The 57,671-nt window shown below is 52.0% G+C and carries 53 protein-coding genes (1 of these 53 running past the window's edge); 21 read left to right on the forward strand and 32 right to left on the reverse strand.

Annotated features, from left to right (window positions below):
- Window positions 1-112: 112 nt before the first annotated feature.
- Window positions 113-1,219, reverse strand: coding sequence for a DNA alkylation repair protein (locus tag GQS10_RS13950; RefSeq protein ID WP_166243203.1), 1,107 nt, complete (start codon window positions 1,217-1,219; stop codon window positions 113-115).
- 408 nt (window positions 1,220-1,627) lie between these two features.
- Between GQS10_RS13950 and rsgA the strand changes: the two genes are divergently transcribed.
- On the forward strand, window positions 1,628-2,707 hold the full coding sequence (gene rsgA, locus GQS10_RS13955; RefSeq protein ID WP_243735169.1) for a ribosome small subunit-dependent GTPase A: 1,080 nt from the start codon (window positions 1,628-1,630) through the stop codon (window positions 2,705-2,707).
- A gap of 122 nt (window positions 2,708-2,829) precedes the next feature.
- Complete coding sequence (locus GQS10_RS13960; protein ID WP_166243207.1) at window positions 2,830-2,976, forward strand: hypothetical protein; 147 nt, start codon at window positions 2,830-2,832, stop codon at window positions 2,974-2,976.
- On the opposite strand, the gene GQS10_RS13965 is transcribed toward GQS10_RS13960, so the two are convergent.
- The 3 genes from GQS10_RS13965 to GQS10_RS13975 all read right to left on the reverse strand — a co-directional run bounded on the left by GQS10_RS13965 (window position 2,973) and on the right by GQS10_RS13975 (window position 4,322).
- Window positions 2,973-3,149 carry a YjfB family protein gene (locus GQS10_RS13965; protein WP_166243209.1) on the reverse strand — a complete coding sequence of 59 codons (177 nt, stop codon included), beginning with the start codon at window positions 3,147-3,149 and terminating at the stop codon, window positions 2,973-2,975. The two genes, GQS10_RS13960 and GQS10_RS13965, sit on opposite strands and share 4 nt — an antisense overlap.
- A 128-nt stretch (window positions 3,150-3,277) precedes the next feature.
- Complete coding sequence (locus GQS10_RS13970; RefSeq protein ID WP_166243211.1) at window positions 3,278-3,451, reverse strand: hypothetical protein; 174 nt, start codon at window positions 3,449-3,451, stop codon at window positions 3,278-3,280.
- 79 nt (window positions 3,452-3,530) lie between these two features.
- Window positions 3,531-4,322: a DUF4097 family beta strand repeat-containing protein gene (locus GQS10_RS13975; protein ID WP_166243213.1), complete on the reverse strand. Its 792-nt coding sequence runs from the start codon at window positions 4,320-4,322 to the stop codon at window positions 3,531-3,533.
- A 270-nt stretch (window positions 4,323-4,592) separates the two neighbouring features.
- Between GQS10_RS13975 and GQS10_RS13980 the strand changes: the two genes are divergently transcribed.
- Window positions 4,593-4,748 (forward strand): hypothetical protein, encoded by a 156-nt coding sequence (locus GQS10_RS13980; RefSeq protein ID WP_166243200.1) that lies wholly within the window; start codon window positions 4,593-4,595, stop codon window positions 4,746-4,748.
- Between the two features lie 123 nt (window positions 4,749-4,871).
- Entirely contained in the window at window positions 4,872-5,567 is a 696-nt protein-coding gene (locus tag GQS10_RS13985) for a DUF2306 domain-containing protein (protein ID WP_166243215.1), read from the forward strand.
- Window positions 5,568-5,593: 26 nt separating this feature from the next.
- Here the strand turns inward: GQS10_RS13985 and GQS10_RS13990 are convergent, their stop codons facing one another.
- The 13 genes from GQS10_RS13990 to GQS10_RS14050 all read right to left on the reverse strand — a co-directional run bounded on the left by GQS10_RS13990 (window position 5,594) and on the right by GQS10_RS14050 (window position 26,498).
- Window positions 5,594-7,306: an ABC transporter ATP-binding protein gene (locus tag GQS10_RS13990; protein WP_166243217.1), complete on the reverse strand. Its 1,713-nt coding sequence runs from the start codon at window positions 7,304-7,306 to the stop codon at window positions 5,594-5,596.
- A 59-nt stretch (window positions 7,307-7,365) separates the two neighbouring features.
- The gene (locus GQS10_RS13995; protein ID WP_166243219.1) at window positions 7,366-8,520 is read right to left on the reverse strand and encodes a two-component system sensor histidine kinase NtrB; all 1,155 of its coding nucleotides are present in this window, start codon (window positions 8,518-8,520) and stop codon (window positions 7,366-7,368) included.
- 180 nt (window positions 8,521-8,700) lie between these two features.
- Complete coding sequence (locus tag GQS10_RS14000) at window positions 8,701-9,852, reverse strand: S8 family peptidase (protein WP_243735170.1); 1,152 nt, start codon at window positions 9,850-9,852, stop codon at window positions 8,701-8,703.
- Window positions 9,853-10,060: 208 nt separating this feature from the next.
- Window positions 10,061-11,173 carry a protein-glutamate methylesterase/protein-glutamine glutaminase gene (locus GQS10_RS14005; RefSeq protein ID WP_166243223.1) on the reverse strand — a complete coding sequence of 371 codons (1,113 nt, stop codon included), beginning with the start codon at window positions 11,171-11,173 and terminating at the stop codon, window positions 10,061-10,063.
- A complete protein-coding gene (locus tag GQS10_RS14010; protein WP_341805070.1) occupies window positions 11,145-12,005 on the reverse strand; it encodes a CheR family methyltransferase in 861 nt (286 codons plus the stop codon). The genes GQS10_RS14005 and GQS10_RS14010 overlap by 29 nt, the downstream gene beginning before the upstream one ends.
- Window positions 12,006-12,046: 41 nt before the next feature.
- Complete coding sequence (locus GQS10_RS14015) at window positions 12,047-15,637, reverse strand: methyl-accepting chemotaxis protein (protein WP_243735171.1); 3,591 nt, start codon at window positions 15,635-15,637, stop codon at window positions 12,047-12,049.
- Between the two features lie 113 nt (window positions 15,638-15,750).
- Window positions 15,751-16,212, reverse strand: coding sequence for a chemotaxis protein CheW (locus GQS10_RS14020; RefSeq protein WP_166243225.1), 462 nt, complete (start codon window positions 16,210-16,212; stop codon window positions 15,751-15,753).
- A gap of 24 nt (window positions 16,213-16,236) precedes the next feature.
- On the reverse strand, window positions 16,237-18,330 hold the full coding sequence (locus GQS10_RS14025) for a chemotaxis protein CheA (protein WP_166243227.1): 2,094 nt from the start codon (window positions 18,328-18,330) through the stop codon (window positions 16,237-16,239).
- A gap of 11 nt (window positions 18,331-18,341) precedes the next feature.
- Window positions 18,342-18,767 (reverse strand): chemotaxis protein CheW, encoded by a 426-nt coding sequence (locus tag GQS10_RS14030; RefSeq protein WP_166243229.1) that lies wholly within the window; start codon window positions 18,765-18,767, stop codon window positions 18,342-18,344.
- Between the two features lie 239 nt (window positions 18,768-19,006).
- Entirely contained in the window at window positions 19,007-19,660 is a 654-nt protein-coding gene (locus GQS10_RS14035; protein ID WP_166243231.1) for a response regulator transcription factor, read from the reverse strand.
- 4 nt (window positions 19,661-19,664) lie between these two features.
- Window positions 19,665-22,796, reverse strand: coding sequence for a PAS domain S-box protein (locus tag GQS10_RS14040; protein WP_166243233.1), 3,132 nt, complete (start codon window positions 22,794-22,796; stop codon window positions 19,665-19,667).
- 160 nt (window positions 22,797-22,956) lie between these two features.
- Window positions 22,957-24,306: an MEDS domain-containing protein gene (locus GQS10_RS23680; RefSeq protein ID WP_166243235.1), complete on the reverse strand. Its 1,350-nt coding sequence runs from the start codon at window positions 24,304-24,306 to the stop codon at window positions 22,957-22,959.
- A gap of 137 nt (window positions 24,307-24,443) precedes the next feature.
- Window positions 24,444-26,498: a sensor domain-containing protein gene (locus GQS10_RS14050; protein WP_166243237.1), complete on the reverse strand. Its 2,055-nt coding sequence runs from the start codon at window positions 26,496-26,498 to the stop codon at window positions 24,444-24,446.
- Window positions 26,499-26,760: 262 nt separating this feature from the next.
- Here GQS10_RS14050 and GQS10_RS14055 point away from each other — a divergent pair, with 262 nt between their 5' ends.
- From GQS10_RS14055 to GQS10_RS14070, 4 genes are all read left to right on the forward strand, one after another.
- Entirely contained in the window at window positions 26,761-27,015 is a 255-nt protein-coding gene (locus GQS10_RS14055) for a catalase-related domain-containing protein (protein WP_166243239.1), read from the forward strand.
- Between the two features lie 83 nt (window positions 27,016-27,098).
- Window positions 27,099-27,521: a Fur family transcriptional regulator gene (locus tag GQS10_RS14060; RefSeq protein ID WP_166243241.1), complete on the forward strand. Its 423-nt coding sequence runs from the start codon at window positions 27,099-27,101 to the stop codon at window positions 27,519-27,521.
- A gap of 150 nt (window positions 27,522-27,671) precedes the next feature.
- Window positions 27,672-28,223, forward strand: coding sequence for a hypothetical protein (locus tag GQS10_RS14065; RefSeq protein ID WP_166243243.1), 552 nt, complete (start codon window positions 27,672-27,674; stop codon window positions 28,221-28,223).
- Window positions 28,224-28,330: 107 nt separating this feature from the next.
- A complete protein-coding gene (locus GQS10_RS14070; protein WP_166243245.1) occupies window positions 28,331-29,329 on the forward strand; it encodes a pectinesterase family protein in 999 nt (332 codons plus the stop codon).
- Between the two features lie 93 nt (window positions 29,330-29,422).
- Here GQS10_RS14070 and GQS10_RS14075 read toward each other — a convergent pair whose 3' ends face one another.
- Complete coding sequence (locus GQS10_RS14075) at window positions 29,423-30,736, reverse strand: ATP-binding protein (RefSeq protein WP_166243247.1); 1,314 nt, start codon at window positions 30,734-30,736, stop codon at window positions 29,423-29,425.
- Window positions 30,737-30,961: 225 nt separating this feature from the next.
- On the opposite strand from GQS10_RS14075, the gene GQS10_RS14080 reads away from it, so the two are divergent.
- Both GQS10_RS14080 and GQS10_RS14085 read left to right on the forward strand, forming a co-directional pair.
- Window positions 30,962-31,453 carry a CcdC family protein gene (locus tag GQS10_RS14080; RefSeq protein ID WP_166243248.1) on the forward strand — a complete coding sequence of 164 codons (492 nt, stop codon included), beginning with the start codon at window positions 30,962-30,964 and terminating at the stop codon, window positions 31,451-31,453.
- Between the two features lie 167 nt (window positions 31,454-31,620).
- Window positions 31,621-32,937, forward strand: a complete 1,317-nt coding sequence (locus GQS10_RS14085; protein WP_243735172.1) for an MFS transporter — start codon at window positions 31,621-31,623, stop codon at window positions 32,935-32,937.
- 70 nt (window positions 32,938-33,007) lie between these two features.
- On the opposite strand, the gene GQS10_RS14090 is transcribed toward GQS10_RS14085, so the two are convergent.
- From GQS10_RS14090 to GQS10_RS14115, 6 genes are all read right to left on the reverse strand, one after another.
- On the reverse strand, window positions 33,008-34,369 hold the full coding sequence (locus GQS10_RS14090) for a PDZ domain-containing protein (RefSeq protein ID WP_166243250.1): 1,362 nt from the start codon (window positions 34,367-34,369) through the stop codon (window positions 33,008-33,010).
- Between the two features lie 179 nt (window positions 34,370-34,548).
- Window positions 34,549-34,749, reverse strand: a complete 201-nt coding sequence (locus tag GQS10_RS14095; protein ID WP_166243252.1) for a cold-shock protein — start codon at window positions 34,747-34,749, stop codon at window positions 34,549-34,551.
- A 506-nt stretch (window positions 34,750-35,255) separates the two neighbouring features.
- Window positions 35,256-39,650 (reverse strand): pectate lyase, encoded by a 4,395-nt coding sequence (gene pelA / locus GQS10_RS14100; protein WP_166243254.1) that lies wholly within the window; start codon window positions 39,648-39,650, stop codon window positions 35,256-35,258.
- Window positions 39,651-40,155: 505 nt separating this feature from the next.
- The gene (locus GQS10_RS14105) at window positions 40,156-41,556 is read right to left on the reverse strand and encodes a hypothetical protein (protein ID WP_166243256.1); all 1,401 of its coding nucleotides are present in this window, start codon (window positions 41,554-41,556) and stop codon (window positions 40,156-40,158) included.
- A gap of 106 nt (window positions 41,557-41,662) precedes the next feature.
- Window positions 41,663-41,881, reverse strand: coding sequence for a cold-shock protein (locus GQS10_RS14110; RefSeq protein WP_166243258.1), 219 nt, complete (start codon window positions 41,879-41,881; stop codon window positions 41,663-41,665).
- A gap of 255 nt (window positions 41,882-42,136) precedes the next feature.
- Window positions 42,137-42,898, reverse strand: coding sequence for a YheC/YheD family protein (locus GQS10_RS14115; RefSeq protein WP_166243260.1), 762 nt, complete (start codon window positions 42,896-42,898; stop codon window positions 42,137-42,139).
- Between the two features lie 272 nt (window positions 42,899-43,170).
- Between GQS10_RS14115 and GQS10_RS14120 the strand changes: the two genes are divergently transcribed.
- The gene (locus GQS10_RS14120; RefSeq protein ID WP_166243262.1) at window positions 43,171-43,638 is read left to right on the forward strand and encodes a hypothetical protein; all 468 of its coding nucleotides are present in this window, start codon (window positions 43,171-43,173) and stop codon (window positions 43,636-43,638) included.
- Window positions 43,639-43,766: 128 nt separating this feature from the next.
- On the opposite strand, the gene GQS10_RS14125 is transcribed toward GQS10_RS14120, so the two are convergent.
- A complete protein-coding gene (locus GQS10_RS14125) occupies window positions 43,767-43,862 on the reverse strand; it encodes a dihydroorotate dehydrogenase (protein WP_166243264.1) in 96 nt (31 codons plus the stop codon).
- A gap of 105 nt (window positions 43,863-43,967) precedes the next feature.
- On the reverse strand, window positions 43,968-45,182 hold the full coding sequence (locus tag GQS10_RS14130) for a cytochrome P450 (RefSeq protein ID WP_166243266.1): 1,215 nt from the start codon (window positions 45,180-45,182) through the stop codon (window positions 43,968-43,970).
- 276 nt (window positions 45,183-45,458) lie between these two features.
- On the opposite strand from GQS10_RS14130, the gene GQS10_RS14135 reads away from it, so the two are divergent.
- Window positions 45,459-45,650: a DUF1272 domain-containing protein gene (locus tag GQS10_RS14135; protein WP_166243268.1), complete on the forward strand. Its 192-nt coding sequence runs from the start codon at window positions 45,459-45,461 to the stop codon at window positions 45,648-45,650.
- Between the two features lie 208 nt (window positions 45,651-45,858).
- On the opposite strand, the gene GQS10_RS14140 is transcribed toward GQS10_RS14135, so the two are convergent.
- From GQS10_RS14140 to GQS10_RS14150, 3 genes are all read right to left on the reverse strand, one after another.
- Window positions 45,859-46,584, reverse strand: coding sequence for a YitT family protein (locus GQS10_RS14140; RefSeq protein ID WP_166243270.1), 726 nt, complete (start codon window positions 46,582-46,584; stop codon window positions 45,859-45,861).
- 34 nt (window positions 46,585-46,618) lie between these two features.
- On the reverse strand, window positions 46,619-47,830 hold the full coding sequence (locus GQS10_RS14145) for a mannitol-1-phosphate 5-dehydrogenase (protein ID WP_341805071.1): 1,212 nt from the start codon (window positions 47,828-47,830) through the stop codon (window positions 46,619-46,621).
- A gap of 77 nt (window positions 47,831-47,907) precedes the next feature.
- The gene (locus tag GQS10_RS14150; RefSeq protein ID WP_166243272.1) at window positions 47,908-48,570 is read right to left on the reverse strand and encodes an HAD family hydrolase; all 663 of its coding nucleotides are present in this window, start codon (window positions 48,568-48,570) and stop codon (window positions 47,908-47,910) included.
- A 502-nt stretch (window positions 48,571-49,072) separates the two neighbouring features.
- Here GQS10_RS14150 and GQS10_RS14155 point away from each other — a divergent pair.
- The 3 genes from GQS10_RS14155 (at window position 49,073) to GQS10_RS14165 (ending at window position 50,878) form a co-directional block, all read left to right on the forward strand.
- A complete protein-coding gene (locus GQS10_RS14155) occupies window positions 49,073-49,252 on the forward strand; it encodes a hypothetical protein (RefSeq protein ID WP_166243274.1) in 180 nt (59 codons plus the stop codon).
- A gap of 129 nt (window positions 49,253-49,381) precedes the next feature.
- Window positions 49,382-49,753 (forward strand): hypothetical protein, encoded by a 372-nt coding sequence (locus tag GQS10_RS14160; RefSeq protein WP_166243276.1) that lies wholly within the window; start codon window positions 49,382-49,384, stop codon window positions 49,751-49,753.
- A 363-nt stretch (window positions 49,754-50,116) separates the two neighbouring features.
- Window positions 50,117-50,878, forward strand: coding sequence for a TerC family protein (locus GQS10_RS14165; protein WP_166243278.1), 762 nt, complete (start codon window positions 50,117-50,119; stop codon window positions 50,876-50,878).
- Window positions 50,879-51,234: 356 nt separating this feature from the next.
- On the opposite strand, the gene GQS10_RS22940 is transcribed toward GQS10_RS14165, so the two are convergent.
- Entirely contained in the window at window positions 51,235-51,342 is a 108-nt protein-coding gene (locus tag GQS10_RS22940; RefSeq protein WP_207952271.1) for a YjcZ family sporulation protein, read from the reverse strand.
- 333 nt (window positions 51,343-51,675) lie between these two features.
- On the opposite strand from GQS10_RS22940, the gene qoxA reads away from it, so the two are divergent.
- Genes qoxA through qoxD form a run of 4 tightly spaced genes read left to right on the forward strand, consistent with a single transcriptional unit; the run spans window position 51,676 to window position 55,556 of the window.
- A complete protein-coding gene (qoxA, locus tag GQS10_RS14175) occupies window positions 51,676-52,689 on the forward strand; it encodes a cytochrome aa3 quinol oxidase subunit II (RefSeq protein ID WP_166243282.1) in 1,014 nt (337 codons plus the stop codon).
- The gene (gene qoxB / locus GQS10_RS14180; RefSeq protein WP_166243284.1) at window positions 52,679-54,658 is read left to right on the forward strand and encodes a cytochrome aa3 quinol oxidase subunit I; all 1,980 of its coding nucleotides are present in this window, start codon (window positions 52,679-52,681) and stop codon (window positions 54,656-54,658) included. The genes qoxA and qoxB overlap by 11 nt, the downstream gene beginning before the upstream one ends.
- Window positions 54,648-55,253: a cytochrome aa3 quinol oxidase subunit III gene (qoxC, locus tag GQS10_RS14185; RefSeq protein ID WP_166243286.1), complete on the forward strand. Its 606-nt coding sequence runs from the start codon at window positions 54,648-54,650 to the stop codon at window positions 55,251-55,253. The genes qoxB and qoxC overlap by 11 nt, the downstream gene beginning before the upstream one ends.
- Complete coding sequence (gene qoxD / locus GQS10_RS14190) at window positions 55,254-55,556, forward strand: cytochrome aa3 quinol oxidase subunit IV (protein ID WP_166243288.1); 303 nt, start codon at window positions 55,254-55,256, stop codon at window positions 55,554-55,556.
- A 172-nt stretch (window positions 55,557-55,728) separates the two neighbouring features.
- Here the strand turns inward: qoxD and GQS10_RS14195 are convergent, their stop codons facing one another.
- Entirely contained in the window at window positions 55,729-55,971 is a 243-nt protein-coding gene (locus GQS10_RS14195) for a hypothetical protein (RefSeq protein WP_166243290.1), read from the reverse strand.
- Between the two features lie 169 nt (window positions 55,972-56,140).
- Here GQS10_RS14195 and GQS10_RS14200 point away from each other — a divergent pair, with 169 nt between their 5' ends.
- Both GQS10_RS14200 and GQS10_RS14205 read left to right on the forward strand, forming a co-directional pair.
- Window positions 56,141-56,440 carry a hypothetical protein gene (locus tag GQS10_RS14200; RefSeq protein ID WP_166243292.1) on the forward strand — a complete coding sequence of 100 codons (300 nt, stop codon included), beginning with the start codon at window positions 56,141-56,143 and terminating at the stop codon, window positions 56,438-56,440.
- Window positions 56,441-56,456: 16 nt separating this feature from the next.
- A complete protein-coding gene (locus GQS10_RS14205) occupies window positions 56,457-56,813 on the forward strand; it encodes a spore coat protein (RefSeq protein ID WP_166243294.1) in 357 nt (118 codons plus the stop codon).
- 120 nt (window positions 56,814-56,933) lie between these two features.
- Here the strand turns inward: GQS10_RS14205 and GQS10_RS14210 are convergent, their stop codons facing one another.
- Window positions 56,934-57,671: the 3' portion of a sucrase ferredoxin gene (locus GQS10_RS14210; RefSeq protein WP_166243295.1), read on the reverse strand. Its footprint extends 294 nt past the window's final position; only the last 738 of its 1,032 coding nucleotides appear in the window; its start codon lies off the right edge, out of view; it ends in the stop codon at window positions 56,934-56,936.

Consider the following 57,671-nt stretch of genomic DNA (forward strand, 5'->3'; position numbering starts at 1 on the left):
CGAACCCCCGACCTACGCATTACGAATGCGTTGCTCTACCAGCTGAGCTACATCAGCACTCCTGACAAATAAGAACATTTTTGATTGTAAAAGATGCACTATAAATTGTCAATTAGACGTTAGACGGTTTATCTTTCGTCGTTTCCTTTACAAGAAATTCCTCCTCCGCCACGACCTGTCCGTTCACCAGTAAGACTGCTTGATGCAATCCCGGGTAATGCTTCCTCGTTGTAATAGGGCGAAACGATTGCTTGGTCTGCATACGATGCTCCCCAGGAGGCAGCGGCTTCTCCGACCACGCAAAAATCTTCCGTGAGCGCTGTCCGTTCGCCTTGACGAAGTCGATTCCGTATTCCACCCGCACCTTAAGGGGCTCAGCGGCATGGTTATGCAGGGTGAAGGAGAGCAGCACCTCCTCTCCCATAAGAAGCTCCTTCGGTGCCGCCTCAAAGCCTGCGGCTTCCAGGTGCGGTGAAGGAGGAAAGCCGAACAATTCGAGCGCTTCGGGCACGCTCTTCTTCAGCAGGCCGCGGCAGGCATGCCGAATGATCCAGTCGGTATGCGGATCCTTTCCCAGCCAAGAACGGGCAATGTCGAGCACAAGGCCGGGATGATCCTTGGAAATATCGTTCAAATTGTTGGCCACACTTCTTCGCACATACTCGGAGGGGTCTTGTTTTAGTTTCTCCAAAATCGGCAGAATGGGTGCCGGATCGCGCTTAAATAGCGGCAGGGCGCAGGCCCACGGCAAACGGGGCCGGCAGCCTTCGCTGGCCAGCCGCCGCACATGATGATTCTCGTGCTCCGCCCACGCTTCGAGCTGCCGCATCGTTTCTTTCGGTTCCCGGAGTATAAACGGGCGGATCGCAAATTCCGCGGTTGAAAACCGCGTAAACCATTCAAGAACCGAGAGAGAAAGCTCCGGCTGCTCCAATCCGTACACCTCGACGTAGTCGGGGAACACCAAGCCTTGCAGCCCCTCAAACTGCGGCGCCGCTTGGCGCAGCACGCTCAACGCATCGCCATAACCTTCCGGCAAACAGGCGGCCATGTTGATCGTAATGTGGCGGATGCGCTGCTTCAGCTCAAGCTTGTCCCACTCTTCGGTCAAAATTCCGTTCGTAAATTGATCCGGGTCGAAGCTGGGCTGGGCTTCACGCAGCGCTCCAGCCAGCTTTACTGCATAAGCTTCATCAAACAAGTTCTTTAAGGGCTCCATCGGAATGACTCCTCTACGGCATTTTCGATATCCCTATTGTACTATATTTCCTATATTTGGAACGACTTGCTGCGATCAGCTTTTTCCGAATTCATAGGTTCCCTCATTCGACTAAGGACATGAGCCGCTTTACAATTATTTCCGAATCAAGTAAGATAAGTGCATACTACGTTTTGAAAGCGAGGGATGTGATATGGCGATGATGATCTCGAATACACAGTCGTTTGGAAGCTTCTTCATATCGCAATCCACAGGCTCGCTCACTTTAGCATACGTGCGTATTTAGTGCGTTCATGAAATGAAAGTGCTTGCCTCCGAATGGGGTTTTGAATGAAACCGTGGGTTGCGTACACGCAGCTGCACGGTTTTTTTGGCATTCAAAACTTTAAACAATCAGGAGGGTTCCCCTTGAATCAATTACAATCTCATTCCTTACAAAACTTCGGCTGGAACGAAGCCTTAGAACGTCAATTTACGCCGTACCGCGCAGAAGGACTCGTCCCGGCGCGCGTCTGTTTAGAGCATAAGCATATGTATCGCCTGTTTTCCGAGCATGGCGAGCTTTTGGGAGAAATCGCCGGCAAGCTCCGATACGAAGCGCAGGGGCGTGCCGACTACCCCGCTGTCGGCGACTGGGTTGCCATTGCTGCACGAAGCGAGGAGAGCCGGGCAACGATCCATGCCGTGCTGCCGCGCACCAGCAAGTTTTCGCGCAAAGCGGCCGGCGCTTCGAATTATGAGGAGCAAATCGTCGCGGCCAATGTCGACACCCTGCTGCTCGTCATGTCGTTAAACCATGACTTTAACCTGCGCCGGCTCGAGCGCTATCTCACGATGGCCTGGGAAAGTGGCGCGAATCCTGTCATCGTGCTCAGCAAAGCCGATTTATGCGACGATTTGCCCGCGATGCTCGCTCAAGTGGAGGCCATTGCCTTCGGCGTCCCGGTCCACGCGGTCAGCGCAACGGAGGGCATCGGGCTCGCGCCACTAGCCGACTACGCGGAAGAAGGTCGGACGCTTGCGCTGCTCGGCTCCTCGGGTGTCGGCAAATCTACCTTGACCAACTTTCTGCTGCAGGCCGATCGCCAAACGGTACAAAACATCCGCGATGGCGATGACCGCGGCCGCCACACGACCACCCACCGCGAGCTGTTCCTTCTGCCGCGAGGCGGGCTGGTGCTGGATACCCCGGGGATGCGGGAGCTCCATCTTTGGGAGCACGACAGCGCGGAGCAAAGCTTTCGCGATGTGGAGCAGTTTGCCTCCCAATGCCGATTTGCCGATTGCGGCCACGATTCAGAGCCGGGCTGCGCCGTAAAATCGGCCATCGAAAGCGGCGCATTAGAGCAGGGACGGCTGCAAAGCTTCAAGAAGCTGCAGCGAGAGCTCGCGTTCCTCGAGCGCAAGCTGAACAAGCAGGCTGAGCTGAACGAGAAAAAGAAGTGGAAGAAAATTAACGGGGACCGCACACGGGTAAATCGGGAATAACCCATCAACGGACCCCCGTACAAAAGAAATCCGCCGAGCCATCCAGGGCCGGCGGATTTTTTACCTATCAGTAAGTTAGACTACTTGAGAACAATTACCTTTCCAATGGAGGTGACCGTCGCATGAAATGGCTGGTCTCCGCATTCATGCTGGGTGTCGCGCTGACCTTCATCATCGCGAATCTTACCGGCTCCCTTGGCTTGGCCGCTTATGTATTTGCAGCGTTGTTTTTCGTCGGCGCACTAATGGCATTCAGCCGTTCCCGTTAAACCTTCACATCTACGCTTTGACCCAAATGCGGCTGCGCCGATTGCTGCATCGCTTTGATCAGCTCTTGACTCTGCGTCATCGAAATATCCTTCGCCATCTTAAGCACGCTCAAGCTAACAGCTTGGCCGAGACTAGCTGTCGACATTACCGTGGACAATTTACCAACGTCCATCTGAAGCACCTCCTGTCTTGGAAGATACTACTTTTATCGGCATGGATACCACGTATCATGAGTCAGCCGCACAAAAAAACGCCCGGTTCCCAACATTCAGGAACACGGGCTCCGTTTGCACTCGAATTCTAAGACTCAATAATCTCGTCCAGCTCGGAGCTGCGGCGGTTCGCCGCCTCTTTCACTTCGCGGTCCGTTTCATTTAGACCTTGAATTTGCTCTGCGGCATTCGCCTGCTGGGAAAGCTGCTCCTCCACTTGCCCAAGACCATGCGCTTCCTGATGGTGTCTGCTTGTAGACATCGAACAATCCCTCCTTGTGCGTGTACTCTAACCGTTATCACTCTAGTACTATGCACAATAGGTTTGCTCTTTATGAACCCTACGGAGCAGAAAATGTGAAGTCGCCGGAACTGGTTTTAGCCGTAATATGCGGTCCCCCGCTGCCAAAAGACCCTACAATATGGTCCTCAGTCAGCGTTTTCGCTGAAAAGCCCTCCGCTTCGATCAAACCGGTACCCGATCCGCCTTTGTATTCAATATCCAGCTCGACTGGCCGCCGGTCAGTACGAACGACAATGTCGCCGCTGGACGCCTCCAACTCCACATCGTCCCGAATCTCTTCGGTGTCAAGGTATAGATCTCCGGAGGATGCTTCCGCCTTCAGCTCGCCCTGCCAATTCTTCAATATAATTTCCCCTGAGCTGGCCTCAACAACAATTTGCTTTGCCCTCACATCTTCGATGCTAATATCGCCCGAGGAGGACACCGCTTTAAAGCTGCGGTACAAATGAGGCGGCACCGCAACCGACACATCGACGTCGGAAAATTCAAGCCATCCCCCTTGCGGGCGCTCGACTCCAATTTTCAACTGATCGCCGTTCGATTCGGTTTTGAGCTTCATTTCCCCCCCGAACTTACGGCTTGCATAACCCTCCAAGCGAACGACGATGTCCGTACTCTCCCGATTCGGCACCACCGCAATGTCTGAGGAGGAAACCTCAATTTTCACGTCATTGATTTTCGACGGATCGATTCGCTGCTCCTCATTAATTTCGACGCGGCCAAACGGCTTCTGAACGAATGACCAAAGCTCCTGATCCGGGCGCCCCGCCACAAAGATTAGACCCCCTAAGACAATTAACACTACACCAAAGAACGCTTCTTTTCTCAACGCAGATTGCTCCCTTCGGACTTTCCGTCCACCTGATTCATTACCTTCAGTGTAGAGGTTTTTCGGCTCTCTTCCTACCAACCGGAGACGGTTTTTGCGGCTCGACTTTAGTCGGGGCTCCTCCCGGACTTCAACTCAACGACCCTCACCGCAGGTGCAGGCAGGTCCTGACGATTTCTTTTCCCATTCGCCGGAATGATCCGTCTAGGCCCCCATATATATGAGAATACGAATCGAACAATCCACCACAGCAGAAAGGAGGCGCTTTCAATGATCCCTGCGATTTTGGTGCAAATCGCGCTTATTGTGATGGTCGTGCGAAGCGCGTACGTGACGTTTTCCCTTGCTCAACGCTCCAAAAAACCTTGGCTGGACATTGCCTTTCATTTGTCGATCCTTATCCTGGCGTTATCATTTTTATTTTAACGGACCAGCGGATCATCGGCAGCAAAATGACTTAAGTCAACTCATTCCATGACGATTTCCACTACTCCCCGTTCCCAATATTTTCTATGCTTCCATTAGAACCTTTTCTAGGAGGCGGAAGCATTGGAATGGACCTTTAACTTTTTTAGATGGCTTCATATTATCGGAGGCTTTGTGGCGCTGCTCGTGTTTTGGATCCCCATTGTTACGAAAAAAGGCGGTAAAACGCATAACCGCATCGGCTGGGTGTATGTGTACGCGATGGCTACGGTAGCCGTGACGGCATTATATTTGGGGATCTATCGAATTTTCATTGAACAGGGCAACGATTTGGAACGTGTATCCTTTTCTTGGTTTCTCATTTTTATCTCGATATTAAGCGGAGCCAGCGCATGGTACGGCATCCGCGTGCTCCGCTTTAAGCAGCGCAAGGAACGCCATCGCAGTATTGTCGATCTCGGCTTTCCGCTGCTGCTGGTCGGCTCCGGAATTGCCATTTCCCTTTATGGCTTTCAGATCGGATTTCCGCTGCTGCAATATTTCCCGATCGTCGGTATCGTTGTCGGCACGACGCATCTGCTGTACTGGCTCCGCTCTCCGCGGCTGAAGGGCCACTGGATCATCGAGCATCTCGGGGGCATGCTGGCCTGCTGCATTTCAACCATTACCGCATTCACGGTATTCGGTGCGCCGCGTCTGCTCAATGTCGATTCTGTCGGCTTCATCCTATGGATTATTCCCAGCCTGGTCATGACCCCGCTTATTATCGGGTTCTCGACTTACTACGCACGGAAATACAATAGACCCCGCAGCGCGTAAGCTGGGGGTCTTTTCATTATCCATGCTTATCCGAATTGCGCTTGATGCAGCCTGCTGTAAACGCCGCCTTGGGCCAGCAGCTCCTCATGCCGGCCCTCCTCGGCGATGCCGTCTTCCGTCACGACGATGATGCGGTCGGCATGACGGATCGTCGCCAAGCGGTGCGCGATAACGAGCGTCGTCCGGTTCACCGCGAGCTCTTCCAGCGCCTGCTGGATGATCGCTTCCGTTTCTGTATCCAGCGCGGAAGTCGCCTCATCCAAAATCAGAATCGGCGGGTTTTTCAAGAACATGCGGGCAATCGCCAGACGCTGCCGCTGTCCGCCGGACAGCTTCAGTCCGCGTTCGCCGATTACCGTATCCAGCCCCGCAGGCAAGGACGCAATGAGCGACTCCAGATGCGCCTTGCGCGCCGCCTCGCGGATTTCAGCCTCGGTTGCGCCGAGCTTACCGTAGGCGATATTTTCACGGATCGTTCCGTTAAAGAGGAACACATCCTGCTGGACGATGCCGATTTGCGAGCGCAGCGAATGCTGCGTCATGCTGCGGATCGGAATGCCATCGATGGTTATCTCACCTTCATCCACCTCGTAGAAGCGCGGCACCAGGCTGCAAATCGTCGATTTTCCTGCGCCGGAAGGGCCGACCAGGGCGATCGTTTCCCCAGGGTGCACCTGCAAATTCATGCCGTTCAGCACCTTCTTGTGCCCTTCATAGGAAAAACCCACCTGATGAAAGGCAATGGCCCCCTCGAGCCGTGCAACCTCTACCGCATCCGGCTCATCCTGCACATCCGGCGCCGTATCCATCAGCTCGCAAAAGCGTTTAAACCCGGCCATCCCCTTCGGGTAGCTCTCCATAAAGGCGTTAATGCGGTCGATCGGCTTGAGAAAAATGTTCACGTAGAGAAGAAAAGCGACCAGCTCCCCGATCAATAGCTCATAGCGATAAGCGAACCATGCGCCGCACACCAGCACGATGACAGAAATAAGCCGCGTCAGCATATAGACGCCGGACGAGCTGAACGAGATGACCAAGTACGAACGCAGCTTGGCCAGCCGGAAGCCGCGGTTTTGCTCGCTGAACTTCGCAATTTCATGCTCCTCGTTCGCAAATGACTTCACCACGCGAATGCCGGAAATCGAATCCTCCACTCGTGCGTTTACCTCGCCGATCTGCTCAAACATCTTCGATGCGGCGATATGCAGCTTTTTATTAAAGTAAATAATGAGCCAGCCCAGAATCGGAACCGTCACGAAAGTAATAAGCGCCAGCTCAAGGTTGATGGTAGCCATAATACCGAAGGCGCCTGCAAACGTCATGATCGCAATAAAAATATCCTCCGGGCCATGATGCGCAAGCTCCCCGATTTCAAATAAGTCGTTCGTCATCCGCGACATGACATGACCGGTTTTCGTGTTGTCGAAGAAGCGGAACGACAGCTTCTGCACGTGGGAGAACAGCTGCTGGCGCATATCCGTTTCGATATTAATGCCAAGCTTATGCCCCCAATAATTGACTACAAAATGGAGGCCCATGCTGATCAAGTATACGATCGTCAGCACTACTGATGCCGTTACGATCGCCCCCCAATTTTCCTTCGGGAGCAGCGTGTCGATCATCCACTGGACGGCCATCGGAAAGGCCAGCTCCAGCAGAGCAACGACGACCGCACAGCCGAAATCCAAATAAAACAGCCGCTTATGCGGCCGATAATAGGCAAAAAATCGCCGTATCATATTTTTCCCCTCCACCGCGTCTTTGATCTTCTCATCTTAATGAGAAACGACCGGCGGAGTCAAGAGACGGTCTGCTCTCTGCCTCGCTTCGGGAAGAAAAGGGTAAAGACGGTGCTTCCCGGCTCGGAACGATATGTAATTCCTCCTCCGTTTTTCTCCATAATCTGCTTGCAAACTGGAAGCCCGAGCCCGCTGCCGTTCTTCTTACCGGTAACGAACGGAGTAAATACAGTGGAGGCCAGCGGCGGGGGGATTCCCGGCCCATTATCCTCTACGCTCAGATACTGCCCCTCCTGATCCTCAAAACAGCGGATGCATAGATGCCTGTCCCCTTCTACTTCACGCAGTGCGTCAATACTGTTTACCACTAAATTAGTAACCACCTGCAGTACCGCCTGCTTCTGGACGGTGACCTGCACCGATGCGTCCAGGTCCAGGACAAGCTCGATGTTTTCAACCGCCAGCTGGGCAGAGACCATTTGAATTACCGATTCAACGATCAGCGGTCCGGTTATCGTTACGAAGGGTTCATGGATCCCGCTGTTTTTCGTAAAGCTGAGCAGGCCGGCAATCTGCCGGTACAGCGCATCAAATTCTTCTTCCATCACACCTAGATAAGGCTCTACCGACTCAAGCGACGATGAGGGCAGCTTATTTCGAAGCAGCTTCAACAATCCCTCAATGGCGAAGAGCGGATTCCGCAGCTCATGCGCCATGGAAGCCGCCACTTTGCCGATCAGATTGAGCCGATCCTCATGCAGGCGAATGATCGCTCTTTCTTGATCATGCAGTATCTGCGAGGCGTAATCCCAGTACCCTTGGCCGATTAAGCAGCGGATCGCTTCAGAGCGCTCGTCCAATTGCCGAAGAAAGTGCTGCGCCTCATCGAGACCAACCTTTTTGTCCTTAAGAAATTGGTATGCATATTCAAACGTTATTTTCCGCCAAATATAGGAGATATGCAGCAAATGACTAATCGGGGTCTGACGAGCGGCATGGTACTGGCAAATCGTCGATACGATACTGTTTTGCGGATGGGTTTCCACAGGCTGTGTAAGATCGGAGAGCAGCTCATAGTAGATTTTCGCGTTCGCACTAACGGAGCCCAAATCGTAAATTTCAGGAAAATCGGTCTCCGCCGTATGAATCCATTCCTGGATTATTGGAGACCTCATCGTTTGAAAAAATTCATTCATCCAACGCTCGACTTCCATGTCGTTCGCCTCTCATTTTGGGATACATCCATTTTACTTGAAACACACAACGCTGGCGACAAAAATGAAGCGCGCAAACCCGAAAATTTGCGCGCTTTAACTCCACTTGCGAAACAACCTCCAGCCATGCTGCCGCAAGTGATCCGTTTCCTTCTTCTTATAACATTACCCGATGGAAATTTAGAAACGAACCGCCCGATTTGCATTGATTCTTCCGTACACCCAGTACACTCCTGTGCCTGGAATCTCTTCGGCCGTCGCCGCGATCACATCGCGAATCGTTTCATTTGTTCTGCCCTGCGAAGCCAGCAGCGCCGCTAAGCCGGCCACATGGGGAGCCGCCATGGAAGTGCCGCTCAAGAACACGTAACCGCCCGGATACGTCGATAAAATATCCGTCCCCGGAGCCGCTACCTCCACCCATGTTCCATAATTGGAAAACGTAGATTTGCGGTCGCTCGAGTCCGTCGAAGCGACTGCAAGAACGTTCGCATAATAAGCCGGATAGTTCGGCGTCGAGACACCTTCATTGCCGGCAGCCGCGACAAGCACAGCTCCTTTGCTCCATGCATAATTCACGGCATTTTGCAGCGTGTACGAGCCTGAAGTCGATCCCAGGCTCAGATTGATAACCTTCGCGCCTTGATTGGCGGCGAATACAATTCCATTTGCCACAGCGGAAAGCGAGCCGCCGCCGCTGCTGTCCAACACGCGCACCGGCATTATACGCACGAGCGGCGCCATTCCGGCAATGCCGCGCGCATTATTGGTGACCGCCGCCGCAATACCGGCAACGTGCGTGCCGTGCCCGTTGCCATCGTTCGGCAGACCACCATCCACGAAATCCGCACCCGGCACGATTTTCTGCTCCAAATCCGGGTGACCGATCTGAACCCCAGTGTCGACGACCGCAATCGTTATTTCCTCGCTCCCCAGCGTCACATCCCACGCAGCCGGAGCGTTCACCATTTGCGGTCCGTATTGATAATAAGAGAAATACGTGTCGTTCGGAGTGAAAAAAGCCTTGAAGCGATAGTTCGGCTCGCAATACTCTACCTCTCCAAGCTTGGAATAAGCGCGCATCATCCGCCGTACACTTTTCTTTGAACGGATATATTGAATACCCAAGGATTCGCAGCTCCCCGTTACTTCACAGCGCTGCTGTCGATGGATTTCTTCCATCCTTTCCGCTGCCGTACCGTCCCGGAACTTCACGATCAGCTCATTCGGCATGTGCGTTTCATCGTCTTGCGAAGACAAGCGGAACAGCACAACGCCAAAAGCCGTAAGGAGCACGATAATAAGTGCCGCCGCAACAAACCATAGCGCCAAGTCCATCTCCTCCTTCTTTTAGAGATGTCCACAGCATATGCCGGCTTGCTCCGAGGGGAAGCGGCCCCCGCCTCCTTCACGCAAAAACGGCCCCTCAATAAGAGGAGCCGCAGGGCTTACAATCATGCTGAATATTCAAATCCGAACATGTGACTTCCGGATAAATCTATCTTTTGGTTAAGCTTAAGCTCAAGATCATACTGAAACCCTACTGAAAATACGACACGATCTGCCCGTATACAGCGGACAAATGCACCTGTCGATCCGCCAGCCCCGCCTCCACCACGACCCTCGGCATTCCGTAAACAATGCACGACTCCTCTGCCTCCGCCAGCACGGTTCCGTTTCGCGCCTTTACAGCGCGGCAGCCCTCCAAGCCATCGCTGCCCATTCCGGTTAAGATGACGGACAGGATCCGTTCTTGAAACAAGGGAGCCGCCGATTCCAAAGTAACATCGATCGAGGGCTTATAAAGCGATGTATCGCTTTCGCTGGAAAAGACGAGGAACTTGTCCGTCTTCCCCTCACCGCGCTGGATGATCGTTTGAAAGCCGGCCGGAGCAATATAAATCGTTCCGGGCGTCAGCTCTTCGCCCGAAAGCGCCTCCTTCACGCGAAGCTGGCAGAGCCCGTCGAACCGTTCCGCAAGCGGCCGGGTAAAGCCCGGCGGCATATGCTGCACAACGACGATCGGCACCGGAAAATCACCCGGAAACCGCGGCAAAATCGTCTGCAGCGCCGAAGGGCCCCCGGTTGAACAGCCAATGAACACGAGATCGACCGGCGGCTTCGCGCTGCCGCGGATATTCCTCTGTTCATTGCCCGAAGCGGCCGACGCAGCCGAGGTTCCCACGGAGGTTTTACCGGGCGCGGATCCCGCCCCCGCTTCCTCTGCGCTAATTTCTCCGGCCCGCCTAACCTTCCCTTCCGCTGCAGCCTTCACTCGCTGTAAGAAATCATCTACAACGCCGCGTTCCTCGTTTTCCTGAAGCAAGCTCGCCTTGAGGAAAAAATCGATCGCCCCAAGCTCCAGGGCCTGCAGTGTAGCCTTAGCCCCCTCGACCGTATGGGCGCTGAGCATCACAACCGGCAGCGGGTGTTCCTTCATAATCCGCTCCAATGCGGCAATCCCGTCCATTTCCGGCATTTCCACATCCATCGTGACGACATCAGGCTGGAATCGCGAAATTTTCTCGAGCGCTTCAATTCCATTCCGTGCTACGCCGACAATATAAAATTGCGAATCACGCTCAAACAGCAGGCCGATGGCGCGCCGCATGTATGCAGAATCGTCAACGATCAGTACTCCGTACCGTTTCATTCGGCAGTTCCCCTTTCCGGTAATAGAACGTTCCCTGCTCGTGAACCGATTCGAATCCGGTCTCTAGCCCATTAATCGTTTCCGCATGCCCGAGGAACAAATACCCGCCCGGCTTCAGTCTCGAATGAAAGTAGGAAACAATGTCCCGAATCACCGGGAGCTCAAAATAGATGAGCACATTCCGGCAAAAAATAATATCAAGCGACGACTCCGGTGCCGGTTTGTCCCCGGGCCGCAGCAGGTTGCACCAATCAAATTGGACCCGGCTGCGGATCGAAGGCATTACGGCAAACCCATCTCCATCCGCTACAAAATATTTCTGCTTTAGCGGTTCCGGCGTTCTGCGAAAACAGAGAGAGTTGCGGTGATACCAGCCTTTTCTCGCAATCTCCAGCACCCTCCGGTTAATGTCGGTTGCCTGAACCGATACCGATTCCAAAGGAACGCTTCCCTGCTCTGCGATCGACATCAGCAAGCTGTAGGGCTCTTCGCCGGTGGAGCAGGCGGCACTCCAAATCCGAATGCCCCCGTAATTTACCGATGCGATCCCAGGAAGTAAGCGATTCATCTCCTTGAGCTGCTGCTCTTCCCGAAAAAAATACGTCTCATTAATTGTGATGCGCTCGGTCAATGTTCTCCACTCGTCCGGATTCGTCTTTAGAAGCTCCATGTACTGCATACATGTGCAGCCAAGCTCCTCCAGCCTGCCGGACACTTTAGAGGCAAGGGACGACAAGTTGTCCCCATACTGTATCCCGCAATAATCGGCAATCCGATTTGCCAATAATACGAATTCATGCTGCACTATCTCATGATGTTGATCTGCTGCCACTGCTTATACCCCCCGATATTGAAAAGGCACAGCCCTTCATATTACTTCCCATACCCAACTAAATTCGATTGAAGCGAAGCTGCTTGCGAGGAAAGCTCGCGGGTGACGGCCACTGTTTTGGATACATCTTTTTGTGTACGCTTCACAACACTCTCGACTTCCGACAATGCTTGCGACAGCTTCGCTACCTCGGACGCCTGATAACGGCCGGCAACCGTTACCTCCGCCGCCTGCTTCGTCATACTGCTTGACGACTGCTCGATTCCTTTCCCCTGCTTCGCCTGCTCGGAAACGGATACCGTAATTTGACGCATTTGCTCACGGGCGTTCACAACACCCTTCATAATTTCCTCTGCCCCGACTGCCTGCTCCTTCACCGCTTGACTCACCAGAGACGCCTGCTTTGTCACATTCTCCACCGCGCCGACGATCTCTGTGCCCTGCTTCGCCTGTTCCAGCACCGCCAGCGAAACCTGACGCATTTGCTCGCGAGAGTTTACGACACCCTTCACTACTTCCTCTGCGCCTGATGCTTGCTCTTTCACCGCGCTCGTGACCAGCTCCGACTGCTTCGTCACATTTTCCACGGCGCTCACAATGTCGCGGCCCTGCTTCGCCTGCTCTACCGTGGCCGCCGTGATCTGGCGCACCTGCTCACGCGCATTCACGATGCCGCGAACCACTTCCTCCGCACCGGCTGCCTGCTCCTTCACCGCCTGCGTCACCAGTGCCGCCTGCTTCGTCACACTTTCCACGGCGCTCACAATATCGCGGCCCTGCTTCGCCTGCTCTACCGTGGCCGCCGTGATCTGGCGCACCTGCTCACGCGCATTCACGATGCCGCGTAGGACTTCCTCCGCACCGGCTGCCTGCTCCTTCACCGCCTGCGTCACCATTGCCGCCTGCTTCGTCACACTTTCCACGGCGCTCACAATATCGCGGCCCTGCTTCGCCTGCTCTGCCGTGGCCGCCGTGACTTGGCGCACCTGCTCACGCGCATTCACGATGCCCGCAACCACTTCCGTCACTCCTGCTGTCTGCTCCTTCATCGCCTGTGCGACCAAGTCCGCCTGCTTCGTTACACTTTCCACGGCACGGACAATATCCTTGCTCTGCTTCGCCTGCTCTACCGTCGCAGCGGTAATTTGACGCACCTGCTCACGGGCGTTCATGACGCCTCGAACCACTTCCTCCGCACCGGTTGCCTGCTCCTTCACCGCCTGTGTTACCATGGCCGCCTGCTTCGTTACATTTTCGACTGCGCTAACAATCCCGCGGCCCTGCTTCGTCTGCTCCACCGTTGCCACTGTAATCTGGCGCACCTGTTCACGGGCATTCAAGATGCCGCGAATAATTTCTTCCGCGCCTGCCGCCTGCTCGCGCACCGCGTGCGCAACCATTTCCGCCTGCTTCGTCACATTTTCCACAGCACGTACGACATCCGTGCCCTGCTTTGCCTGCTCCTTGGTCGCTGACGTGACTTGACGCACCTGCTCACGGGCATTGATCACGCCTTTAATAATTTCCTCAATGCCCAGCGCCTGCTCCGAGGTCGCCTGCGTTACCAGTTCCGCCTGCTTCGCCATAACACTGACGGATTCAACGATTTGCTCGCTGCCCTTCGCCTGCTCCGAAGTTGCGACCGAAATTTGCCGGATTTCGCGGGTAATGCTGTCCACACCGGTCACGATTCGCTCGATCGCTTTCCCGGTTTCGTCCGCGAGGCGGCTGCCCTGCTCCACCTTCTCCGTGCCGATGGTAATCGCTTTGATCGCGTCCGTCGTTTCGCCTTGGATTCCCTTGATCAGCTGGGCAATTTCCTTCGTCGCCCGCGCGCTGCGCTCGGCAAGCTTGCGCACCTCGTCCGCGACTACCGCGAAGCCTTTGCCGTGCTCGCCGGCACGAGCCGCTTCAATCGCAGCGTTCAGCGCCAGCAGGTTGGTCTGCTCGGCAATATCGTCGATAACCTCGATGATGCTGCCGATTTCCTCCGAGCTCTTGCCCAGGCTGCCCATAACAACCGATGCTTGCTTAATAACATCGGAAATTTCCTTCATGCCTGTCAAAGACTGCACGACCGCTTTTTGGCCTTCCTTCGCTTCTTCCTGCACATTATTCGTCAGCGTGTTGACGTTCTGCGCATTGCGGGACACCTGCTCGATGGAAGCCGCCATTTGTTGAATCGATGCGGAGCTTCCCGTTACCGATTTTTGCAGCTGCCCGGCATTGCCGGCTACATTCTTAACCGACTTGCCCATCTGCTCGATCGATGCGGAAATTTGCTCCACCGAGCTGGCCGTGCTTTCACTGTTGCCTGCAACCTGCTGGATCGAGACCACCATTTCTTCAATAGCGGAATTCGCCTCCTGCGCCGAAGCGGTTAAGCTCTCGGCACTCCCGGCTACGCCCTTGATCGATTTGCCCATCTCTTCCATCGAAGCGGAAATTTGCTCCACCGAGCTGGCCGTGCTTTCGCTGTTGCCCGCGACCTGCTGGATCGAGACCACCATTTCCTGAATGGCGGCAGACGTTTCCTGCGCCGAGGCCGTCAAGCTGTCCGCATTACCCGCCACGCCCTTAATCGACTGGCTCATTTCCTCCACAGAGGCGGAAATTTGCTCCACCGAGCTGGCCGTGCTTTCGCTGTTGCCCGCGACCTGCTGGATCGAGGCTGCCAGCTCCTGAATCGCAGCCGCGGTTTCCTGAGCGGAAGCCGTTAAGCTTTCCGCATTACCCGCTACGCCTTTAATCGATTTGCTCATCTGCTCCATCGAAACGGAAATTTGCTCCACGGAACCCGCCGTGCTTTCAGAGTTGCCCGCAACCTGCTGAATCGAGGCTACGATTTCCTGAATCGCGTGAGCTGTCTCTTCCGCCGAGGAGGTTAAGCTGTCCGCGTTTGCCGCTACCCCTTTGATCGACTTGCCCATCTCTTCCATCGAAGCGGAAATTTGCTCCACCGAGCTGGCTGTGCTCTCGCTGTTGCCCGCGACCTGCTGAATGGATGCCACCATTTCTTGAATGGCGGCGGACGTTTCCTTCGCCGAGGCGGTCAAGCTTTCGGCATTGCCGGCCACGCCTTGGATCGAGCGGCTCATCTGTTCCATCGAGACCGAAATTTGCTCAATCGAGCTGGCCGTGCTTTGGGCATTGCCCGACACCTGCTGCGTCGAAGCCACCATCTCTTGAATCGCGTGCGAAACTTCCTGCGCCGAAGCGGTCAAGCTTTCAGCATTACCGGCCACGCCTTGAATCGAGCGGCTCATCTGCTCCATCGAAGCCGAAATTTGCTCAACGGATGAAGACGTGCTTTCACTATTGCCGGCCGTCTGCTGAATCGACGCAACCATTTCAGCGATCGCATCGGTTACCTGCTCAGCCGATTGCGTTACGCTTTCCGCGTTTACCGCCACGCCTTCAATCGATTGAAGCAGGCCCTTCACGGTCGCTCCTGTCGTCTCCACGGAGACCGCCTGTTCCTCTGCGCCCTGGGAAATCTGCTCTGTGATTTCAGACAAGTGCTTTAGCTGCTGCTCCAATTTCTCCGAATCTTTATGAGCCTGTTTGCCCTGGCGCTCCCACTCCGAGCCCTTAATCAACGATAAGCCTATTTTCTCCTTAAAAGTTCCCATTGCGATCTCCTCCGAATTCGTGGTTGTTCAAGCCGTAAAAAGTGAATAGTATATGGCATTAAAAACGAATGACTGCATATCATAACAAGCTCAGGACGCGGCTGAACACCCGCTTACTGTACCGAGCTGCGGACCGCCTCCAGCTCTCGGGGGTCCAAAACCCGGTCCATATCCAGCAGCACCAGCATCCGTTCTTGGATCGTAAACATTGCTCGCATATATCGCGTATCGATGGTATGAATCGATTCCGGGGGCTCCTTCATCTGCCCTCCCTGCGTGCGCAGAACTTCTGTCACTTCATCGACCAGCAGGCCCAGCTGGCTCCCGCGCGCTTCCGTGATAATGATTCGCTGCTTTCGCGAGCCTGACGCCGCCGACATTCGAAGCGCGATCCGCAAGTCGATAATCGGGATTACGCTGCCTCTTAAATGAATGACGCCGATCATCGCCATGGGCGCTTTCGCCACCGCCGTAACCTTCGGAACGAATATAATTTCATACACCTCTTGGATCGGCAGCCCAAATTCACTTTCCTCCAGCCGAAAGGTAACCAACTGCTCCACTGCTGCAATCATAAACCGCACCTCCTCTTAACCGCCTCATAAAGACGCCGCCGCATCAAGAGAGCGAGAGCTTTTTTGGGCATCGACAATTTTAAAAATGCCGGTTACATCAAGGATGAGCGCGATGCTCCCATCACCGAGAATCGTCGCCCCCGACACACCTTCCACCTTCCCAATAAACGACCCGGTCGATTTGACGACAATCTCCTGATTTCCGACCAGCTCATCGACGACAAGTCCAATCCGTTTGTCCGCAAGCCCGATCACCACGACCGACACCTGCTGCCTCTCCTGCTTCGTCTGCGGGATGCGAAAATGGTCGTGCATCCAAACGAGCGGAATGACACGCTCGCGCATTTTCATCACAGCCTGCCCTTTGATCGAGTAAATATCGCTTCGTTCCACCCTCACGATTTCGTCTACGCTGCTCATAGGGAGTGCATAGACGCTCTGATTCAGCTTCACGAGCAGCCCGCGTAAAATCGCCAAGGTCAGCGGCAGCTTAATCGTAAATTTAGTGCCTTGTCCAACATTCGTCTCCACATCGATCAGGCCGTTTAGCTTTTCGATATGACTGCGGACGATGTCCATTCCGACCCCGCGTCCGGACACCTCGCTAATGGCAGACGAGGTGGACAGTCCCGGCATAAAAATAATGCCCAATGCTTCCTGCTCATTCATCGCGTCCGCCTGCTGCTGTGTAAGAATCCCTTTGCTCACGGCCGCTTTTTTCAGCTTGTCCGTATGGATGCCGCCTCCGTCATCTTCCACCGTCAAGACGACCTGGTTGTCCTGATGGGCGGCACGCAAAGTCACCGTTCCTTTCTCCGGCTTCCCTGCAGCCAGCCGCTGCTCCGCGCTCTCGATACCGTGGTCGACGGAATTGCGCAGCAGGTGAATAATCGGATCGGAAATTTCTTCGATGACCGTGCGGTCAAGCTCGGTTTCCCGTCCTTGGATGACGAGCTCGATCCCCTTCTTCAAGCTCTGAGAGAGGTCCCGCACCATGCGCGGAAACCGCTGGAACAGCTGATCGATCGGCAGCATCCGTGTTTTCATTACCGATTCCTGAAGATCCCCGATCACTCTGGAGATGTGATTCGAAACCTGATCGAGGTCCTCCAGCATATCGTCCATATATTTGTCCCGCAAAAGCATCCCGATCTGAGCGATCCGGGTCTGGTCAATGACCAGCTCCCCTACGAGATTCATTAAATTTTCCAGCCGATCGACGTCAACCCGGATCGTTTGGACGGAGCGTTTGCTGTCATCACGAACGGCAGAGGCTGCTTGCACAGGCTGCGGCCTTGAAGGTGCAGCCTGCTCCGGTGCCTGGTTTGCCTGCTGCTCCGGCACTGCGAGAGCCTGCACTTGAACGGACGCCACATCGGGATGCTGTCCAACTCGGCTGAGCAGCTCCTCTCCTTCATAGGCCGAGGCGATAAAATAATGAAGAGTGTCGGCCATGTCCGCTTGATCCAGCGCAGGGTGCGTGCCGATCACCTCACCGTGCTCCTGCAGCTGGTTATATAACACGTACGCTCGCGCTACCTTCATCGTGCATTCCGGCACGAGCGCCGCACGATACTGCCAAAGCTTCTTGCCTTCCCGCCCCGCCTGCTGCAAACGGTGCAGCTGATCAGTGCTCAGCAAGGCTTCAGCCGATTGCCCTTGGGCCGGCATCTGTTCACCGCCTGCTCCAGCTCCGGCCGTGCGGAAACCGCTATCCGCTGCGTCAGTCCGACCTGCCGCCGCAGTTTCCAGCAAGGTATGAAGCCTTGTAACCAACGGCTTGCTGTCAGCCGCTTCCGTGCCGTCCGTAAAGCTCCTTTTAAGATGATGCAAATAGTCCAAGCAAGCGAAAAGCACATCGATAACATCTTGGGAAACAGCCAGCTTCTCATTTCGAATTTGATCCAGCACATTTTCCATTTCATGCGTAACACGCGTCATCGGATCAAAGCCCATCGCTGCGGAGGAGCCTTTCAGCGTATGCGCCGCGCGAAAAATCGTTTGGATCCCTTTTGGATCATCCTGCTTTTCTTCCAGCTTTAAAATCTCTTGCTCCAGCATCAGAAGCTGCTCTTCTACCTCTGCGATAAAGAGTCCCGTCAATTCCTGGCGATCCAACCTAACCCCTCCTAGCCGGACAATACCTGCCCAATATTTAAAATGCTGACGAGACCTTCCTCCGAATTGCCGATCCCGTTAAAGTAGGAGCCGTCCAAACCCGAAACGATTTCGCCCGACGGGTGGATTTCATGGAACTGTGTCACCCGGTTTACCGCGTCTACAATCATGCCTACCATCTCATCCTCATGCTTGACAATGACAATCCTCGCTTTAGATGATGGAGAAGCCTCCTCCAGCCAAAACCGCTTTCGCAGCGAAATAATCGGAACAATCTTGCCGCGAAGATTCGTCACCCCTTCGAGAAAATGTTTGGGATGGGGGACCTCCGTTATTTTTTGCAGCTTAATAATTTCATAGATTTCCGAGATTTCGATCGCATATTTCTCTACTCCCAGCTGAACGACAATAAACTGGTTTAGCAAAGCGCTGCTCAATGTTTGCTCACTCCTTGCCATTTACGCCCTAATATAGTTTCAATATACCAATAGTTCGCCTGTCGGTATCCGAAAATCGGTTGCGGAACCCCGCAATAATTCGACGTGATACCGCAAAATACGACATTTTATATTCTTATACGCACAAAAAAACACATCAAATGGTACAAAATACCCATTTGATGTGTTCGAAAATGTCATTCTAACAAAAGTGAAGCAGTCCCCCAGCATGCTCCTCATCAAGATACAAAATCACTGTCCAGCAGCATGCCGACCTGGCGCGCCTTCGTAACGGCCTCCACCCGCGATTTAACGTTCAGCTTCTGAAAAATCTGCGTTAGTGTATACTCCAACGACCGCTGACTAATAAACAGCTTCTCGGCAATTTCTTTATTGCTCCTGCCTCGGGCAATTTCACGCACAATATCAAGCTCCTTCAGCGACAAGCTTTCGCTCTTGGCGCCGCTTTCCGCCCCGACCTGCACCGCATCCCTGCGCAGCTCGCGAAGCAGCGAAACCGGAATTACCGACTCGTTCCGATGCGCGCAGCGGATCGCCGTGACCAAGTCCTTCTGCGCGGCGGTTTTCGGAACAAATCCGATCGCCCCGAGCTGAATCAGCGTATTGAAGTAAGGGGCTATGTCAAACCCCGTATAAATCAATATTTTCGCATCCGGCTTTTCCGCCAGCACCTGCTTCGTTAGATCCAGTCCGCTTATCTCCGGCATGTTCAAGTCAAACAGCATCACATCATATTCCCTCATTCGAATTACTTCCAAAACCGATGCCCCAGGCATCACAATGGACACGTCCATATCCCCTTCTTTTTCCAGCATCAGCTTGGTGCCTTCCATAACCGAGGGATGGTCATCTACCAGCAAAATATTCAGCATCGCTTTACAGGCTTCCTCCCGCCATAAATCCGCCGCCGTCCTCAGGCTGCGGAATATGAATATTTATTGATAAGCCCTTCATTGGCTTCGAATGAAATTCGATCGTACCGTCAAAGCTTCGTACCCGTTCTTTGATCCCATAAACCCCCATACTATGGTAAGAATCCTGCAGCATGTCAGGATCGATACCGATTCCGTCATCCTCGTACGTCATCAGCACGGCCCCGCCGGCGATGCTTTCGAGGCTAATCTGAACCAAGGTTGCATTCGAATGCTTCACGGCATTGGCGATCAGCTCCTGAATGATCCGGTATATCCCTATCAGCAGCTCCTCCGGCCCCCGCTCCTGAAAGCCATCCGTGTGGAAGTCGATGGAAAAGTCATGGCGAAGCTGCGTCGCCTCAAACAGCGCCTTCAAGGATGCTGCCAAACCTAGCTCCTTAATCATCGGCGGCCGAAGCTCATTACAAGTAATGCGGATTTGATAAATCACATCAAGCAGACCTTCGCTAACCTGCTTGAGCTCCTCGCAGGCCTCAGGCTTAAGTCCGGTCCGGGAGCGAATATCCTCCAGCCTCCGATACCAGATGATCTGCTCCTGCAATGCAGAATCGTGCAAATCCTGAGAAAGTCGTTTTCGTTCATTTTCGGCAAAATGAAAGAAGAAACGGCGCAGCCATGGCGTTGTTTCGGTATAAAAATGGACCTGCTCTACCTTTTTCGTCAAATCGGTAATCACCCGGAAGTTATCGAAAAGCACATAAACAAACCTGCTTACCGTCTCCAGCCATGCCTGCTCCGAGGACAGCGTCAGCTTATCAGCCTCGCTTCGAAGTAATAAATATACCCTAGTGCCCTCCGACTCTCCCAGGTTCACATAGTATACCCCATCGGCTGACCCTAGACTGCAGGCGGGCAGGTCGCTTCGCAGCAAGGAAGAGAGTCCCTCCTCATCTGCAAACCTAATGCTGCTGCCTCTTCGCAATCGGAGACCTCCGCTTTCATCCAGCTCATAGATTGCAATATCCTCGAGGTTAAGAACACTGCGAACCTCATTGATCAGCCTCAGCTCAATCTCGTCCAGCCGAAAGACACCGAACATCTCCATCGAAAACCGATCCAGGCTTTCATGCAAGCGGCTGTATCGCTCCTCGCTCTCCCGGATTTTCTGCGCGGCTACACGCTTTAATTCCTCGACCTGTTTGATCTTGGTTACATCGCGAATGACCAACAGATTCGCTTTATGACCATCATATCGAATCGGCGCCCCGGCAAGCTCAACATCGATGACCCCCTTGACCGTAACCATTTTAGCCTGATGAGGGACGGTATGACCTGCCGAGCTTCCAACTGCTTCAATCTCCGTGTGAGGCAGAACAATCCCTTCCTGCGGCAGCATCCAATCCATAAGCTCTTGTCCGACAACATCCTCCTTCGATGAGAAGTGCATTAGGCTTACAAAAGCAGGATTCGCATAAACGACCCTTCCCCTCTTATGAACCACGATCGATTTCGGAGAAAGCTCCGTCAGCATGCGGTACCGCTCCTCGCTTTCCATCAGCTTACTTCTGGACTCGCGGCTATCCGTCACATCCGTCATAATAAACTGCATCGCCTTTTTGTTCGGCTCGTAAACCCCCGTGACTTCCACAAGACGCAATCGCCCGTCCCGGGTAACCAGCTTCAATTCAACCTGGGAATAGTCAGCCACCTGATTTTGCTGCAGCCACTGCAATACCCGCCGCCTATACAGCGGATGGACGAAGTCAAGAAGGGAGATCCCTTCAACGGAATCCGAATCGGTGATCCCAAGCAGCTCCATTCCTGCCGGATTCAAATAAAGCAGCAGGCTGTCCCGGTAAAGCCCCATAGGCTGTGGAGATCTCTCTACTAACCGGCGAAAGTTCTGCTCATTCTCATACAAAGCGGCTTCCACGGCGCTTTGCTTGGAAATATCTCTTACCGTCACTAGGACGGCAGTTACCTCGCCCGATTCCGAAAGCAGAGGCGCCAGACTTGCCTCTACGGTTAAAACCCCTCCGCTCGAATGAATCATGCGGAAACGAAACAAGCTTCTTTGCTTCTCGTCTTGTATTTTTTGAAGCTCCGTACAGGCCAGCTTTACATCATCGGGGTGCACATGCTCCAGCGCAGAATGCTTATAGAAATACTCCGGGGGATATCCAGTCGCCTTCCGAATGGAAGGAGTGCAGTAGCTTGCCGTTCCGTCCTCATTTAACAGCATCACAACATCGCTCATATTGTCCGTAATTAGGCGGTAGGTCGCCTCACTTCTCGACAAAGCTTCCTGCGCCTGCTTTTGCAAGGTCACGTCCTGCGCAAGGACATACACCCCCGTAATTTCCCCTCCTGTATAAATCGGGGTATACGTACACGCGAAATCAAGCCGGCTGCCGTCGGCATGCTTGCCGAGAAAGCCGACCTCTCCGGATCCCCCCTGCAAAACTCCTTCAAATATGCTTACAGTGTCGAGTTTCGCTTCTTCTGGAAGGATCTCCGTATACGGACGACCGAGATACTCTTCACGTAAGCGCCCGGTAATATAGGAAAAGGCCGGATTAAGCTCCCGGATCACTCCAGTCTTATCGATTTCCACGATAATAGAAGAATTGTATTCAAATAACGAGCGGTAACGCTCCCGGCTCTCCACAAGCTGCATCCGAGACTCCTCTTCGCGGGTAATGTCTTGGCAAATAAAATGAAAGGAGTCGGTTCGTTCATCGTAAAATCCAGTGGCATCAATGAGGCGAACCTCGCCGTCCATGCGCTTAATCCGGAGCTGTACGGCTTGACAATACTTTTCGGCCAGCATAAGCGCTAAGCTTTCCTGAAACGTCGTCCGATCCTCCGGATAGATGACGTCCACTAAGGGCGTGCCGACATAAGGAGTGTCCGGCGGCAACGCGATTAGCTGCTGCGCCGCTGTATTCAAATAAGTAAAATATCCTCCCTTATGGATACCGATCGGCATAAGAGTATCTTCCACGAGTCGTTTATAATGCTCTGACAGCGTTTCGGTCGCCCGTCCTTCCAGCTCGCAAATACGCTGCTCCAGCCTTGCAATTTGTTCCTTAAGGCTGCGGTTTTCATTTTCCTGCCGCGAGTTCTGTAACATGCGGATCCCCTTCCAGCGAAATGTATATCGAAAAGTATACAATCCATAGCGGACAAGCGGGGGAGGGAACTGCTGGTTCTGCATCCAAATGAAAAAGAGCCCGTCCACCAAAGGTGTTCGGACCCAATAAGCGATTTATCCTATTCCAACCATTTTCCTTCTAAGCGCCTTCTACGGCCACTTCCAGCCCCATGGCTTGGTGTAAAGGCAATGCGACGACAATGGTCGTCCCTTTTCCAAGCTCACTCATGACCTCAATGGACCCCTCAAAGTAATCGACGAGCTTTTTGACCATAAACAGCCCGATGCCTTGACCGCCCTTCTCTTCGTTCAGCTTCTCGTATTTACGGAACAGCTTGCTAAGCTGCTCCTCGCTCATCCCGACGCCATGATCGGCAATGACGATGGTTAGAACGCCACGATGCTCGTTAGCAGTACATTGAACAAGGCCGCCCTCATCACTGTACTTTATGGCATTGCTCAGCAGATTAGATACGATCAGCTTAAACCCGGTGGAATTGCTAAGGATCGTCTCGCTGCCGCTCAAAGCAATGGCTCTTTCAAATGTAATATTTTGCGTTCTCGCCTTGATCTCCATAATGGACGTCACTTCCTGCAGCAATGCGTAAGGGCTGACAAGCTTTTTCCTCCATAACGCATCGGTAGACAGCATTTCTTCCGTTTCAATGACATGAGAGATTTCATTGTCGATCAGCGTGACATAATCGGAGATCGCTGCGAGCCGTTCCCGATCACGCCGATCCTTCGTATTATTTAGCACCATTTTCGCATAGGCGTTGATGACCGTTAACGGATTTCGGACTTCATGCGAAACGACATGAACGAAATCAAGCTTTTGCTTGTATAAGTCCATCTCCGTCTGCAGCTGGTCTTGAACCGAAAGCGTAGGAAAGATGGCAGCACTTGACTTGCATGTTTTCTTTTTATACAAATTGGAGATAACAAAGTCATCATCCGTCATAAAGTACTCATGGGTTTTCATCATTTCAAGCTGAACATTCGCCGATACCCGGTTGCCGTCGTAACAGCAAACCGTTAAATAGCCAAGTCCGCTAATGGTAATATCCGCTTGGCACTCGTAAGTAAACAGCTTCTCTTTGATTTTCTCCTGCTGGCGCCAATCGACATGCCCCCAAAGCCTTACATCGATATGACCATCCAAATAAGGCTGAATGACGGAGCTTAAATTGTACAGCACCTTATCGAAATGAAAATCGTCATACATCCGGTAGAACTCAAAAGCGTCTACGAAGTGAACATACATGTCCACCTTTTCCGGGGGCAGCTGTTCACCGAGCAGTTGGAGCACCTTCTTATATAAATCCTTCATCTCGATAAACAGGACATGCTGTCCGAGCTCAATGCCTTTTTTTGCAAAAGAAGCCGCATTTGCTAGATACTGCTCTTCCTGATTATAAAAATAAAGAATATGCGAGCCGCTTTGGACACTTAACGCGTTCGTTAAAGGAATTGTTTTTTTGCTTGACACAAGGACGTCCTCCGAATAATCTTAATCAGCTTCCTTGTACCTCATTGTACCCTACCTCCCGATCACCGTCACCTTATTCCTTGTCCTGCTCATATTCTGCTCATAAAAAAACAGGCTGCTGATCAGCCCGTTCCATGCTACAAATCGGTTGGAAAAAGCAGCCGCCCCATATCTTCGATCGATAACGGCCTGCTGAAGAAATACCCTTGGATTTCCATGCAGCCAAGCTCCCTTAAGCGATTCGCCTGGGATTGTTCCTCGACGCCTTCGGCAATGACCTCAAGACGCAGGCTGCGGGCCATGGCAATAATAGCTTTGACAATCGAATAATCGGCTTCGTCGGATATCATTTCACGTATAAACGATTGGTCGATCTTTAAGCGGTCAATCGGGAATCGCTTTAAGTAGCTTAACGAGCTGTACCCGGTACCGAAATCGTCGATTGCGATCTGCACGCCTAACGCCTTTAATTCGTTAAGCCGTCCCTTTATAAAATCAACATGGATCGCGGCGATGCTTTCCGTCACCTCAAGCTCCAGATGCCCCGGATGGATTCCGGTCCGCTGCAGCACCCGGTCGACCATCCGTAATAAGTTGCCGTCTTGAAACTGCCGCACCGACAAATTCACTGCCAGCCGAATCGGCGGCATCCCCGCCTTCTGCCATTCCCGGTATTGGCTGCAGGCCGTTTCCAGAACCCATTCCCCCATGGGAACGATAAACCCGGTTTCCTCAGCCAACGGAATAAATTCCGCGGGGGAAATATACCCGGACACCGGATGCTTCCAGCGCAGCAAAGCTTCCATACCGACGATGCGCCCCTCTTGCAAATCCCATTGCGGCTGGTACTGCAAAGTCAGTTCCTCAGCCTCCAAAGCCCTGCGAAGCTCCTTGTCCATAATCAGCTTGCGATGCATCCGAATGTTCATCTCGGAGCGGTACAGCCGGAAGGCGTTTTTCCCCTGCTCCTTCGCCCTGTACATCGCAGCGTCGGCATTCTTCATGAGAGCCTCAGCCGTCAAGCCATCATTCGGATAAACACTCGCACCAATGCTAGCGGTAATATAATACTCATTTCCATCCAGCGAAAAGGGAGCTGACAGCGCATCGATGATAACCGCCGCCATTCGTTCCGCTTGCATTCGCCGCGCACCGGGCATCAGCAGCGTAAACTCATCTCCGCCGATCCGCGCCAAAATATCCTGCTCGCCGATGCAGCTTTTAATCCGCTGCGCAATCAGTGTTACCAGCCGGTCGCCGGCGGAATGTCCGAGCGTATCGTTGATCCACTTAAAACGATCCAAATCAATAAATAAAACGACAGCGCTGCTGTCCGTTTTCTCCGCCTCCTCAATGCAGAAGCGCAGCTGCTCATTAAAAAATTGCCGATTCGCAAGTCCCGTCAACGGATCTTGATAGGCCAGCGTATGGACGAGCCTCTCCGCCGCCTTTCGCTGCGATATATCCTGCACAATGGCGTATATCCCTGTAATTCTGCCGCTTGTCACCATCGGAATCAGGGTTACCTGAAGGTCGATCAGCGGCTCCCTTCGCCCCCTGGCTTGCACCTCGAAATGCTGCGGCTTTCCTCGGGCCGCCCGAAAAAAATGAAGCACAGTCCTCCTTCGGAAGGAAGGCTCAACCGTTTCCAGTAATTGCTTACCCTCCATTTCCTTCCGCGTTAACCCGCTCACGCCTTCAATCGCTGCATTCGCTTTAATCAAATTCCCTTTAAGGTCAAACCAGCAAACGATATCCGGATGGTATTCGAACAGGGATTTGTAACGCTGCTCGCTCATCTCGAGACGCTGCTCCGCCCATTTCCTTTCGGTTATATCATGAGAAACGACAAGCCCGCCTGCCAGGCCCGAATCCTCTTTATAAATAGGAAAGCCATCAATTTGCAAAATATGCACCGGACCCTTTTTAGGCTTTAACCAATACGCTCCGTGAACCTGTTCTCCGTTCAGCAATAAGCGCGCAGGCCACTGCTCTTCCGGAACAAGCGCCTGCTCTTCCAGATAACAAAGCCGGTTTTCAAGCAGGTTGGTCAAGCCGAGCTTCTCAGCCGCGCGGTTAAAAAACAATAAGGAGCCGTTCGTATCATAAAGCAGGACCGCTTCCTGCATATTCTCTACGATCGAACTAATAAAATAATCGTTAAAAACCGTATTCGGCCGCATGGTTTCCATAAAGAAAGATCACCTTCTTTAGTCTTGGCTGCGTGAATTTCAATTCATTTATTCATAAGACTATATTCCTAAAAATGTATGTCTATCTTAATTGAAAACGATTATCAGTGTCAACGTCGGTATTGCATGCCTGCTCGAAAAGCAGCACAAAAAAATATTGACAACCATTCTCACTAGGCTTAAAATCAGAACTAGATGATAATAATTATAAAATCATACTAATTATTTTATTTTACAAATTTCATATCGAGGTGAGTCTTAAATGGATAACATTCGCAATTACTTATCACCAAACCAATTCGACTTTGTTCAAGCAGGGCAACAATACCGCAGCCTGAGCAAAGAGGAACAGGATCAGTTGATCCAGAGCATGGTCAATGATCTGCGCAGCTTAGACGACCGCAGCAAGCTTATTGGGATCTGCAACTTCTACCGTGCAGACGCCGAATATGGCCAGCGTGTTGCCGATGGCCTTGGCGTAGATATTTCGGAGTACGTAAAAAACATTCCAGTATAAACGAGATCCAGTTATGCCGAAGCAGCAACTGAAATTGATCTCACGGAGGTGGCTCCTTGGTTCATTGCGATATAGAGAAAGCTATGGATAAGCTAAAGCTTAAGAACATCCGAGTTACGCCGCAGCGCTTCGCCGTACTTGAATATTTGTACACTTATCCCGGTCACCCGACCGTGGAGGAAATTTACAAAGCACTGGTCGACAAGTATCCCAACCTAAGTGTTACGACGGTATATAATAACCTGCGTGTCTTCAAAAAACTGGGGCTCGTGAAAGAACTCACCTTCGGGGACGCATCCAGACGGTATGACGCTGTCACCACGGAGCACTACCACGTTGTGTGCAGCATCTGCGGAATCATGCATGATGTCGAGTTTTTGGAGCCGCAGCAAATCAAAGAATACGTGGAGCAAAAAACGAATTTTACGATCGCGCAATACCGCCTGGAGCTTCAAGGCATTTGCCCGGACTGCGCCAAGGAAGGCCGCCAGCTTCCAACAGGCTGACCGCATCATATAGCCGCATCGCTGCAGCATTGCAGGGTGCGGCTTCTTTTCAATATAACAGAGTGTACAAATTCTCCTTCTTTTACATAAAAAAGAACATTCATGGAGATTAGTATTAAAAAGCTTCCAAACATGAGGGGGTGGAACAGCTTGGAGCAGGTAACTATGGAACAGATTAAAGAGACGCAGCAAAAGCTGTCCGACCTTCGATGGATCTATTGGCAGGATCAGGTCCTGTTTACCTGGCAGTGGTGGCTGCTCTTGTTTGGCACCATCCTGCTGAGCGTCCTGTGGATTCGCTTTGTTTCTAAAGAGCGGCTCGTCCCCATCCTTTTGTTCGGCTCCTTAACTCTCCTCGTTGTCATATTTTTGGATGTACTGGGAGCGGAGCTGCTGCTTTGGGAATATCCGAAAATGGTGCTGCCGTGGGGCTCGCGAATTATTTGCATCGATATCATGATCGCTGTATTTTATATGTTTGTTTACCAGTGGGCACGCTCCTGGCCCATCTTCCTCCTTGCTATGACACTGCTTTCGGCGGGGTTTTCTTTTCTCTTTGAACCCTTTTCAATCGCTGTGAGCATCTATATTCCATATAACTGGAGCCTTCTTTATTCCTTTCCGATTTACATCGCGATCGGCGCCATCGGTAAAGCGGTCACCGATCGAGTCGTACACCTTCAGAATCAGGCACGTTACTGAATAAGCATCAATTTACCTTGTAGCCCTTTACGGTCTGCCCCTCGGGAAATGTATGGTACACTACTTTAGATATCATATTTTTCAATCAGAAAGGGCGGATCTAATTCATGCTTGTTGCAATAGACGGAAGCGGAGATTTTCAAACGATCCAAGAAGCCATTGATCAAGTACCGGCCGACAATGCCGAAACCGTTACCATTCGTATTCGGAACGGCGTTTATAAGGAAAAGATACATATCGATAAGCCCTTCATTCATCTTGTCGGAGAAGACGCAGAAAAAACCGTGATCACCTACGACGATTATGCGAAAAAAATACATGCCGACGGGTCGGAATACGGAACGTTCCGCTCGTATTCACTATATGTCGGCGGAGACAACTTCACGGCCGAGCGCCTGACCATCGCCAATGCGGCCGGGTCAGGCTCAATTGCCGGACAGGCGCTCGCCGCCTATGTTGACGCGGACCGGGCCGTCTTCCGGCAGTGCCGGCTGCTGGGCCATCAGGACACGCTGTTTACCGGCCCCCTGCCGCCGAGTCCGATGAAGCCGGGCTCCTTCGTCGGGCCAGGCGAAAATAAAGAGCGCCGCCTCGTACGGCAATATTACGAAGCCTGCTACATTGAAGGCGACGTGGATTTTATATTCGGCTCGGCTACCGCCGTATTTCAAGACTGCGAAATTTTCGCGAAGCGCCGCGTTTCTCCGGAGGATAAAGCGGCCTCGCCGATGCAGGTACACGGCTGGCTAACCGCCCCGTCCACTCCGGAGGAAGCCGAGTACGGCTATGTGTTCCAAGGCTGCCGCCTAACCAGCGATGCCCCGCGGCACTCCTATTATTTCGGCAGACCTTGGCGCAATGATGCCAAAGCGGCCTTCATCGATTGCTGGGTCGGCGAGCATATTCGTCCGGAAGGCTGGGATAATTGGAACAAGCCGGAGAGCGAGCAAACAACGTCGTTCTGCGAGTTTGGCAATCGCGGGCCCGGCGCACCCGCAGAGCAGCGCGTTGTTTGGGCGAAGCAGCTGTCCGCGGAGCAGGCCGCGCTGTACTCGCCCGCGCAAGTTCTCGCAGGCTCGGACGGCTGGAACCCGCTCCAGCGCTAGTCCGCTTTGCCGCAAAGAGAAAACCGGCCGTCGCAGGGATGCGTCAGCCGGTTTTCTCTTGCTTTCGCGGATAGAATAGCGATTCGCACGCCCTTACTTAATCTCTGCTGCCGGTCGATATCCCCGCCCCTCTTCCCAAATCGGAAAGCGGATCGTCACCGTTGTTCCCTTCCCCGGGCGGCTTTCAAAGCTTGCCTCCCCGTTCATGGCTTGGATCAGCTTTAACGAAACCATGAGCCCAAGCCCCGTTCCTTTTTCTTTCATCGTGTAGAAAGGTGTTCCCAAACGCCGAATCGTCTCTCCATCCATCCCGTGACCGGTATCCGAAACGGTAATAACCGCGTGAGCCTGCAGCTGGCTTGCCCGTATTGCAAGAACCCCATCGCCTTCCATCGACTCGATGCCATTCTTTGCAATGTTCAGCACCGCCTGCCGCAGCCGCTGATCGTCACCCCAAATCCACAGCTGCTCATCGACGCTGCACGTGACACGAATCTCCTTCGCAAGCGCATATTCCGCCGCCTCCCTTGCCGCCTCGGAAAGCGTTGCAGCCAGGTGAATCCCTTCCAGATTCTTCAGGTTTGGCTTAGCAAATTCTAAATACTCGCAAATAATTTCTTCCGCCCGCTTGAGTTCCACCAGCGCCGTATCAAGATAATTCCCGATCTTCATCACCGGTGTCAGCTCCTCGTCGCGGCTGAACGTATTCCCGCCAGCGCTTTCGCGGTGTTCGTCCACCTTTCTCCCATAAGCGATCGACGTCTGCTTGGCAAGCTGCATAAAACCGCCCGCCGCCGTCAGCGGATTGCGAATTTCGTGAGCGACGCTTGCCGCCAAATCGCCGATGATACTTACCTTCTCACTGCGCTCCATCCGTTCACGCAGCTTGATATAATCCCGCAGGCTCTCCAGCAGCAGTATCGACAGCATCATCCCGCTGACCATAATAACGGCTGTGAATGCGAGCATGCTTACCGAATACTGATTCCACGGGAAAGCGACTCCTTTTAAATGCAAATACATGTAAAAATTCAAAAGAATCGTGACGAAAGCAAATAAGGAGATTCCCGAGGCAGCCGCCATTTTTCTCCGTTTAGACATAGAAACATATCGCCTGAGCACCATAAACGCCGGAATGCAGTACATGACATGAGTGGTCAGTATGAAACAAACGAGGAGCGGCTCCGCCCCCTGCAGCAGCCGGGCCGCAAGTATCATTACGCTGGCGATCGAGCCCGATAAGAATCCGCCATATAATATGGACACAAACAACGGAATGCTTCGCAAATCCCAACGAAACGTTTCGAATTCCATCGGAAATAACGTACAAAGAACCGCAGAACCACCGCCCAGCAAACCGAGCATCACCCGGTCTTTATACACATTTTGAAACTTCCAGGTGGCCATAAAAAATGTTTGATACAGATGAATCGGAAATAAAATCATCAGCAAATGAAAAAGCAAATCCTTTATCATAGATCACCTGAAGGTTGTATTGGATACTTTAACGTTAGCATACCTTGTCCCCATTGCATACCCAAAAACAAACGCGCACAATTCCTTTTGATTTTTAGACGGAATATTTTGTACAATGGAAGGAACGTTGAAATCCGCAAAGGAAGGTCGCCGTCCATGCAGCTGCCGAGTTTTCTAAATCCGACCCTATCCATCTGCCTCGCGTTGCTCGGAGGAATCGTTGTTTTTCTGTTTCGCCTGCGAGCCTCAAATAGACCCGTGAAGCTGGCCAGCATCATCATGCCGCCGATTGGGATGTCGACCGGCTTTCTCATGTTCATTGTTCCTGACACCCATATCCCGCTTCTTTGGGCGCTGGGAAGTTTGCTGGTGGGTGCGCTGCTATTTTCTTATCCGTTGATCCGGACCAGTAAATTTCAGATCGTCGAAGATAAGGTGTATATGCAGCAGTCCAAAATGTTTTTTGTGTTTGTAGCCGTTCTTCTCGCAGTACGCGTCGTACTGCATGATGTGGTGGAGCGGTACGTTACGATTTTACAGAGCGGTGCCCTCTTTTATTTATTGGCGTTTGGCATGATCGTGCCTTGGCGGCTGTTCATGCTTCGCGATTATCTTGCGCTTCAAACGAAACGGCAGGAACAAAGCTAGCCATCTCTCCCCGTCACAGCCGTGCCGGTGGAGGGATGGTTTTTTTGCTGTGTCGACAGATAGGACGCCTTCGTCTTGCTGCCAGCAATCCTGAATTGACCAAAGGAAAATAATGATTCCGTTTGTGGAGGAAATCCGTTATTCTATAGTGCAAAGAACAAACCAATATGAATCCGGGGAAAAAACCGATGTCAGCCTTTATTCAGGAATGGAAGCAGCAGATCAACGGATACAGCTCGAATATCCGGTTGTTTTTACTATTCTCCTTTGTGTGGAACACCGGGCTCGGCATTTACCAGCTGATGTTCAACCTCTATGTAAAGTCGCTCGGGTACGATCAAACCGTCGTCGGGAACTTAATCGGAGCGGCCGCTCTCGCCTCAGCAATTGTGCTCATCCCTGCGGGGATCGCCAACGATAAGCTTGGACCCAAGCGGATGATCTCCGCAGGTGTACTGCTTGCCCTTATCGCGTTAACCGCACGCGCATTAACGGAAACGCCGGGCGGACTGCTGGTATCTTCCTTCGCCGGCGGCATGGCGCTTGCCATTGTATCCGTCACGTCGCTGCCCTACTTATCCGAGCATTCTACGCCGGAGCAGCGGGTCCACTTATTCAGCTTAAATCTTGCTTTGGTGATGTTCGCCAATGTAGCCGGGAACTTATCGGGCGGACTGCTTTCCGATTTATTTCACCACCTTCTCGGATTCACCGAGGCGGTCAGCCTGCGGATTACACTGCTGATCGGGATCGGAGTGGCCGCTCTCGGGCTGATCCCCGTTCTGCGTTTCGGAGGAGCCGAAGCCTCCAGTGAAGACGCACCGCAGACCAACCGGATATCGCTTCCCTTCACGCAGCTTTGGGGCAAGCATCGCTCGTCGCTGCGGATCATCGGTCTCTTTGCGATGCTCGGTCTTTTGTCCTCGTCAGCGGGCGGCATGGTTGTTCCTTATTTGAACGTGTATTTCGAGGACCGCTTCGATGCGCCCCATTCATTGATCGGTCTCGTCGTTTCACTAGGGCAAGGGGCTACCGCCGCAGCGTATTTGATCGGCCCTGTATTTGCCCGCAGGCTTGGGGAAGCCAAGTCCGTCATCGTGCTGCAGCTCAGCTCGATCCCGTTTCTGCTGCTGACCGCTTACACGATGAATTTTCCGCTTGCCTGCGGCGGATACCTGTTCCGGCAAGCACTCATGAATGCGGCCACCCCTTTCTACAACTCGATCAAAATGAATCGTGTGCATCGCTCGCTCCGCGGTCTGGCCGCCAGCAGCGGCGAAGCCGCTTTCCATCTTGGCTGGTTTTTGGCGGCGCCGGTCAGCACCGGGCTTGTTGCCCGGTTCGGGCCCTACCATGGTTACGCGTACGCATTTACCGTAACCGCAGTCGTATATACGCTGGTTTCTATCCTGTTTTATGTCTTCTTCGGGCGCAAACAACCGGATGAAGAAAATAGGGAAGCAGAAGCGGTGCGGCAGACGTAAAATGACGCCCTGCCCTGCTTCGCATAGGGAAGAGGGAGAAGCATCCCGTAACGGGTTCTTCTCCCTCTTCTTACTTTAACCTAGGATGCTCGCGCAGCCAAAGCAGCATCTCATCGAGCGTGCGTACCGGGACAATCGTAAGCCCGCTTGCCCCCTGCCTTGCCTCATCCTCCTGCCCGGCTGGAACAAAAAACACATCCGTATCCGTTCGCGAAACAGTGAATGCTTTCTGCCGGATGCCGCCAATGCTGCCGATTCTGCCGTCTCCATCAATCGTACCCGTGACAGCCACACGATTCCCGTAAGTAAGATCCTGCTCCGCCAGCTGGTTTACTAACGTGAGCGCAAGCGCTGCCCCATGTGACGGCCCGCCTTCATGCAGTAAATAAGACCGGAATTGGACATCGACGGGCAAATCCAGCTCCACGCTGTCCTCAATCTGGATGCCGAGCACAGCCTGTGTCGGCTTATCTTTCCGGGCACCCGCCTGCACCGTCACCCTCTCCGTCTTCCCTTGACGAATCAGCTCTACGACAACCGGATCCCCTGGCTTAACCTGACCCATCACTTCGGCCAATTGTGCAGTGGACAGCACACTTTGCCCTTGAAGCGCGATAATGAGATCTCCGCCTTGCAGCTTCCCATCAGCAGGGCTTCCGGCCTGCACCGCCAGCACCCGAACGCCCGATTTCACCGCTCCCTTGCCGATACCCGCTTTCCAGAAGGCGACTGCGCTGCCCAGCTTATTCGCATTCGCTTTCATGCTCTGAACGACGGCATGATATTCCCCGAGCGACATATCCAGCGTCTCCCGCGGCGCAAAGCGGTAGTGAGGGTACAGCCGCCCATACAGCCAATCCACCGGAAAGGCCGGCCGTTCAAAAACAAGCACGCCCTGAATCGTCCCTTTGGGCGTTCCCCCCTCCGCCTTAGCGTAGCTGTTCATATTTACCGTAAGTCCCGGATACATGACCAAATACGGTGTCGGCCAAAACAACAGCGCTAAGATCCCCGCTGAAGCGGCAAACAGCGTGAACGCCTTGCGGGGGAAGCGGCGGCCTATCCTTGCCTCCGTGACGGCCGCGTCCACACAAGCGCCAAGCCACGCCGCGCCCATTAACACACCAAGCCAAACCACGCTTCGCGGATTAACGATCATGAGCACAGCAGCCCCTGCGGAAGCGGCAGCAACAGCCAGCCGAAGGCTGGACGCAAGCAAGCCGTCTCCTCGCTCCCGCCAGCCGGTGACCGCCCCCCATGCCCATAACACCGGAACTGCCGCAAGCGCATAAACCATATATTGAATCGTATCGAGCCAATATATGGACCCCCACCGCAGCGGATCGGGAATCCAGATCAGCTCCATGAGCAATGCAAATGCTGTGAACAGAGCAAATCCCGCCGTATAAAAACGATGCTTCTGAAGCGCCATAAGTGGGACCTCCCTACGTCTACACAACTACAGCTTACCCAACCTGGTTCTTAGTATGAGGATATGCTTTGTATGCGTCCAGAATCAAGTCCAGAATCAAGTCCAGAATCAAGTCCAGAGTCAAGTCCACAAAAAAACAGCCCCTTCAGCGAAGGGGCTGTCTTTTTTTTAAGCAGATATTACAGCTTTACTACGTTTTCTGCTTGTGGTCCGCGGTTGCCTTGAACCACGTTGAATTCTACACGCTGGCCTTCTTCCAAAGTCTTGTAGCCATCGCCAGTGATTGCGGAGAAGTGTACGAATACGTCGTTTTCGCCTTCAACCTCGATGAAACCGAAACCTTTTTCTGCGTTGAACCACTTAACTGTACCTGTTTTCATGTGAGAAAACCTCCAAAAATTTGTTTTTACATGATCTTTATTTGCTTAGAAATAAAAAAATCACATATTGGACAGGGTTAGTATTTACCAAAATATTAACCCTCTGCAATATGTGAGTTCGGGTAAATTTCGATCTGTATTAATCATACCATATCCCTCCTTTCTAAGCAAATTTATTATAGTGGGGCCGAAGCCCCAATTTTAGCCTCGTAATGATAAAAGCCATTCCTCATAACAATTGTCACACAGTACTTCCAACCGGTCTTCTACGCCGGTTTTATCGTACAAAGTGATGGTGTGCGCCGATTCCGTTTCTTGCTCGCAATAGTGGCAGTCATACGTCATGGATATCGCTCACCCGCTTTTTTGTATGAAATTATGAAGGCAAGAATTATTATTGCCGCTTCGTTTTGTTTTATTCAGATTTTATTTTACATAATTAAAAAAATTGCAAAAAGCCCCCGCAGCGCCTTAACGCCGCAGGAGCTCCCGCATCTTTCTCGCTCTTAGTTGTTAGGGTTCCAGCCCTTCAACACATTCTCGATCGTGTACTGCTTCGCTTCCTCGTCGGTAAGCTGTCTTCTCGACTCGTTGACGACTGCACCCGGACCGAAGTTTTTGTATTCGAAGAACCGTGCATCCTTCGCCGAGAATCCGGACATATCCGTCCAGCCTTCCGGATTGATATGCGCGCCGAGGTACGTGTTCATGTACACAACGCTGGCAATCGCATCCGGGTTGCCGCTTGGGTGCCACGGACGGCCAAGGTGTACCGTTCCCGCAGCCGCATCGCTTTCCAGACGGCTGTTTAGGATCAAATAGCCGTAAGGCTCTGTAATCATCGTGCTAGCGGCCGTTACATAACCGTTATTCGTATCGGACCCGCGGTTATAAGAGTAAATTGTACACTCCTCAAATACCGCTCGCGCGCCGCCGAAAATAAAATCGACATCGCCTTCGATGTAGCACTGGTAGAAATACTGCGTTCCGCCGTTCGTGTACAGCGTATCCTGGTTTCCGATGAAACGGACGTTTTTGAACGCTTGGCGCTCACCGCGTGTATACACGGCTACCGCCTGCTTACCTTTGGTGTCCGTATTTTCGTCAAAGGAATTTTCAAACGTCAGGTTTTCCGCAGTAAAATCGTTGCCGTACAAGTACACACTTGCGCTTCCGCTTGTACCGAAGGTTCCGCCTTCTGGACGCTCCCTGCCGGCATAATTGTCAAACGTGAGGATCGTGCCCGTGCTGCTTTCTCCGATAAAGGAAATAAACGGCTTATCGGCAGGCACTGTAATCACTTCTTTATACGTCCCATTCTTGATGAAAATTTCCACGCGATCGGTATTGTCCTTCGGCACCGCGTCTACCGCCGCTTGAACCGTAGTGTAATCGCCCGATCCGTCCTTCGCTACCGTCAGCTTGCTCGGCAGCTGGTTCAATTGCTCCGTCAAATCATTCACCTGTCTTATCTCGCCGGACACAAGCGTTCTGCCCCGCTGATCTTGAGATTTCGGCGTCTCCGCCGCTACAGCGTAAATTTTACCAGCGAAATAACCGGTTGTCGATGCCGTTTCCAGCAGCTGCTTCGCGTAGCTTCCGCCCCACGAGTAACCGTTTCTGCGCTCCTCCTCGATCTCTTGGATGGTGCGCTTAATGACGCCATCGCGGCCGGAGAAAATCGGCAGATTCGTGCCAATTTCGTAGAAGCGGTACCAAGTGTCCGATTTCGTATCCTCGACGAAGTACTTACCTTCCGGATCGGCGCTCACATAACGAATACCCTCCAGCTTCACCTCGTCAAACCATTCCAATGCAGAGCGTACAGCCTGCTTGATTTCCGGCGTCTGGTCCGGACGCGACATCAGGTAACGAACGATGCCCACGGATTCCATTGTCGCGACAGACGGATGCTCGTAGATACGAGCGTACATTGCTTCGTACGTATACGGGTCATGCTGTCCGCCCCATGCCGTCAGCTTGCCATTTGCTTTGATTTGCGATTTCAAAATATAGTCGAGCCCGGATTGAGCCGCTTTTTCCAAGGAATCGTAGTACTTCGGATCAAGCCAATCTTGATCGAACGGATATTTTTTATTCAAAATGTCGTCGATCAGATCCAGCACCTTGATCATGGCGCCATCATTATACGTGACAAAGTTCGAATACTGGACGCGATCACCTTCAGCGCCACGCTTCGGATACACCTGCGGCCAGCCGCCGGTATCGTACTGCATCGTCAGAAGGAAATCGAGGCCCTTCTCAACGCTCTGCTTCAGCTGCTCCTTGCCGCTTTCCCGGTAAGCCTGGGCAATGAAGCGAATCTCGTTCGTCGTTGCGTTATTGTCGATCGTACCGAGCTCGGTCACGCCATCCGGTCCAAATTGCGACGTGCGTTTTTCCTTGCCGTCCCAAGCGCGGTCGTACGGCATGGATTTCGTCCAGCCACCGTGATCCATTTGCCACGAGACATAGTTTTCCGCCTGCTTTACCGCTGCTTCCAAATCGCCGGAGAAGGCCTGCTGCTCTTCCTTCGTTGCTTCCTCCAGCGGCTCAACCGTTTCAAAAACGACCACTGTATTGCCGTAACGGTTCGTTGCCAGCGCCGCTTTGCCTACCGCAATCTCTTTGGTAAGATTCGGCGTCAGCGTCGCCCAGCTTCCAGTCGGCACACGTAATGCGATGTCATTATAATCGAATTTGTCGAATTTGCCGTTAAGCGTAACAGCTACCACGCGATTCGATATTGCATGCACGCCCGCGATGTGCACTCCGCTGGCCGCTGCATCCCCCGCTGCCGGTGCAATCTTCGCCAGCAGCTCTTCCGCTTCGCCGCGCGTTAACGGCGCCTTCGCACCAAAGCTGCCGTCCGCCTTCGGCGACATCAGCTTGCCGCCAAGCACCGCGCCAACGATGCCTTTGCTCCAAAGCGGGATGTCTCCGCCGTCGGAAATCCCCTTCAGCGCGGCATCGTTCGCCTCCAGCTTCAGAAGGCTTGCCACCATCGCAGCTGCTTCCTGACGGGTCAGCTGACGATCCGGATATACGCCGCCGTCAGGCTCTCCTTGGATGTAGCCGGCCGCTTTCGCCGCCTTCAACACGTGAGCGTCCCACTCGTCAGCGGAAACTTCCCATACGCGGTCCTCGCCGGATAGCCCCTTGTACTCTTCTTCATAGTGGAAATTATACGCTTCGTTAATCATTGCCATGAAAGCAATCCGCGTCAGCGGCTGATCCTTCGCGAGCTCCGCCTCCGAAGCAATAATGCCTTCCGAAGTGAGCTTCTTCATCTGCAGACCGCTTAAGATTTCGGTCAGCTCAACAGGCTGGATCTCAATCTGAACCTCGCCTCCGCCATCAGGCAGATTGTGGATGCGCAGATGGTCGATGTTGCCGCCGCCGTTCGCCGCTACACCGGTTGCCCGGATGATGTTTGTACCGCCCTTCAGCACGGCCTTTGCCGCCGTCGTTTTGTACTCTGTCCAGCCGCCGGTCGGCAGGAAATCCAGCTTTTCCATGACAACTTCGCCATTAACCTTAATTTCTGCCGCACGGTTATCGGTACCGCCATGACCGTAACGGAATTCCAGTGTGTACTCGCCATCGGCAGGCACTTCAGTCGTCCATTCGATAAAACCACCCGGTGCGTTCGGGTTGTAATCAACGAACCCGCTTCCGGTGAAGCCCGGGTGCTTGTTATCGATTATCGCAGCGGAAATTTCCGCTTCTTCCGCCTCGTAAATCGTATCCACGACAGAGTAGACGTGCAGATGATCCACGTTCGCTCCGCCCTCCGGCGCGGTTGCCGTTAAGCGAATCGTATTTTCACCGGCCTTAAGCACAGCCTTAGCGTTCGTGTAAGCGTAATTTACAAAGTCTCCTGTCGATAAGAAATCCAGCTTTTCTACCGCGGTCTCGCCGTTAACCTTCACTTCGGCATGACGGTTATCCGGCTTGCCCTGCGAATAACGGAAGCCGAGTGTATACTCACCGTCCGCCGGCACGGTCACCTTCCATTCCAAGTATCCGCCCGGTGTGTTCGGGTTGTAATCGACAAAGCCTGTTCCCGTGAAGCCCGGATGCTTGTTGTCCACAACGGTGCCCGAGCCTTCGGCATCCTCCGCCTCGTAAATGCCCGGCTTCGATTCCGTAGACGCCTTCTCCGCAGTCGGCTCCTTCACTTCCTGTGCCGGCGCCTGAGCAGCCGGTTCCTTCGCCGGTTCCGCCGCTGCCTTCTCCACAACAACCCGTTCGCCCGTATACGCTTTTAAATTATCAAGATAATGGCTTTTGGCACTGGATCCCGGTGTGTAGGAAACGAAGCGTCCGATCGATGGAGCGCTTTCATAGAAAGCGGCATTGTCTGCCTTCAATTCGCCGTTTATGTAAACATCGGCCGTTTGCGCCGCCACATCCGCAACCACGGCAATCGTATACCATTGGTTCGCTTCAATCGGCAGCAGCTCGGTAAAGGTGTCATCCCCGTTCCGGTAGCTTAGGCCGTTATTTTTCGTTTCGATAATGACCGCAGTCTTGGAGCCATCCTCGCTCTCCAGTCGAATGACCTTCGCCGAGTTTCCAACTGCCGGCTGCATAAAGTCTGCTTCAAAGGTAACCGTTCCCGTTTGCGGCGCAAACGTTTTGGCAACCGTAATTGAGCTCTTGCCCGGATCTTCCAGCAGAAGGCTTGGATTTGATCCGTTCGGGGCTGTCGCCACCTTTACGGCGCCCTCTTCTTCCTTCACCGTAAAGCCCTCAGGCTTTGCCCCTGCGGTTGCGGAATTAAAATGCTCATCCAAAAGCTTAACGCTATCCGGTGCTGCTGCCAAAGATGCGCCTGGAAGCAGCTGACCTGCCATTGCAGCGATTAAAAATGCAGAAATAATGTTATTTTTCTTCAACGTTTTTCCACCCCTGGTTTCGTATTGTAACAAGCGTTCCTTGGAGTCTTACAAAGCTGCCTGACTACATGACGATGACGAAGACGCTGCTTTCACCCCCATATTCCAACTGTATTGGAAACGCTTTATTTTCCTGCTGTATGTTTGAGGTTACCCCACGAAAAACGGATCGTCAACACGTGTCAGCAATGACCTAAACAAATGATTATCGTGATTATGGCAGGAAAATTGCAGAGGCGTGGCGGTCCGTTCACAAGAAGGGAGTGAACCTTTAGGTCAGAACAACGACATTCGTTCACCTTAACGGGTTGGCTGTGATGTTGAATGAGGAACCCTGAATGATTGCCAAAAAAGGGGATGAGTAAAGTGAAGGCTGCATCGGGCCGAGTGATGGGAAAATAACAAAGAGACGCCGGCAGGGCGAGCCGGCGTCTCTTTGTTGATGCCCGGGAGTCTGCCCGGGCGATTTGGGTAAGCGGGCGAGGGGGAGTGTTCCTCGCCCGGGCTACATGAGGAGCATGGCGGCGAGCGTCGTCGCCAATAAGCCGATGACTACCGGCTTCAGGTTCCGCCGCGCCAGCTCGAAGGGGCTTACGCCGCAGATGGCGGCGACTGGGATAAGCGCCCATGGGATCAGCGTCCCGCCGCCTACCCAAATGGCGGCCACCTGTCCCAAGGCGGTAAGCGTCGCCGCTCCGCCGCCAACGGCTCCCGCAAACATTTGCGCGATCGATCCGGCCAATGAAATGCCCGAGAAGCCGGACCCGTCCAGGCCGGTAATCGCGCCGATCACGGTAAGCGTCACAGCGGCAACCGCCTCGTTGAGCGGCACGTTCTCGGCAAGGGCAACGCCCAGATCATTCACGATCCCATGCGAGCCTGCCGGAAGCTGCTCGCCGTATAACGAGGTGAAGGCGGCGTCCCCCAGATAGAAGAAGGCCGCGATCGGAATCACAGGGCCGAACACCTTAAAGCCGAATTGGAAGCCCTCGATTAAGTAGGATGTCGTCTGCTCCAGCCCTTGGCTGCGGTGCGCTAGCAGGGCGACGGCAATCAGAATAACGATTGCCGTCCCTCCGACTAAAGCCGTGGCGTCGCCTCCCTGCAGCTTAAATGCCAGCATGCATGCCACATCAACGGCAAACAGCAGCGGTACGAAGATCGCCGCAGCAATTTTCGCCCGCCGGGAAAGCAGCTCCGGCTGAACCTCGAGCTGCTGGGGTGCAGCGGCCGTCTGCTCCACCAGTCCGTCGTTCCATCTGCCATTCTTAATATCGCTGCGCATCATCCAAAATGCCGCAATCGTCGTGACAGCACCCATAATGATGACAAGCGGAATGCTCGCCTCCATCACTTCTCCGACGGGAATGCCCGCCGCATCGGCCGTCAGCTTCGGCGCCCCTTGAATAATATAGTCACCGGATAACGCGATGCCATGCCCAAATAAGTTCATAGCCACCGCTGCACCCAGCGCCGGAAGCCCTGCCCGAGCTGCAGCCGGCAAAAGCACGGCGCCGATCAACGCTACCGCCGGAGACGGCCAGAAGAACAGGGAGGTGATCATCATTAGGAGACCGATCACCCAAAAAGCCTGCCCCGGCGTACGTATGAAATACGTAAACGGCCTTACCATCATTTCATTTACACCGGTTCTTATCAGGACCCGACTCATCGCCACGACGATGGAGATGATGAAAATCGTGGCAATCAGCTCTTTTGTTGCGTAAATAAAGCTGTTAAAAATACCGGATACGGATCCGCTTAAGCTTTCCGTTGCAATAAACCCAAGCGCAAATATTCCGACAATGCATATCATGCTCGTGTCGCGCCTTTTGACCAGCAGCGCCACAATGAAAATAATAAAAATTAAGTATACCCAGTGCAGCGAGGTCAGTTGTACAACCAACAAAATCACCCTCTCGCGAGATGCAATATAGAAATTTCTATATCGTATGCTTGCGAGAGGGTGGGCGTTCGCTCATAAGGTCCGGCTTTCCTCTACCGATTTACGTTTATTTTCCCTTGGCAGCCATCTGCCACTGATTGTTGTTAAGAACAGGTAAGCTCTTCATGCTTTTCTCCATCGGCGATTGGCATCTCCAGCAGGTCGGAATGGTTTCGAATGAAAAATCCTCTCTCATCCACCCATTGCAATCATCCTGCGTACAAGACCAAACGGCGGTCATTTGGTTCGGAATTTCCTCAGCCTGATTTTTTTTCGAGTAATACATGTAGGAACGCCCCCTCTTTTAAGATCAATCCACCGCTGACCGAAAACGCCTAAAAACAAAAAATCACATACCGTAAAGTAACCTTAAAAACAGTAGTCCCTTTACTATATGTGAATTTATCCTGATATATGGTCACAGCTTCTTTATTATACCATGGCAAAAGGGTTAGGATCAAATGAAAAGGCAATGTATTTTCCCAGGAACAGAAGAAGCCCCGGACTAGCCGGGACTCCACTCCAAAAACCGCTGTGCCGCCTATCGATCGGATTGCAGCCTGCGGATTCTTTTCATATATCGGTCTACCTTCCGGTAACGTCCGCGATCCTGATGATGCTTGAACAAATCGTAAAACGGATTCGTGTTTACTTCAATAATCCAAATTTTTTTGTTCGTGTCAATCGCCAGATCAATCCCCAGCCGGCGGCAGTTTTTGAATTTACGGTTAAACTGCCGCGCAGTTGCAAATCCGAGCGAGCGCATTTCTTTACGAATCCGCCTAATATCCGCTTCATTCCAACCGATACTGCGCAGCGATTTGCTTAGCCCAATCGGCTCTCCGCCGTTATTAAAGTTCGTCACAACGCGGTTACCGGTCGCCATTTTCCCGATAATACCCATGAACTCCCATTTGCTGCCGGGCTTTAGCATAAGCAAACGGTAATCAATGGCACGGCCTTTCACGCGGATCAGCCGAATCCCCTTCTGGATCAAATATTTCCGGTTACCCGTATGCCGGAATACCGTTCGCCGAATGCGTGATTTTGAAACATGAAAAGATCGTCTTTCCTTTTGCACATAGTAGCTTTTCTTTCTGCGTGAGACCTTCATAATATTATTCCCAAACGACCCAAATACTGGCTTAATAAATACCGTGCGATACCGCCCCAGGTATCTTTTCAAACTTCTTCTTGTTAACATATTGGTTGGAGGGAGATGGCGGGAAACCTTCCGACTTCCAATTAACCCAAGGTGTCTTTTCCATTTGTTCTTTACATGCCACTGCTTTTTCCGTAACAAATCTATAAACCTCCCATCGCCTCTTCGGATTGGTTCATCCCTTTATGGATATTCCGCAACTCCGCGAAGCGTATGGACGGACTGTCTACTGCATTTGTCCCGATTTGGGAATCATTCGGGGATTTTCGACAACTCTTTTCATGGGGAAGAGCCAAGCGATTTCCGGCGGGGAAATTTTTGCCTATGATTTGGAACATTATTCGCTTTCGATTCGTATAGTAAGTAGCCGTTTCGTTTTGCCTGTTATTAACGAATGGGAGAGAGGTTTTCTTATGAGTCCGAAACGAATCGTCATTGTCTGCACACTAGCCATTATCATTACCATCAGCGCCGGCAACCGCGAGCTGGAAAATGGCGTGAGCGCATGGACGGCCCTCGGCATAAACGATAGCGCCAGCACCGATGAAGCCGATGCAAAAGCCAGAGCTAGCGGGGTTGCTTCCCCAGCATCCGAGAAAAACAATACGAACCATGAACATAACCTGTTTTATGAATTAGTAGGAAAAGCGACGGAAGAAGAGGTGCGGGATGCCCTATACAACGGTCATTCTTTAGCCGAGTTGGTGGAACAGAACAGTCAGGACCCGCGGCAGCTCGTCCAGCTGCAAGTGGCTCAGCTGCAGGAGCAGCTCATCTCGCGCGTGCGGCAGGGAACGCTTTCATTGGAGGAGTTCCGGGCCATACAGCCGGAGCTTGAGTCCTTGATTACGGAAAGCGTGAACCGGAAGATGGTCGGCTGAGTAAGTCAGCGACACCACATCAATTACATAGAAAACCCGGCCGATTGGGCCGGGTTCTTCTTGTCTTACGACCGTTAAAAATAGAAGCACCCAGCTTTAGAAGCTGGATGCTTTATGGTGAAGTTCAATTAAAATGCGAATACTGTACGGCTGATGATAACCAGAAGAATGAAAAGAACCAAGATCGTACCTGTATTTGTCCAACCTGCACCTACTGCTGACATTGTGCATTACCTCCTTGAATGTCTTTGTTTTTCCTTACGCTACATCCTATGGCGGGCAGCATTCGGGGGTATAGACGTTTGCACCGGTCCATCCGCCTAATTTTGTCAGCGGCCGACCTGAGCCTTCTCCTTCAGCAGAAGCGGCAGCTTCTTATAGCCAAATACAAAGGAGCCCGGGCTGCGGGTCAACGATTCACTTTCGTCCAGCGCTGCGGAAGGAACGCGGTCTAAAAAGCGGTTCAGCGCAATGGTTGCTTCCAGCCGGGCAAGCGGTGCACCCAAGCAGAAATGAACGCTTTGACCAAAGCCCATATGCGGATTCGGATGACGGTCAATGATGAACTGCTCCGCATTGTCAAATTTACGCTCGTCCCGGTTGACGGAGCCCAGCCATATGACGACGCCTTGTCCGGCTTTGATGCTCTGTCCCTCCACTTCCGTATCCACGGACGCTACACGGCTGATGCTTTGGATCGGCGAGCTGTAGCGCAGCGTTTCCTCAATGGCCGGCGCCAGCAGATTGCGGTCCTTACGCACACGCTCCAGCGACTCGGGATGCTCCAGCATCGTCCGCATAAAATTGCCCAGCAGATTGGTCGTCGTCTCATTGCCCGCCACCAACAGCAGCAGGCAAAACTCCAGCAGCTCCACCATATCCAGATGCTGATCGTCGATCTTGGCCCGCAGCAGCTCGGATACCAGGTCATTACCGCCCGGATTGGCCCGGCGCTCCTCAATGACATTTGTAAAATAGGCATACAGCTCGCCGATAATTTTCATTTTCTCCGATGCCAGCTGCGCCTGCTTTTCTAAGTTTTGATCGTCATTGCCCTCCACCAGCTTATCCGACCACTCTTTAAAAAGGTTACGATCCTTCGTCCTGATGCCAAGCATTTTAGCAATGACGATAACCGGCAGCGGGAACGCAAAATCCATGACGAAGTCCATTTTGGGCTGGCCCTCCAGCCGGTCCAGCAGCTCATCGGCGATTTGCTCAATCCCCGCAGATTGATTCTCAATGGATTTCTGGGTGAACGCTTGAGTTACCAGTGCACGGTAGTGCTTATGCTTCGGCGGATCCATGCCTAATAGGCTCAGTGTGCCGCCCGTCCCACCCTGAGAAGAAAAAGCCTTATAGTTGCTGATCACAGCTTGCGCCGTATCGTAACGAAACACATCCCAAACATTACGCTCCGGGTCAAAATGCAGTCCACCCCGGCTCCGCATTTCACGGTACCAATCAAAGGGGTTGCCTGCCTGACGCAGTCCCGTTGGCGTTGTAAACGTAGAAATCCCTTGCTGCTGACCCTCGTTGTTCATTCCATAATTCCCCCTTCAAGCTTCTATAACAATGTTAGGGTTCCCAAAACAGGGGATATTAACCAAACCGCTAAGGTTCAGCAGCATCCTCGGTACAGCAAAAGCCTAAGCTCTCCTGTGAAAGTTCGATGCTGGCGGCGTTCCCTACGTATCCAATTAACCCGTCAGGCCACTCGCCCATCTGACCCCATTCGAGGGATCCAAACTGCACCTTATAATAAGCCGGCCTCCGTGATATATTGCTCCTACAAGATCATTCAAGGAGGGCCTTTTCCAATGGCATTAGAAATGAGAACCAAATGCGAGCGCTGCAGCACTGCTCTTGAGAGTCAATCCATCGCCTATATCTGCGTTCATGAATGTACATTTTGTTTGCCTTGCACAGAAGAAATGGATACCATTTGTCCAAACTGCGGGGGAGAGCTTGTCCGGAGACCACGGAAGCCGGCAAATTCCTGTACGCTCTGAAAGCCTATGGGGGTAATCATATAATTTGCAAAGTTAAACATTCATGGTTTTAATCCCCAAACACATCATCCGCACTTAACTTAAGTCAAGGCAACATACGTCACCTAAATACAAAGGAGCTCACCAAGCCGCAAAGGCCATGGTCAGCTCCCTCTATCTTCGCAATCAAGCTCAAAAACACTCCTTATCACCGCCCCCCTCGCACTAACTATGCTGGGCGATTTTCAACCGCCGACCCGGCAGACTGTACATCCTCCAACTTCTTTCTGACGGTTCGCAGCTCCGCCCGGTTCACACTTCTGTACCTTCCTTTGAACCTGCTGATCATCCAAGAGGTCACTACGATCGACAGCGCCGAGCAGGCTGCTTTCATAATTCCGATCATCGAGAAGCTGATTAGCAGCACTATAAAATCGAAAACGAAATTTACAATACCGGGATTCCATTTATACTTTTGATGCAGGTATAGGGACAAGATATTGGCCCCCCCGAAAGAGGCTCCTCCCATAAATAAGACACTTACCCCTAATCCGATAAAGACACCGCCAATCACTTCACCCACCAGCATAGGCAAATGCCAGTCAGGCAGCAGCGAACCGAGACTTGCCAACCCGGACAATATAACGGAAGCTGCGATCGAGAGCAGTGTAAACCTAGCCCCCATCCGAACCCAGGAAAAAACAAAAAACGGGGCGTTGACGCCAACGAACAAGACACCAAACGGCAATCCCCACAAATACGAGAGACCGAGGGAGAGGCCGGCAGTTCCCCCGGTTACCGCCTGTGCTTGCTTCAAAAACAAGATTCCGACTGCTGTAAGCAAACAGCCTAACAGCAGCGTCAGCGGAGTTTTCAGCCGCAGCCTTTTCAGTAGTCTAGCCGTTGTAACGTTTACCGTTCTAAGGATCAGTATGACTTTCTCTCTCTTATCCATCTTCATCCACTCCACCCGGATTTCCGTTATACCACTATATCGAAGCCTCGCTCTTTTCGCCGGACGCCGAAGCCGTTTCTCTCGTTCCTCGGTACGTTTGCTTCAGCCGTTCGTAATTCGAGGCGATTTGCCAGTACATCGGATGATACTCCTTTATCCCTGTGCAATTGCCAATCGTATGATGAATGCCTTTCTTGCGGATTTCACTCTGGAGCTTCACCGCTTCCGCATCCTCCGAGTAATCAAAAAGCAGGGCGGCAGCCATCGCAGCAGCCAAATGCGAGCTTTCCAGCCCAAAACGGTCCGCTTGCAGCGCTGGCCGCACAAGCCGATCGTGATACGAAAGCTTACGGATCGGGGAACGGGCCACACGGACAATACGATCCGTCAACCGCGGATTCGCAAACCGCTCCAGCGTCTTTTCAATATAAGTTTGCTGCTCCGCTTCATCGAACCGATGCTTCCTCACGAGCACTTTTCCTGTTTCTTGGAGCACCTGACGAACCTTCCGCTTCACATCATCGTTCGTCATCGCCTCTTGAATCGTCTGATGCCCCTCTAAATAACCGAAGTACGCGGCACAGCAATGTCCGGTATTGACCGTAAACAGCTTCCTTTCCATAAAAGGCTCCAAAGCGTCTGCATACTGCACTCCCTTAATCCCCGGAAAGCCTTCCTTTATAGCGGAGCGGTGAATTACCCATTCATAAAATGGCTCCACCTTCACGGCCAGCGGATCCTCCTCGAAGGCTTGCACCGGCACAATCCGATCGACAATCGCGTTTGGAAAGGCCACGGAGGCATCGGCCTTCTCCTGCTGCTCCGGAGATAAAAAGCGGTATACCCACTCCTTTAAGAGTGAGCTTCCGCCCATTACATTTTCACAAGCAATCACATGAAGCGGACCGTTTCCGATTTGCACACGGAGGGCCACTCCGCCGGCTATGACCTCGGCGATATCCGAAAGCGCAGCCGCACCCACGGCCGTTGTAACAACATCGCTTTCCGCGATCCGCTTCATCACCTCCTCACGGTCATCCACATGCACTGCCGTTATATTGTTAACCAGCATTGTTTCGCCTTTTTCACTCGCGAGCTTTACCGTGTACTGCCGCTTCTTTTGCAAAAGCTGAATTTGCTTTTTATTGCGGGCCACAAAACAAATCTCGTAGCCGCTAAGAGAAAGCAGCTGTCCAATAAAGCCCCTCCCAATATTTCCTGCTCCAAAATGTACGGCCTTCATCATACTCTCTCCTCCCCTACCCGTTAATTACATCGATCAACGACTCCTATCTATTTCCGAATATTTTATCTATCTTCTATTTATCTTCCGATTGGATTTACAATCAGATCTTTAAGCTCCAAATCGAGCAAAGAGCTCAGCCTGCCCCCGCGCGGCTCAAATGGCAAACTGGCCGTAATCGTATTCGGGATATACAGGCAGTGCAGTCCCGCCGCCTCCGCCGCTTTAGCGCCGTTCGGGGAATCTTCAATCGCGACCGCCTCATTCGGCTGTACACCAAGCGCCGCTGTCGCTTGAACGTACAATTCTGGGTCTGGCTTTACCCTGCGGACATCATCCGCCGTGCGGATACACTCAAAGTAAGGCTTCAGCTTCAGCCGCTCCAAGTATTTTTCCACCCACGCTCTAACAGAGCTTGAAGCGAGCCCGATTTTCAGCCCGGCAGCCTTCGCTTCGTTTAAATATCGGACGACGCCCGGCCGGATTTCCTCTTTCTCCATCAGAAGCGAATGACGCTGTTGAACGGATTTTCTGAATTCCTCCCGATCGATCGGCAGCTTTAAATCAGTCATGAGGTACTCGTACGGGTTAAATTGGTGGAGACTCGTACCGATGCATTGCGAGTACATCTCTAGCGTCAAATCGACGCCATACTCTCGGTATGCCTCCTTAAAAGCAGCGTACCAGGCCGTTTCTGTATCAATAATCGTCCCATCGAAGTCAAAAATGATCGCTTTAATCATACTTTCTTCTCCCTTCTTGGCAGGCCCGTCGTGCACCCACCTCAGCAAATTTTTGTAGTGAAGTGTTACGGTATGCTGACCGCGGCGGCAAGGCAAGGATGGGGAGCAGCCAAAAGAAATCGCAAATAGGACCCTTGGAAAGAGGGTCCTGACTGGAAATAGAATGTGTTGGATGAATGACCCATCTTTGCCGACGGACAAAGCGGAGCGCCCAACTGCGGCACTTCCCGCCTTATACTGCTCTGCAAACATGCTCACGTTTTTTACCTGTGGTAAATTACGTTATAGTCATCGTAACATAGCGTAACCTTAATGTAAACATATATAACATAATTTTGTCGTATCTTTGTTGTTGGACCTTGTTAATACTACGAAACTAACGTAATAACAACATAAAATAGGCGGTTGTTGACTTGTCACCACATTAAAATAACATATATCTAACATAAAGGTCGGACTGCCATAGTATTTCTATTTTTTATCAGCCGCCACCCTGGCCGGAGTGTTGAAATTAAAAAACGAACGTGTAATCGCTCGCGATGAAACCGTGGCCTGCATTGTAACCGGACATCTTCTAAAGGATCTTGATGCTTTGCAGGAACTATACTCGATGGCACCCTCTGATCAAGCGCCCTTAAACAAAATGCGAATCGTAGAGCTGCTGGTGGAAGAGACGCTCTAGCCCCCTCCTTTTTATACCATCGAATTGTTTTCCAAAACTGCCATTGGGTTACTGGAACAATTTCAACCATTGTTGTATAACTATTGTATAAGGCTTGTACAATAATAACTACCCACTGGAGGAATAAAGATGTCTGCAAAATTATTAGATGAAAAAAACCGTATTATTGAAATTATTTGGGATGGGCTTGTAAGTCCTGAGCAGGTCGAGGCTGTCAACCAGCAGGTGGAGAAATTTGCGAAGCAGCTCGGCGGCCGATTTGACGTTCTTGTCGATATGAGAAGCGTAAAAGCATTTCCACAGGATACCAAGGAAAAGCTTGTGGAACACCAGAAGCTGCTCAAAGATTGGGGCATGTCTCGTGCCAGCGTAGCCGTAGGCGGAGCCATCGCCAAGATGCAGCTCAATAGAGTCGCCAAGGAATCCGATCATCAAACGGAATATCAGTGGGAGAGCTACGAGGAAGCTTTGCAATTTTTAAGAGGCTCCACTGTTCAGTAAGAAACGGGTCCAGCTTCGTCGTTACGGCGTTCTTTTGGTAAACCGCCATCCAAAAAATGTGCACTTCCCTTTAGTCACCTAAATACACGTCTGAACATATGCTGTAGCATAACAATTGAATGATCCTCAAAGGGGAGTAGCTGTACAGCAAAGTCGTCATTTCGTGGCGGAGATTATGCGCCTCCGGCTTTGTTGGCAACGATGAATACCATTGTTGTTAGCAAGACCTTTGCCTCATAGGTAAAGGTCTTTTTTGGCTTCATATCAAGCCTTTACCGTCCATGGTAAAGGCTTTTTTACATGATATCGGCCTCGATAGGGGCTTTCATTCTTCAAACTACACTAGCACGGGAGGACAATGATATGGATCTATGGGCGTTATTGGAATACACTTGGGTATTTCTTCTCCTTATCGGCATCGAGGGGCTTGCCGCAGCCGTACACGATAAAAATTTGAGAATAACGACGGGGCAGCTTATCGGAACCCATCGCAAAAAAGCTGTTTTTTACGGTGTAACCGGAGCGTTTCTATTTCGTCCTGCTGCCTTAATACTCGTCGTTTTTTCCGTCTCATGGTGGCAGACGCCGTTCATCGGCTCCGCTCTTCTGCTAATTTCGGCAGGCGCCGGCTTGGCCTTATGGCTCTACCAGCAAAAACTCACCGCCGGCCTTACGGAACAGAAAAGACCGTTAAGCTACAGGGAAATGTTATTCCGCTTGGATGTCCGAAATCTCGCCTTCGCCTTATCCACTATTTTCGCAGCCGTCGCGGTAACCCTTACCTTGCCCCCTTCAGGGTTTCCGCGTTTTGGCGAACAGGATACTCTTGCGCTTCTCATGCTGCTTTTTACGGGACTGATCGGGGCGATATGGGCAAGCCCAGCCGGAAACATGTTCCGAAAGCTGCTTCGTCATTACTCCAGTCTGCAAAACAGCTTCTATTGGGCATTGGGCTGGATCGGCTTCCACCTGCTGCTCACCGGACTGTCCAATCCGGCGTCCCCCCTTCCTCCGGGGGATTTCACCTTCGCCCATCAACCATGGTGGAAGCTTACCTTTTACTGCATTCTCCTGCTCATTCCAGCCGCAGGCATTATGCTTTCGAAAGCCAGACCGGGCAAATAATGCTGCTTGTGATTTATCAAGACAAGAGAACCTCTTAAAAAAAACGGCCGAAAGCCAAAAGAGAAAGATCCCGAGGTTTTTTGGCCGTTTTATTGTTATCTTACGAATGGCGGCAAAAAAGGGCCGGTCCTAGGAGCTCGAACATCTCCCACCGACCCGGCCTTTTTCATTTAAGAAGGGTTAATTAAGCACCGAAAAATACTGTGCGGCTAATGATAACCAGAAGAATGAACAGAACAAGAATTGTACCTGTGCTAGTCCATACGTTTCCAACTCCGCAGCTGCCAGCTGCACCTCCAGCGTATGCCATTATCGTTTCACCTCCCCCAACCATTGGAAAAGAAGCTCTTTAGTTATTAGGAGAAGAATACAGTGCTGCTAATGATAACTAACAAAATAAACAAAACTAAAATCGCACCTGTCGACGTAAATCCGCCGCCTACTCCACCTGCTGCGTATGCCATCCCATTCACCTCTTTCCTCGGACTACTTTATCCTATGTAACCGGTCTCCATAGGGTTTGGGCAAAGAAAACGGCAATCAGCCTAATCTTTTCCCCCAATCTCATCACGCATAGGGCACGGCTCCTGCACACACCAAAAACTGCCGTTCACGATTTCGACGATTTACCTTACGAGTTCCGTCACAGTTTTAACCGATCTGTAACAGTTTCACCTCGCTTAGCATGCTATCATCTTCTCCATGGAGATATAAATCACACAAACACAAATTTTTTTTGAACAACTTGTGAAAAAATTCCCAAGCAAGTCCCTTTGGGGTAAAGGAGATGAGACAAGATGAAATCCCGCAAGCTGTTATACCCATTAATCGCTATCGTTCCTGCTCTGCTGCTCAGCGGCTGCAGCACCGATATGGTCGTCTTTGAACCGCAGGGTCCCGTCGCAAGAAGTATTATGGAGCTGATCAACTGGTCTCTTCTTTGGATGCTGCTGGTTGTGGTCGTCGTATTTAGTCTTTTCGGTTACATCGTATGGAAATATCGCGAACGGCCGGAAAACAAAGACTACGAGCCGCCGGAAGAGCATGGGAGCACATTGCTCGAAATCATTTGGACCGCCATTCCGATCCTCATTGTTATTGCACTTACCATTCCTACCGTTCGGACACTCTATGAGCTGGAAGAGGTACCGGCGGGTTATGAAGATAAAAAACCGATTACCGTTCACGTGACCTCGGCCGACTGGAAATGGATTTTCAGCTATCCGGAGCAGGGCATCGAAACAGTGAACTATCTCAACATCCCGGAAGATACTCCGGTACTGTTTAAGCTTACTTCCGCAAGTACCATGCAGTCGTTCTGGGTGCCTGCGCTGGGCGGCCAGAAGTATACGATGGGCAAGATGGAAACCGAGATGTACCTTGTCGCCGACAACCCGGGCTCATACCTTGGCAAGAACACCAACTTCAACGGCCGCGGCTATGCTGATATGGAATTTGAGGTACTGGCACAAACACAGGCCGATTTCGATGAGTGGGTAAAAGAGGTTCAGCAAACCGCACCGAAGCTGAGCGAGGAAAAATATGAAGAGCTGCTCAAGCCGACGCATCTGGGCCGCTTGACCTTCTCGAATACGCACCTGGCATGGGTAAACCACGCCGAACCGGATTCCAAGTCGTACACCAATCCGGAGCTGTATCGTTACCACGGATATCAAGGAAAGATTTTTGAGGAAGAAGACAATTACAAGAACAAAGACAATGCGCAGCCAAACGGCACAACGCAAGACGGCCATAGCGGCCATGATATGAAGCAAACACAACCTAGCGGAGGTGAACACCATGGGCATTAAATGGGATGAATTTTTCATAACCGGCGATCCGCTTATTCTCGGCGCGCAAATTGCCATTCTGCTGACAATGGTCGGCGTCGTTGCCGGACTTACGTACTTGAAGCGCTGGAAATGGCTGTGGACCGAATGGCTGACCACCGTTGATCATAAAAAAATCGGCATTATGTATATTTTATCTGCCGTACTCATGTTTTTCCGCGGCGGCATGGACGGCCTCTTAATGAAGGTCCAGACGTCGCGTCCGGATATGGAATTCCTCAACGCGCAGCACTACAACGAAATATTCACGACGCACGGCGTCATTATGATTTTGTTTATGGCGATGCCGTTCCTGATCGGCCTGATGAACGTCGTCATCCCGCTGCAAATCGGCGCACGCGACGTTGCTTTCCCGCAGCTGAACGCACTCAGCTTCTGGCTGTTCTTCAGCGGCGCAATGCTGTTCAACATCTCGTTCGTCATCGGGGGCTCCCCGGATGCCGGCTGGACATCGTACTTCCCGCTCGCGGGTAAAGAATTTAGTCCGGGCATCGGTAACAACTATTATGCGGTTGCCCTGCAGATTGCCGGGATCGGTACTCTGATGACGGGGATTAACTTTATCGTTACGATACTCAAGATGAGAACCAAAGGCATGACGCTGATGAGAATGCCGATGTTTACCTGGACGTCGTTCATTACATCCATTATTATCGTCGCAGCCTTCCCGATCTTTACCGTAGCGCTTGCTTTGATGACCTTTGACCGCCTGTACGGAACGCATTTCTTCACCTTGTCCGGCGGCGGTATGGATATGCTGTGGGCAAACCTGTTCTGGCTGTGGGGACACCCTGAGGTATATATCGTTGCCCTACCGGCATTCGGTATTTTCTCCGAGGTCATCTCGACCTTCTCGCGCAAAACGCTTTACGGCTACAAATCGATGGTCGTTTCCATCGTTGGTATTGCTTTTCTTAGTATGATCGTGTGGGTTCACCACTTCTATACAATGGGCGCAGGTCCAGCCGTCAACTCATTCTTCTCGATAACGACGATGATGATTGCGGTGCCGACCGGCGTGAAAATGTTCAACTGGCTGTTCACCATGCGCAAAGGCCGCATCAAAATGACGACCGCCATGCTGTGGGCGCTCGCTTTCGTACCGTGCTTTGTCATCGGCGGCGTAACCGGTGTTATGCTTGCGATGGGCGCGGCGGATTACCAGTATCACAACACGCTGTTCCTGGTCGCGCACTTCCATTACGTGCTCATTCCAGGTGTAGTATTCGCCGTATTCGCCGGCCTATACTACTGGTGGCCAAAAATGTTCGGTCACATGCTGAACGAACGCCTTGGCAAATGGCATTTCTGGCTGTTCACGATCGGCTTCAACGTGACGTTCATGCCGATGTTCTTCCTTGGCCTAAAGGGCGCCGTAAGACGCGCATACACCTTCTCCGAGGAATCCGGCTTCGCGCCGCTGTTCTTACTATCGGCAATCGGATCGATTATTTTGGCCGCGGGCTTTGCGGTGCTCTGCTACAACATTTACTGGAGCATGCGCTATGCCGACCGCAACATCCCGAGCGATCCTTGGGACGCAAGAACACTCGAGTGGGCGACATCTTCTCCAGTGCAGCATTATAATTTTGCAAAGCTGCCGGAGGTAAAAACACTTGACGCTTTCTGGCATATGAAGAAAACAAACGATCCTTATTTAACGCTGAAAAAAGAAGAAATCGAAGAAATTCATATGCCGAGCAACTCAGGTCTTCCGTTTATCATGTGCGTTGTTTTTGGAATCGTCGGCTTCTTCCTCGTCTTTGAATGGCATATTGCCGCCCTGGTTGCAGCGGTCGGCATTCTGATCGGTCTGGCTGTCCGTTCGTTCGATTACAACGATGGATACCATGTACACAAAGAAGAAATTGAAGAGACCGAGCGTGAATGGAGAAAAGGAGAAAAAGAGGTGAATCGTTATGTCGGCTAATGTAAACACGTCGCTTCCCCTGGAGTACCAGACCGAGCAGAGCCGCATGAACATTCTCGGCTTCTGGATTTTCCTTGGAGCGGAAATTGTCCTCTTTGCCACATTGTTCGGCGTCTACGGCGTACTGTACGAGCGTTATGCAGGCGGCCCGACGCATCAAGATATTATTATGATCCGTGAAGTCCTGATCCAAACGATATTGCTGTTAACGTCCAGCTTCACCTGCGGCATCGCGATTTTTGAAATGCGCCGCCATAACCTGAAGGGCTTAATCACGTGGCTCGTTATCACACTGCTGCTGGGCGCCGGCTTTCTCTTCATGGAAATTAAAGAGTTCATGCACTATGTGCATATCGGTGCAACGATGCAAACGAGCGCGTTTTTATCCAGCTTCTTCGTTTTACTTGGAACACACGGATTGCACGTCACCATGGGCATTGGCTGGGCGATCCTAATCATCATCCAGCTGCTGCGCCGAGGCTTAACGCCTGTCACCGCTCGTAAAACGTTTATTATCGGGCTGTACTGGCACTTCCTTGACGTCGTTTGGATTTTCATCTTCACATTCGTTTACTTGAAAGGATTGGTGTCCTAAATGGAGCATAATCAAAAGAAATTTCCCATCGGCCACCTGTACGGATTTTTGCTGTCGCTGCTGCTCACCTTCGGAGCTGCGATTATTGCTTTAAAAACGTCGTTATCCTTCCAAACGATCATGTGGATTATCGGCTCTTTGGCCGTCGTGCAGGCGGCGCTGCAGCTGTTCATGTTTATGCACGTGAGCGAGGGCGAGGATAAAAAAGCGCAGCTTATAAACATCGCTTACGGTGTATTTACAGCCGTAGTGATCGTGGTCGGCTCGATTTGGGTCATGTCGTTCGGGAACCACATTCACTAACAACTTATCAACATTGAAAAAACACTTTCATAAGCTTGCATAAACTAAAAAAAACGAAAAAAGGAAGCCAGCCCGATTTGTTTTATGTCGGAGGCTTCCTTTTCCCATTTTAAACGGTATTCATTACGAATACCGCCTTCACGCATCGTTCGCGCGCCATTCATTCCATCATTTAATGCACCCGATGTCCATCCTCGCGCTTCGTATGTTCCGATCCTTCAATCAAGGCAAGGAAAATCCCGAACACGAACAAAAATGACGTACCGAACACAATTCCAAATCCGATACTGAACAAATATTCCGCCGTGTCACCGTTTCCAAATATACTGGCTGCGAAAAATGCAATACCGATCAAGAAGCTTATCGCCGAAATAAGGTTCGTTACCTTGATCGTTTTTCTCTGATGTGTATTCATGGCAACCGCTCCTTCTGCTTTTATTATCCATTGTATTCATGTTCACACTTTTGTCAATTGTTTTGTCAAAAAAACGCCACATTTGGGCATTGAGCTTGTCCGGATATTTTGCTTCCCGCAAGGAACGCTAACGTTGTTTCACATTCCAGAAGGGAAAGGAGCAGCCCCAATGCCGCAAAACCAGACGCAAAATCAAACGCAAGACCAGCAGCAACAGCAGCCTGTGATGCAGCAGCCTCCGCAAGTCATTACAACGAAGGATTACCTTTACTTGAAGGATCAGCTCTCCTGGGAATTGATCGCCATGAAGAAATGCCGGCATTTTGCCGCAGAATGCATGGACACCGAAATTCGCGATGCCATTGACAAAGCAGGCCAAATGCATCAGCGCCACTATGAGCTTCTGTTAAAGCATCTGCAGAATAACAACACTGCCGAAATGCAAAAAGTTCAACAGCTTCAGCAATAGAAAGGAGAGAGCGAAAATGAGCCAAAGCCAAAACTCGCAAACGATTAAAAATCCGAAGCCGCCCTATGAGCCAAAAGTGAAAGGCCCGGAGATGAACGACCGTGACCGCGTGAACGATGTGCTTGCCCTCGAAAAATATTTAACCGACAGCTTTAACGTCTCCGCCCGGGAAGCGAGCCACCCAAGCCTGCATGAAGACATCATGACGGTGCTGAACGAGACGCATCAATGCCAATATGACATGTACCAGCTCATGTTCCGCAAGGGACATTACAAGCTTGAAGCCGAGGACCAATCCAAGCTGGATCAAGCGCATAAGCAGTTCAGCAATTATTCGTCCCAATTCCCTTATCAAGGCTCTATGCTGCAATAACGGCTGGCTAGTTCCTAACAAACAAAAAGACGTGAACAAGGTGGTTTTCACCCGTTCACGTCTTTTTACGACGTTCCGCTATTCCTATCTCCTGGTTACGATCCAGGTCCCACAATGACATCACGACGAAACTTCTGTGTTCAGCCGCTTCAGCCCTGTCACCTTGTACTGCTTCGCATGACCCGGCTCTCCGCCGCAGCCGCCGGTCGGTACCGTACCGGAAACCGCAACGTCGGCCTCATAGACTCCTGCCTTCCCCCCATCCGGTGACCGGAAATGGAGACGGACAGAAGCTGAACCGTCTTCCTTCTTAACAATCTGCGCTTCCTTCTCATACTGGATCCAATCCCAGCCCTCCAGAAGAAAAGCCTCCCGCTCCACCGGTTGGGCCAGCGCACCAATCGCACCCCAGCCGCGATAATTGCGGAATAATTCCTGAAACGAGCCTTCACGCAAAATCAAGGCAGGCAGCTGGCCCGGCTCCACATGCGCCCAATAGCGCCCTTCCGGGAAATCGATCATCGTCGGCGCGTAGCGATGTCCTCCGATGTGGCTTGTGCGCCATACTCTCACCGCGCCATTGGACGTATGCATATATCGTTGCTCGATTTCCTTGTACAACGGAACCCCGAGCTTGCCGCAGCATTGATCGCGGGTCCCATGCGTACAAACGAACAAATCCCTCACACCGGAGTCTGTCACTGCGTACGCGTCGTATCCCTCAAGCTCGCTTCCCTCTTCTGCCAACGCTCGAACCAGCCCCTGCAGCTTTTCCTCGGGGATCACATATTCCCGCTTCTGATACGATGCACAGAGACCCGACACCGGCCTATGGAAATGAATCACTCGCCGAAAGCC

This window comes from Paenibacillus turpanensis (genome assembly GCF_011421635.1).
In the GTDB taxonomy this organism is placed as follows: domain Bacteria; phylum Bacillota; class Bacilli; order Paenibacillales; family YIM-B00363; genus Paenibacillus_AK; species Paenibacillus_AK turpanensis.

Bases quoted from the DNA above. Each gene is read 5' to 3' on its own strand.
- GQS10_RS13950 (WP_166243203.1), bottom strand. From the start codon at position 1,219: ATGGAGCCCTTAAAGAACTTGTTTGATGAAGCTTATGCAGTAAAGCTG.
- GQS10_RS13960 (WP_166243207.1), top strand. From the start codon at position 2,830: ATGAAATGGCTGGTCTCCGCATTCATGCTGGGTGTCGCGCTGACCTTC.
- GQS10_RS13965 (WP_166243209.1), bottom strand. From the start codon at position 3,149: ATGGACGTTGGTAAATTGTCCACGGTAATGTCGACAGCTAGTCTCGGC.
- GQS10_RS13970 (WP_166243211.1), bottom strand. From the start codon at position 3,451: ATGTCTACAAGCAGACACCATCAGGAAGCGCATGGTCTTGGGCAAGTG.
- GQS10_RS13980 (WP_166243200.1), top strand. From the start codon at position 4,593: ATGATCCCTGCGATTTTGGTGCAAATCGCGCTTATTGTGATGGTCGTG.
- GQS10_RS13990 (WP_166243217.1), bottom strand. From the start codon at position 7,306: ATGATACGGCGATTTTTTGCCTATTATCGGCCGCATAAGCGGCTGTTT.
- GQS10_RS13995 (WP_166243219.1), bottom strand. From the start codon at position 8,520: ATGGAAGTCGAGCGTTGGATGAATGAATTTTTTCAAACGATGAGGTCT.
- GQS10_RS14005 (WP_166243223.1), bottom strand. From the start codon at position 11,173: ATGAAACGGTACGGAGTACTGATCGTTGACGATTCTGCATACATGCGG.
- GQS10_RS14015 (WP_243735171.1), bottom strand. From the start codon at position 15,637: ATGGGAACTTTTAAGGAGAAAATAGGCTTATCGTTGATTAAGGGCTCG.
- GQS10_RS14020 (WP_166243225.1), bottom strand. From the start codon at position 16,212: ATGATTGCAGCAGTGGAGCAGTTGGTTACCTTTCGGCTGGAGGAAAGT.
- GQS10_RS14035 (WP_166243231.1), bottom strand. From the start codon at position 19,660: ATGCTGAATATTTTGCTGGTAGATGACCATCCCTCGGTTATGGAAGGC.
- GQS10_RS14040 (WP_166243233.1), bottom strand. From the start codon at position 22,796: ATGTTACAGAACTCGCGGCAGGAAAATGAAAACCGCAGCCTTAAGGAA.
- GQS10_RS14050 (WP_166243237.1), bottom strand. From the start codon at position 26,498: ATGGAAACCATGCGGCCGAATACGGTTTTTAACGATTATTTTATTAGT.
- GQS10_RS14055 (WP_166243239.1), top strand. From the start codon at position 26,761: ATGGATAACATTCGCAATTACTTATCACCAAACCAATTCGACTTTGTT.
- GQS10_RS14060 (WP_166243241.1), top strand. From the start codon at position 27,099: ATGGATAAGCTAAAGCTTAAGAACATCCGAGTTACGCCGCAGCGCTTC.
- GQS10_RS14070 (WP_166243245.1), top strand. From the start codon at position 28,331: ATGCTTGTTGCAATAGACGGAAGCGGAGATTTTCAAACGATCCAAGAA.
- GQS10_RS14075 (WP_166243247.1), bottom strand. From the start codon at position 30,736: ATGGCCACCTGGAAGTTTCAAAATGTGTATAAAGACCGGGTGATGCTC.
- GQS10_RS14080 (WP_166243248.1), top strand. From the start codon at position 30,962: ATGCAGCTGCCGAGTTTTCTAAATCCGACCCTATCCATCTGCCTCGCG.
- GQS10_RS14085 (WP_243735172.1), top strand. From the start codon at position 31,621: ATGAATCCGGGGAAAAAACCGATGTCAGCCTTTATTCAGGAATGGAAG.
- GQS10_RS14090 (WP_166243250.1), bottom strand. From the start codon at position 34,369: ATGGCGCTTCAGAAGCATCGTTTTTATACGGCGGGATTTGCTCTGTTC.
- GQS10_RS14095 (WP_166243252.1), bottom strand. From the start codon at position 34,749: ATGAAAACAGGTACAGTTAAGTGGTTCAACGCAGAAAAAGGTTTCGGT.
- GQS10_RS14110 (WP_166243258.1), bottom strand. From the start codon at position 41,881: ATGTATTACTCGAAAAAAAATCAGGCTGAGGAAATTCCGAACCAAATG.
- GQS10_RS14120 (WP_166243262.1), top strand. From the start codon at position 43,171: ATGAGTCCGAAACGAATCGTCATTGTCTGCACACTAGCCATTATCATT.
- GQS10_RS14125 (WP_166243264.1), bottom strand. From the start codon at position 43,862: ATGTCAGCAGTAGGTGCAGGTTGGACAAATACAGGTACGATCTTGGTT.
- GQS10_RS14130 (WP_166243266.1), bottom strand. From the start codon at position 45,182: ATGAACAACGAGGGTCAGCAGCAAGGGATTTCTACGTTTACAACGCCA.
- GQS10_RS14135 (WP_166243268.1), top strand. From the start codon at position 45,459: ATGGCATTAGAAATGAGAACCAAATGCGAGCGCTGCAGCACTGCTCTT.
- GQS10_RS14140 (WP_166243270.1), bottom strand. From the start codon at position 46,584: ATGGATAAGAGAGAGAAAGTCATACTGATCCTTAGAACGGTAAACGTT.
- GQS10_RS14145 (WP_341805071.1), bottom strand. From the start codon at position 47,830: ATGATGAAGGCCGTACATTTTGGAGCAGGAAATATTGGGAGGGGCTTT.
- GQS10_RS14150 (WP_166243272.1), bottom strand. From the start codon at position 48,570: ATGATTAAAGCGATCATTTTTGACTTCGATGGGACGATTATTGATACA.
- GQS10_RS14160 (WP_166243276.1), top strand. From the start codon at position 49,382: ATGTCTGCAAAATTATTAGATGAAAAAAACCGTATTATTGAAATTATT.
- GQS10_RS14165 (WP_166243278.1), top strand. From the start codon at position 50,117: ATGGATCTATGGGCGTTATTGGAATACACTTGGGTATTTCTTCTCCTT.
- GQS10_RS22940 (WP_207952271.1), bottom strand. From the start codon at position 51,342: ATGGCATACGCAGCAGGTGGAGTAGGCGGCGGATTTACGTCGACAGGT.
- qoxA (WP_166243282.1), top strand. From the start codon at position 51,676: ATGAAATCCCGCAAGCTGTTATACCCATTAATCGCTATCGTTCCTGCT.
- qoxB (WP_166243284.1), top strand. From the start codon at position 52,679: ATGGGCATTAAATGGGATGAATTTTTCATAACCGGCGATCCGCTTATT.
- qoxC (WP_166243286.1), top strand. From the start codon at position 54,648: ATGTCGGCTAATGTAAACACGTCGCTTCCCCTGGAGTACCAGACCGAG.
- qoxD (WP_166243288.1), top strand. From the start codon at position 55,254: ATGGAGCATAATCAAAAGAAATTTCCCATCGGCCACCTGTACGGATTT.
- GQS10_RS14195 (WP_166243290.1), bottom strand. From the start codon at position 55,971: ATGAATACACATCAGAGAAAAACGATCAAGGTAACGAACCTTATTTCG.
- GQS10_RS14200 (WP_166243292.1), top strand. From the start codon at position 56,141: ATGCCGCAAAACCAGACGCAAAATCAAACGCAAGACCAGCAGCAACAG.
- GQS10_RS14205 (WP_166243294.1), top strand. From the start codon at position 56,457: ATGAGCCAAAGCCAAAACTCGCAAACGATTAAAAATCCGAAGCCGCCC.